Origin of the sequence: Kocuria coralli (genome assembly GCF_008831305.1) — a bacterium.
GTDB classification, from domain to species: domain Bacteria; phylum Actinomycetota; class Actinomycetes; order Actinomycetales; family Micrococcaceae; genus Kocuria; species Kocuria coralli.
Genome location: NZ_ML708613.1, coordinates 172,684 through 221,022, shown reverse-complemented (window position 1 = coordinate 221,022; position 48,339 = coordinate 172,684). Strand labels below are relative to the sequence as shown.

Genomic DNA, 48,339 nt, shown 5'->3' with positions numbered 1-48,339 from the left:
ATCAGGGATGAGACCTGCCGGTTCCCCGGTTGCCGCCGCCAGGCCACCGGCTGCGATGTGGACCACACGATTCCTTGGGCCACCGGCGGCACCACCGCGATCACGAATCTGGCGCATTTATGCCGGCGTCACCACCGGATCAAACACGAAACCCCCACCCTAGGGGCCTGGCAGGGCAGACACATCAACCCCAACACCGGGGGACCTTTCACCGCCAGCGTCGAGAACACCACCGGCGTCGGGAGCAGCACCGGTATCGGCGCTGGGGCCAGCACCGACAACGACATCGGGACCGGCAGTGAACAAGCCCCTGCCGGGGTGCTGGAATGGACCTCCCCCACCGGGACTGTGCGCCGCACTGTGCCCGGGACCGCCACCCCGATCACCACCACATGGCTCACCGGCCAGCCGGCCGGTCAGGAAACCACTAACTCGGGAACCACGGAACCGGCGGATCATCCACAAGGCCCGACCCCTACAGCCGACCAGGCAACGGATCTTTCCGCCGACGACCCACCACCCTTCTAAGCACCTTCGTCTTGATATAGGCGTATACAGGCGCCAAGAAGTGCTTTGCAGGAACTCCCTTCTGGAAGACCTCGCTGCCATGACCACCCGTGATCTCAACAAGTGATCGCGGCCAGCGGTATCTCTGACGCCACCCCGGAATCCATGGCATCGTGTGAACACTGTGACAGCACAAACGCACCGAAAAGGCATCTAGAGGACTGCGGAGCACCCATGAAGATCTCGATCGCTCAGTTGAACACCACACCGGATGTCGACCAGAACCTGGAGCGGATCGTGAACGCCATCGGCCGGGCCTCCTCCGAGGGTGCCGACCTGGTCGTCTTTCCGGAAGCCGCGGCGTGTTCCTTCGACGGCCGGTTCGCGGCTTTCGCCCGTGAGCGCTCGGAGGGCTTTCACGATGCCGTACAGGTCGCCGCCAACGACCATCAGGTCGCGGTGATCCTGGGATCGTTCACCCCTAACGAGGATGATGACCGCACCTCCAACACCCTCGTCGTCTTCCGCCCCGGCCAGGAGCCGGTCACCTACGACAAGATCCACCTGTTCGATGCCTTCGGCTTCAAGGAATCCAAGGGAATCGCCCCAGGCCACAGGCCTGTGGCGCTCGATATCACCGGCACCAGGGTCGGCCTGGCCATCTGCTACGACCTCCGTTTCCCCGAGCTCTTCACACGTCTGGCGAGAGAGGGAGCGGAGGTCATCGTCGTCGTCGCCTCGTGGGGCGATGGGCCTGGCAAGGCACGTCAGTGGGATCTGCTGACCCGCGCGCGGGCACTGGATTCGACCTCCTACGTGGTCGCCTGCGGGCAGGCCGTCCGTGATCTCGAACATGAGGGCGAAGCGACCAAGGCCCCTCTGGGCGTGGGGCACAGTGGCGTGGTGGCGCCCGACGGCGACGACGTCATGCGGCTGGACGGGGCGGAAGCCCAGCAGACCGTTGAACTGGACCTCGCCCGGGTGACCGAGATGCGCGAATCCGTTCCGGTGCTGCTGAACAACAAGCTCTGACGGATTGGCCCGCCCCGGCATCCAGTCCACCCGGCCTCATGAACCCGCTGCCGGAGCGGCCACGAACCGACCTCAGCCGTGCCAGCGGTCGAGGGCCCGGCTCAGCCGCTGCAAGCCTTCGCTGATGACCTCCGGAGGATTGGTCACGTAGGACAGTCGCATGGTGGACCGGTCCGGATCGTGTGCGTAGAAGGACTCGCCCGGAACGAACGCCACCCCCTCCTGCACCGCGATCGGCAATAGGGCTGTGGTGTCGATGCCATTGCCCAGGGCGGCCCACAGGAACATGCCGCCGTCCGGAGAGGTCACCGTGGCGCCTTCGGGCAGGATCTCCAGCAGCTCGCGCCGCATGCCGTCGCGCCGTTGCTTGTAGACCTCCACGACGGTGCGGATATGGGCATCGACGTCGTAGGCCTCCAGGTAGCGGGCGACGGCGAGCTGATCGACCACCGACGAATGCAGCCCCACCGCCTCCTTGGCGATGGACAGCGTGTTCATGATCGGCCCCTCGCCGCGGATCCATCCCACGCGGATGCCGGGAGCCATGATCTTGGAGATCGAGTTGAGCAGAAGGCTCTGATGCGCCAGCCCCGGCAGCGCGGAGATCTGTGGGATGAACTCCCCCGCGAACCGCAGCTCGCCGTAGGGATCGTCCTCGACCAGGATGGTGCCGGTCCGACGCAGGACCTCCGCGATCTCCTCGCGACGCGACAGTGGCATGCACACGCCCGACGGGTTCTGGAACGTGGGGATCAGGTATACGAACTTCGGGTTGTGCTCCCGGATGAGGTCTTCGAGAGCGTCGGGACGGGCGCCGTCGTCGTCGGAGGGAATGCCCACCATCCGCGCACCCGACGAGGCGAAGGCCTGCACCGCGGCCAGGTAGGTGGGCCGCTCGACCAGCACGACGTCGCCCGGGTTGAGCATCGCGTTGCCCACCAGGTAGATCGCTTCCTGGGACCCCGTGGTGACCTGGATCTGATCGGGGGTCGTGGGAATCGAGCGCGATATCCGCCGCGCCGCCTGCTCGCGCAGCTCCGGTTCTCCGGGGGTAGACGAATACTGCAGAGCCTTGCCGGGGCGGTTCGCGAACACCCAGTCGAAGCACGCGCGGATGTCCTCCGCCGCGAAGAACTCGGCCGCCGGGGCCCCACCCGCGAAGGAGATCACGTTCCCCTGCGAGAGCACGTCCAGCAGGTCCCGGACCGCAGTGGAGGTGACCCCGGCGTACCGCTGGGCGATGGGGAACTGAGGGGGCATGGACACGTCAGACATGTCTTCGATCATCGCACTTTCTGGCCGTGGTGAAAGACCTCCTGCACGGTCAGTGCGGCATCGAGCACCACCAGGTCGGCTCGGGCGCTGCGCACGATCCGCCCGATGTCCGTACGCCCTAGAAGATCCGCCGGTGCCTGGGAGGCCGCGCGCACGGCCGCTTCCAAGGGCAGCCCGATCCGTTCGACGGCGAACCGCACCGCCTTGTCCAGCGTCAGCGTGGACCCGGCGATGGCCTCCGTCCCCCGGATCCGCGCCACTCCGTCCACCACGTCCACGTCCAGCGGCCCCAGTCGGTAGGAGCCGTCCGGGCGCCCCGCCGCAGCCATGGCATCGGTGATCAGGACGAAGCGGTCCCGCCCGGCGTCCATGGCCATGCGCAGCACGGAGGGGTGGACGTGGACGCCGTCGGCGATGAGTTCGATCATCACGCCGGGGTCGGTCAAGAGACGGGGTATCGGGCCGGGCTCACGGTGGTGCAGCGGCGGCATCGCGTTGAACAGATGCGTTCCGACTTGAGCACCTGCACGAATGGCCGAGCGAACCTGGTCGTCCGTGGCATCGGTGTGCCCGACCGCCGCCACCACGCCGCGAGCGCGCAGCCCCCGAATGGCTTCCAGGGCACCCTCCCGTTCAGGGGCCAGGGTGACCATGCGGATGTATCCGCCCCCCGCGTCGATCAGCCGGTCCACGTCCTCCGGGACCGGATCGATCAAGAGGTCCGGGTCGTGAGCACCGCACCGGCGCTCGGACAGCCAGGGCCCTTCCAGATGGATCCCGGCGATCTCGTCCGCCTCGGCCAGGCCCACCAGCGCCAGGACCTGCTGCTCCAGGACCTCGATGCGGTCGGTGACCAGCGAGGCGATCATCGTCGTCGTCCCGTGCGCCCGGTGCGCGGCCAGGACGGCCCGGGCGGGGCCGGCGCCCTCCGTGAAGGCAGCCCCGCCCCCGCCGTGGACGTGCACGTCCACGAATCCAGGAGCCAGCACCGCGTCCCCCAGCTCCCGGGCGCCGGGCGGCGCCTCACCGGTTCCGTGATCGACGACGAAACCGTCGCGGGACCTCACCCACCCGGGCCGCGCGGGCCCGACGGGGAAGACGACCCTGTCGGCGTGCAGGATCAGATCGGCACCCGGACCCTCACCGGCCGGTCCAGCACCTCGTGCCGTCACAGGCCCTGCCATTTCGGTTTGGACTCCCATGCCTGGCGGGCGTAGGAGGCCAGCTGCAGGCGCGAGGCGGCCGACTCGTCCAGAAGCACCGTGACGTGAGGATGGAACTGCAGCGCCGTGGCCGGCCACATGGCCGAGACCGGGCCCTCCACCATGTGATGGACGGCCTCCGCCTTCGGCTGCCCGAAGGCCAGCAGCACCAGGTGATCGGCCTCCATGAGGGTTCCCACGCCCTGGGTCAGGCAGTGCTTGGGAACCGCCTCGATATCGCCGCCGAAGAACCGGGCGTTGTCCTGGCGCGTCTGCCGGGTCAGTGTCTTGAGCCTGGTCCGCGATGCCAGCGACGACCCCGGTTCGTTGAAGGCGATATGACCGTCCGTCCCGATACCGAGGATCTGCAGGTCCACACCGCCCGCCGCGTGGATCTGACGTTCGTAGTCGGCGCAGGCCTCCACCAGGTCCCTGGCCGTGCCCTCGGGGCCGGAGACATTGGCCGGGTCGATGTCCGTGGGTTCCACGAACTCCCGGTCGATCACCACCCGGTAGCGCTGGGGGTGCTCCTCCGAGAGCCCGACGTACTCGTCGAGCATGAAGGCCTTGGCATGCCTGAGACTCAGCTCGCCGGCCTCGACCCGGCGGGCGAGCTCCTTGTAGACGGCTCCCGGGCTGGAGCCGGTGGCCACCCCCAGCACCGGGTCCGTCTTCCGCTTCAGGAGCGCGGCGACGGTATCCGCCACCAGCTTGCCCGCCTGCTCCTGCGACTGGACGATCACGATCTCCATGGTTCAGCCCTGCCCTTTCGCCTCGGTTCCCGCGCCATCTCCTCCGGCCTCCCCGGCGGCGGTGCCCCGGGTCCGCTTCAGCTTGGCATCTTCCTTCTGCAGTTCGGGGTCCGTGGCCATCGAGGTCTCGTCCGCGTCCTCCCGGCCGGGGGTACGAAGGTTCCAGAGACGGATCACGAACCGGAACACCACGTAGTAGATCACCGCATAGGCCAGGCCGATCGGAATGAGCAGCCAGGCCCGTTGCCCGATGCCGAAGTTCAGCAGATAGTCGATGGCACCGGCCGAGAAGCCGAAGCCCATGTGGATGTCCAGGGCGTTGGTCAAGGCCAGCGACGTGCCCGTGAGCACCGCGTGCACCAGGTACAGCGGCCAGGCGACGAACATGAACGCGAATTCGAGCGGTTCGGTGATACCGGTGACGAAGGAGGTCAGGCCCACCGAGAACATCACGCCGCCCACGGCCTTGCGGTTCTCCGGCCTGGCCTCGTGCGTGATCGCCAGGGCGGCGGCGGGAAGGGCGAACATCATGATCGGGAAGAAGCCCGTCGTGAAGATCCCCGCGGAGGGGTCCCCCGCCAGGAAGCGGAAGATATCGCCGTGCGCACCCTCGAAGTCGCCCAGCTGGAACCAGGGGAAGAAGTTCCACAGGTGGTGCAGGCCCAGGGGGATCAGGAGGCGGTTGACCACGCCGAAGATCCCGCCGCCCAGGACGGCGTTGTCGGCCACCGTCTCGCCGGCCCAGGTCAGCGCGTTGGCGAACAGCGGGTACGGGAACGCCATGACCACGCCGAGCACCACGGCCACGCCCGCGACCATCATGGGAACCAGCCGCCGGCCTCCGAAGAAGCCCAGCCAGTCGGGCAGTTTGGTCCGGTGGAAACGCTCCCAGAGCTTGGCGGTGATCAGGCCGATGAAGATGCCCGCCAGGACGCCGTAGTTGATCACCGGCGGCTCGCCGTCGGGGCTCTCGGGAAGGACCACGGGCGCCATGGCGTCGAACACGGCCAGCAGGACCAGGTAGCCGACCACCGCGGCCAGGGCCGTGGACCCGTCGCCCTTCTTGGCGAAGCCGAACGCGATACCCACCGCGAAGAGCAGGCCCAGGTTGTCGAAGAGCGCGCTGCCGGAGGCCCCGATCACCGCCGCGACCGTGTGCAGGCCGTCGAACCGGCCGAGCATGTCGTCCTGGCCGAGGCGCATGAGGATCGCCGCCGCCGGCAGGCTCGCGATCGGCAGCATGATGCTGCGGCCGAATCTCTGCAGTTGCTGCAACGCCTTGGACGGCTGTTTGCCCTCCGCCTTGTCGGCCGCGCCCGCCCCTCCGGCGCCGGCAAGAATTCCTCCAGGCATGGACCTGTCCTTCCGATATCCCGTACTGTGCTCTCAACTGGTTATGACCAGTGTTGCCGGTCACTCTGACTGACAACGTGAGAAACTGTCAACACCCTGGGAAACAACTCAGGAAACCCTTGCAGGAGGAGCCATGTCCAAGCCCGAAGAGATTCTGTCTGCCCTCGGCGGTGCCGAGAACATCGAGGAGATCGAAGGCTGCATCACACGCCTGCGGACCGAGGTGGTCGACGGTTCCCTGGTCGACCAGGCGGCTCTCAAGGCACTCGGCGCCCACGGGGTGGTGGTCGCCGGCACCGTCGTGCAGGTGGTCGTGGGACCCGAAGCCGAGATGATCGCCGAAGACATCCAGGATCTCCTGTGACCGTTCAGGTGCTCGCCCCCTTCGGCGGACGGGCCGTGGGCCTGGGCGAGGTCCCGGATCCGGTCTTCGCCCAGGGGATGGTCGGCCCCGGGGTGGCGGTGATCCCCGACGACGACGCGACGCGGCTGTCCGTCGTCGCCCCCGTGACCGGCACGATCATGAAGGCGCTGCCGCACGCGGTGGCGATCGTGACCCCCGGCGGTCAGGGCGTGCTGGTGCACGTCGGCCTGGACACGGTGGAACTCAAGGGCGACGGCTTCGAGATGCTGGTCGAGACCAAGCAGGCGGTCACCGCGGGTCAGGAGATGCTGACGGTCGACGCCGCCGCCGTCAGGGCGAAGGGCTACGACCTGTGCAGCCCCGTGGTGGTCATGGACGCCGCGGCGGACGCGGTGGTCAACGCCGCTTCCGGGCCCGTCGCGGCCGGCCAGAACCTGTTCGAGATCACCGGGTGACGACGACGACCAAGCACGTCCAGCTGCGCGACGCCCTGGCCGAGATGATCCGTGCCGAGCTCTCCGTGGGCGACCGGCTGCCCGGTGAACGGAAACTCGTGGAGCAGTTCGGCGTCTCGCGGATCACCGTCCGGCATGCGATCTCCCAGCTCGTCAACGACGGGCTGCTGACCCGTGAGCACGGCCGCGGGACGTTCGTCGCCCACGGAATGGCACGGTCACGGCTGCACCTGGCCTCGTTCCACGAGGACATGCGGGCCGCCGGGCTGAAGCCTTCGACCAGGGTCGACCTGGTGGCGGAGGAGGAGGCACCCGCTGAGGCCGCGGCTCATCTCGGGACGGAGCACGCCCTGCGCGTGCGCCGGCTCCGGCTGGGTGACGGCATCCCGGTCAGCGTGGACGACTGCTGGCTGGTCCCCGGGCTGCTGCCCTCCGAAGCGGACTGGGAGTCCTCCCTCTACGGGATGCTGGCCCAGGCGGGAGCGGGCATCACCCGGGCGGAGCAGACCGTGCAGGCCCAGGCCGCTGGCGCCCGGGATGCCGCGCTGCTGGGCATCCAGCCCGGCACTCCGGTGCTGGCCTTCCACCGCCGCTCGTTCAGCCTTGCCGCCGACGGCGAGCGCCCGGTCGAGTACTCGGTCTCCGTGTACCGGGCCGACCGCTATCAAATCCATATGGAGGTCCTGGCCTGACGGAGGTCCCTGCCTGACAGAGGCCCCGGACCGCCCCGACCGCCCCGGAAAGGAGCACCCCTCATGCCCGAACCGCGCCATCAGGAGCGCTTGCACAGCAACGTGACCGACACGGCCCTGATCTTCGAGGGCGGCGGCATGCGCGGCAGCTACACGGCGGGCGCGGTGACCACCCTGCTCGGCGCCGGCATCCACATCGACTGGGTGGGCGGCATCTCCGCCGGGGCGACCCACACGGCCAACTACCTGACCCGTGACGCCGCCCGCGCCCGCAGGACCTTCGTGGAGTTCTCCCGGGACCCGCAGTTCGGCAATCTGCGCACCTTCGCTCGCGGGCAGGGACTCTTCAACGCCGAGTACATCTACGAGCACGCGAGCCTGCCCGATGCCTCCCTCCCCTTCGACTACGGGACGTTCCAGGCCAACCCGGCCCGGTACCGGATCGGTGCCTTCAACGCCTCGACCGGTGAGCAGGTCTATTTCTCCCGCGCCGACCTGCACTCCCAGGCGGATCTCATGACGCAGGTCCGGGCGTCGTCGTCGATGCCCGTGCTCATGCCACCTGTGCACTACCGCGGCTCGGTGTGGGTGGACGGCGCCCTGGGCCCCACCGGGGGCATCGCGATCGACGCCGCCCGGGCCGACGGCTACGAGAAGTTCCTGGTGATCCTGACCCGAGAGCGGGACTACATCAAGCAGGGCGAACGGTTCGCCGCGATCTACCGCCGGCGCTTCCGCGACCACCCCGCGGTGGTCGAAGCCCTCGACGCGCGTCCCGCCAACTACAACCGGACCCGCGAGGAGCTCTACGACCTGCAGGAGTCGGGACAGGCCATGATCTTCACCCCGGACCGGATGCCGGTGTCCAACGGAGAACGGCGCCTGCCCCGCCTCCAAGCGGCGTACGCCGCCGGATACCTCCAGGCCCAGCGCGAACTGCCGCGGTGGAAGGAATTCCTGGGAATCTGACCGCGAGGGAACGCAGATCACTTAACCCGAGCGATTTCACCCGAAGCGATCTTCTCCCGGTACTGCGTGACCTCTTTCTTGATCACACGCGCCAGCATGTACAAACCGATGAGGTTCGGAATGGACATCAAGAAAATCGCGGCATCGGAGAAGCCGAGCACTGAGTCCATCGCGGTGACTGATCCAATGACGGTGAAAATGCAGAAAATAACTTTGTAGATATTCTCCGCCATTCGGCTGTCGCCGAACAGGTATCCGGTGGCTTTCATCCCATAATAGCTCCAGGAGAGCATCGTAGAGATCGCGAACAACACCACTGCCAGCGCCAGAACCGTCGGAAACCACGGGATAACCGATGCGAACGCCGCCGAGGTCAGCTGCACACCGTCTCCACTCGCCGCCAGCGGATCATCCCAGACGCCGGTGATCACAATGGTCAGGGCCGTCATGGTGCAGATCAAGATGGTATCGATGAACGGCTCGAGAAGTGCGACGTGGCCTTCGGTCGCAGGCTGGTCGGTCTTCACCGCCGAATGAGCGATAGAGGCGGATCCGACACCGGCCTCATTGGAGAACGCTGCACGCTGAAAGCCGACGATCAGCACCCCTATAAATCCACCCGCAATTCCCTCGGGATTGAACGCTCCAACGATGATCTCCACGAATGCGGCGGGAACCGCGGAGACATTAAAGATGAGCACGACGAGGCATGCCGTGACATAGACAGCCGCCATGAACGGCACGACCTTCTCCGTCACTTTAGCGATGCTTTTAATCCCACCGATGATGACGGCACCCACCATCAGCGCGAAGAGAATTCCGATGATCAAAGCGGGTGTTCCACGGTCCTCGGGCGCAACGTCGAAGACATTGAGGATCTGAGAGGCAGCCTGGTTCGACTGAAACATGTTCCCGCCACCCAACGAGCCCAGGATGCAGAAAAATGCGAAAAGCGCTGCCAGGACTTTACCTATCCCCGGTTTACCCAGTTTGGCGATCCCGTCTCGCAAGTAGTACATCGGCCCACCGGAAACGCTGCCATCGGACCGCTCATGGCGGTATTTCACTCCGAGGGTGCACTCGGCAAGCTTGGCGCTCATGCCGAAGAAACCCGCAAGGATCATCCAGAATGTGGCACCCGGCCCTCCCAGGGAGATCGCCACGGCCACTCCGGCGATATTGCCCAGACCTACGGTGCCCGAGACCGCCGTTGCAAGTGCTTGGAAGTGAGACACCTCTCCAGCGTCCTCCGGCTTGGAGTAGCGGCCTCGCACCAGATCGATAGCATGCTTGAACCCTCGGATGTTGAGGAACTTCAAGTAGAATGTGAAGAATATTGCTGCTATCACGAGCCATACAACGATAAGCGGTATCGCGACGTCTCCGATAGTCACCGAATAGAAGACCGTATCGGTGATGGAATTGAGTACTACATCGATCAGCGGTTCTTGCTCGTTTTCCATATCAGGGCACCACCGTTACGGGAACTGACGCCATATACGTCAAGTGAGAGGGGAGACTGCCGAAGATCGCCCGGCGTATCCGGCTGTCACCGGTGCGCCCCACGACGATCTCCTGCACGGAATAGCTATCTGCCAGCGCGATCATCAGATCGACGGGATCACCGTGGCGCACCTCGGCTTTGTGGATGGTCGCCCCGAGCTCTTCCGCATACTCAACCATGGGTTTCACGATCTGCTCGGTTGCCGCATCGATCTCTGTTTGCTTCGCTGCGGATCGACGAGCGGCCTCATCTTGGGTGGTGAACGAATATGGAGACCAGGGGATCACATGGACCAGAAATACCTGGCCCTCCTCCTGCTTTGCTCGCGAACATGCGAAACGGACCGCTCTCGAACTCGCTTCACTTCGGTCGACGCCCACCAAGATTAGCTCCATGGTTTCTCCAATTTTTTCGACCCTTGCGGACCCGTGCTCAATACGAGGATGACACTAACTGGGCACCAAGGGTATTGGGCGACAGCTGTTAAAAACAATGCCGTGGTTCAGAAATAACCAAGAAGAAACGTCTCGGAAACAGGCGCGCTGGACCGCTTGGTAGCAAGATTCCTATTCATTGAGAGCGCGGATGGATTGGTCCATACCGGCTGACCTGCCCCTAAGATCTATCCTATGAGCACGAGCTTCGACGACGTCGCCGGTATCGCCAACCCCACCCGCCAGGCTTTCCGCGAGGCCGGGTACGGCAGCCTGGAAGATCTGCACGACGTGTCCTACGCCGAGCTGCTGGCCCTGCACGGAGTCGGCCGGCAAGGCCTCGACCGGATCCAGGCGGCACTTGCGAGACAGGGGCTCTCGCTGCGCGACGCCCCCGCAGCGGCGGATCGTTCCGCGGTCGTGACGGAGGGCCACACGGGCGTTCGCGCCGAGGACATCAAGACCCACGAGACCGCCGTCGAACCCGTCTCCTTCGTCGATTCGCTGCCCTGGCCGCGGCGTGTGGCGCAGGGCCACCAGCTCCTGGAGCTGTTCGGGGAGGTCACGGGCGAGGACCCCGTCATGTGGGGCCCGTCGATGATCGGCTACGGCCAGGTCCACTACCGCTACGCGACGGGACGGGAAGGCGACACCTTCCGCATGGGGTTCAGCCCCCGCAAGGCTTCCATCAGCCTGTACGGCGTGCAGAACCACCCGCGGTCCGAGGAGCTCCTGGCTGCCCTGGGAAAGCACCGGACGGGCGCCAGCTGCGTCTACGTCAATCAACTCGAGGACATCGACGTCGAGGTCCTCCGCGTCCTGCTGGCCCATGCCTGGGAGTCGGACCTCCAAGCCTGCTGACCTGTCGGCACGGTCGGCAGGTCAGCAGGCCGTGAGACCTTAGGCGGGATGGACGCGCAGCCAGGCCACCGAGTGCGGCGGCAGGTCGACGCCCCGCGTGAGATCGAGGGCATGGTCGCCCAGCAGGGAGATCGCCCCGGGTTCGAACCCGGACAGCGTGAGCGCCTCCACCCGATGCTCGACGTCATCCACGTTGGCCAGGCACAGCACGACGCTCGGGCGTCCCTGGGGGTCCACACCGGGACGCTGATACGCGACGATGTGCTCGTTGCCGGGATCGAAACCGATCAACTGGGCGCCCTCGAACTCAGGGGTCTCCCGGCGCACCCGGAGCATGTGCTGCAGTCCCTCGAAGATCTGCCCGGCCACGGTCGAGGTGTCGTGCCGCTGCTCATACGCCTCACGGGGGAACGGCGGGCGGTGCGCCCACCGGGAATCATTGCCGTTGGCGGGGTCCAGATGCCACTGGGGATCGTTGAGCTGTGCGAGCTCGTCCCCCAGGTACAGCAACGGCAGCCCGCCGGTGGACATGGCGATCGCATGGGCCAGCAGGACGCGGCCGACGCCGCTCTCAGGGTCGCCGGTGGTGGTCCCGGCCAGGGAGGCGGTGGTCCCGCACACCCGCGCATCACCCGTCTTGGGGTTGTACTGGAACGCCACCCCGTCGGCGAAGGAGCCCGGGAAGCGCCCCGTATAGAAATCGTTGAGGAAACGCCGGTGCTGATGACCGTCGATGCCGCGACGGGCGGCGTCCTCGTCGGAGAAGGTCCAGCCGATGTCGTCGTGGCTGCGGACATAGTTCACCCAGGCGGTTCCGGCCGGCAGGGAGTGCCGCTCGGTGAGCGCGTCATTGAGCAGCACGCTCTTGCGCGTGGCCAGGGCCTCCCAGGTCAGCGCCATCTGCAGCGGGTTATAGGAGATCTGGCACTCGTCGGGATGGATGTACTCGATCACCTCGTCCGGATGCACGATCGCCTCCGACTTGAAGACCGTGGCCGGCGCGGCGATCCGGCACACCCGGTTGAGCACCTGCACGATCCAGTGCGCCTGCGGCAACGACTCGCACGGCGTGCCCAGCTCCTTCCAGAGGAACGCGACCGCATCGAAGCGCAGGACCTCGACACCCTGGTTGGCCAGGAACAGCATCTCGCCGGCCATCGCCGCCAGGACCTCCGGATTGGTCCAGTTCAGGTCCCACTGGAAGTCGTGGAACGTGGTCCACACCCACCGGGGGTCACCCGAAGCCACGGGGGTGAAGGAGCCGGGATGGTCGTCCGGGAAGATCTCCCGGGTCGATCGCTCGAAGGCGTCCGGCATCTGCCGGTCCGGGTAGATCCAGTAGTAGTCCCCGTAGGCGGGGTCGCCGTCGCGAGCGGCCTGCGCCCAGGCGTGATCGCTGGCGGTGTGATTGAGCACGAAGTCCACCACCGTGCTGATGCCGTGCTGCCTGAGCTCCCGGGACACGTCGGCCAGCTGCTCCATGGTCCCCAGCCTGGGATCCAGGCGGCGGTAGGAGGAGACCGCATAGCCGCCGTCGTTGTTGCCTTCGGGCACGGCGAAGGCCGGCATGAGATGCAGGTAGGTCAGCCCCAGCTCCTGGAGGTAGGGGATGCGTTCCCGCACGCCTTCGAGGTCGCCGGCCCACCGGTCGATGTAGCAGACGCCCCCCAGCTGCTCCCGGCCCGCGAACCAGTCCGGTTCCGAGCTGCGGGTCTCGTCCAGGGCTCTCAGGTCCTCCGGCCGGCCACCCCAGTAGCGCGCGAGCTGGGTTCCGAAGGCGATGGCCACGCCGGTCATGCGCACGTCGGAGCCGTAGATGCGGCGCATGAGGTCGATCATCGCCGGGAAGTGGAGGTCGAAACGCCGCAGGAAGCCCACGGCATCGGCTTCGGTGACCGCTCCGTCCTCGGTCATCCCCTCCAGCTCCGCCACGGCACCGGCCCTGGCCGCATGTACCAGCTCGGCGGTGGTCCGGAGATCCGCCGATGGCTCGGTGTCGAGGTCGCGGGCAGGCAGGCTTCCGGAAGGACGTGGGCGCATGCAGCTATACTCGCCCATCCCGGCCCACAGGACAAAAGACCACAAGACAAACGACCACGATCTTCCGGAACTACCATGGGGTGACAGAGGCCATGGCAATGAAGCCGCGGCCCGGAGGAGGTTGTTGTGTCCCCGCTACGTCATCGAGTGGCCGCCCGTCCCGCGTCACGTACCGCAGACCCTCTCCTGGAGGATCTGCGGTCCTGGCCCGGCACCGTGGTGGACTCGCAGCTGGAGCGTCTGGCCGCTGCCCATGACGCGTCGCACTACCTGCTGACCCCCAGGGCTCTGGTCCGCCCCGCCTCCGCGGCCCAGGTGGGCTCCCTGCTCAAGGTCCTGAACCGCCACGGCGCTGCCCTCACCTTGCGGTCGGGCGGGACCTCGCTGTCCGGGCAGGCGGTCACCGACCAGGTCCTGGTGGATGTCCGGCGGCATTTCCGGGGGCTGGAGATCCTCGACGACGGCGCACGGGTCCGCGTCAATCCAGGCGCCACGGTCCGCCAGGTCAACGCGGCCCTGGCGCCTTACGGCCGCAAGCTGGGACCCGATCCGGCCTCGGAGTCCGCATGCACCCTGGGCGGGGTGATCTCCAACAACTCCTCGGGCATGCACTGCGGCACGGAGTTCAACACCTATCGAACGCTCGAGTCCATGGTCCTGGTGACCCCCGCCGGAACCGTCATCGACACCTCCGAGCCGGATGCCGACGGTCTGCTGCGCGAGGCCGAGCCGGAACTGCACGAGGGCCTGATCCGGTTGCGCCGCCGCATCACCGAGGACCCCGGTTCCATGGCCACCATCGATCGTCTTTTCGCGATGAAGAACACCATGGGTTACGGCTTGAACGCCTTCGTGGACGAGCAGGTGCCCGTCCGGATCCTGGAGCGGCTGATGATCGGCTCCGAGGGAACCCTGGGGTTCGTGGCCCAGGCCACGTTCCGCACGGTCGAGGTCTATCCCAGGGTGGCGACCGGCCTCCTGGTCTTCCCCGACCTGGCCTCCGCCACCGGCTCGGTCCCGGCGCTGGTGTCCGCCGACTCGGCGACGGTCGAGCTCATGGACGCCACGTCGCTGCGGGTCGCCCAGGCCTCCGGCCAGGCCCCGCCCCAGATCATGGACGTATCGGTCCAGGATCACGCGGCTCTCCTGGTCGAGTACCAGGGCCACGACGACGACGAACTGCGTGACCGCACGGCCGCCGCCGAGTCGGCCTTCCGCGAGCTGCCGCTGACGATGCCGCCCGAGCTGACCCAGACCCCAGCCGAGCGCGCCGCCCTGTGGTCGGTCCGGAAGGGCCTCTACGCGGCGGTGGCCGGGAACCGGCCCTCCGGGACCAACGCGCTCCTCGAGGACGTCGTGGTGCCCGTCTCCGTCCTGGGCAGCACCTGCGAGAGCCTCACGGAGATGTTCACCGCCCATGACTACCGCCAGTCGGTGATCTTCGGTCACGCCAAGGACGGCAATGTGCACTTCCTGCTCAACGAGGACTTCGCCGACGAAACATGCCTCCAGCGTTATGAACGATTCACCGAGGAGATGGTGGATCTCGTCCTGGCCAACGGCGGCTCGCTCAAGGCGGAGCACGGCACCGGGCGCATCATGGCCCCGTACGTCCGGCGGCAGTACGGCGACGAGCTCTACGAGGTCATGGTCGAGCTCAAGCGCCTGGTGGACCCGCGCGGCTCCTTCAACCCCGGGGTGATCATCAACGACGACCCCCGCTGCTATGTACGGGACCTGAAGGTCGCGCCCCCGGTCGAGGCCGAGGTGGACCGCTGCGTCGAATGCGGATACTGCGAACCCGTGTGCCCCTCCAAGGACCTGACCCTCACCCCCAGGCAGCGGATCGTGGGACGACGGGAGATCGAGGCGGCCAGGGCGCGCGGCGACCACGACACCGCCGAGGCTCTGCTGGCCGAGTACAGCTACCAGGGCGAGCAGACATGCGCCGCGGACGGCATGTGCTCCACCGCATGCCCCGTGTTCATCGACACGGGCGACCTGATCCGGCGCCTGAGGTCCGAGCACCGCAACCCCGTCGAGGACAAGGCCTGGGACGTGGCCGCCCGGCACTGGTCGACGACCGTGCGCGGCGCCTCGGGCGCCCTGAGCATCGCCGGGACCCTGCCGCCCTCCCTGCCCAGGACCGCGACCGGACTGGGGCGCGCCCTCCTGGGGAAGGACAAGGTCCCCGAGTACGTCGACGGCCTGCCCGGCGGCGGCCGCACCCGCCCGGCGCCGCGGACGGCCTCGGATCCGGCCGCAGTGTTCTTCCCGGCCTGCGTGTCCGTGATGTTCGGCGACGACGGACAGGGACCGTCGTCGTCGGAGTCCTTCCTGGCCCTGTGCGAACGGGCCGGGGTCGAGGTGACCGTTCCCGAGGGGATCGCCTCCACATGCTGCGGGACCCCGTGGAAGTCCAAGGGCCTCCTGGCGGGGCAGACCCGCATGACGGAGCGCACCCTGCCCATGCTGTGGCGGGCCACGGAGGAAGGACGGCTCCCGGTGGTGTGCGACGCCTCCTCGTGCACGGAGGGCCTGGAGGTCATGAAGGCCTCGGCCGCGGCGGATCCCGTCTACGCCCGGCTGGAGTTCGTGGACGCCGTCGCGTTCACGGCCGCCCGGCTCCTGCCGGAGCTCACGGTCAACCGCACCACGGGGTCGATGGTGCTGCACCCGACCTGCTCCTCGACCCAGCTGGGCCTCAACGACGCGCTGGAACGCATCGCCGGGGCGATCTCCGATGAGGTGAGCACTCCCCTGAACTGGGGCTGCTGCGCCTACGCCGGGGACCGGGGCATGCTGCACCCGGAGCTGACGGAGTCCGCGACCGCGCGGGAGGCCGCGGAGGTCCGGGGCGGGGAGTTCGACTCCTACGCCTCGCTCAACCGCACGTGCGAACTCGGCATGACCCAGGCCACGGGGCAGCCCTACCGCCATATCCTCCAGCACCTGGAGGCAGCCACGCGCTGAATGGTCGATCCGCTCGGCTGTTCCGGTCGAGTGGTCGATCTGTTCGGCTATCAGGCGTGACAGGCGAGCAGATCGACCACTCGACGACGGCGGTCAAGACTCAGCGCACGCTCAGTGCACCTCGCGGTGGGCCGAACTCCCTTGGGCCCGCTTGGGCACGAAGAACGAGGCCACGATGGCCGCCACGGAGATCGACGCCCCCACGATGAAGGCCGTGTGGATGCCCTGGGACTGGGCCGAGACGGCATCCGCGCCGCCCTGCGCCGCGGCGGCCGCTCCGACCGACATGAGCGTGATGAACAAGGCCGAGCCGGCGGCCCCGGCCACCTGCTGCAGCGTGTTGAGCAGGGCGCTGCCGTGGGAGTACAGCGGCTGGGGGAGGCTGCCGAGCGCAGAGGTCATCAGCGGGGTGATCAGCATGGCCAGGCCGCAGCTCATCACGATGTGCGCGATCACGATGACCCACAACGGAGTGCCCTGGTTGACGGTGGAGAAGGTCCACATCGCGGCGCTGAGCACGATCGTGCCGGGGACGACCAGGACCTTGGCGCCGTGCTTGTCGTAGAAGCGGCCGACGAACGGGGACAGCAGGCCCATGATCAGGCCGCCCGGCAGCATGCTCAGGCCCGTGGTGAGCGTGGAGTGCCCCAGAACGGTCTGCATGTAGATCGGCAGCAGGATCACGACGCCGAACAGGGTGCCCATGGACAGGATCATCAGGCCCAGCGAGATGCTGAAGGTCGGTCGCGCGAACGGGCGCAGATTCAGCAGTGCGCGGTCCTCGCGCTGCAGCCGCAGCTGCCGCCAGACGAAGATCGCCAGGGAGACCACGCCGATCACGAGCGCGGGGATCGGCGGGATGCCGCCCTCGGCCCCTTCCCCGCTGTGGCTGCCGAATCCGCTCAGGCCCATCACCAGGCCGCCGAAGCCCAGCACGGAGAGGACGACGGAGAGGAGGTCCAGCTTGACCTTGCGCGGGTGGCCCATCGAGGGCATCAGCACGGAGCCGAGCACGAGGGCCAGCACGGCGATGGGCAGCATGATCAGGAACAGCCAGCGCCAGGACAGCGCACCCAGGATGACGCCCGAGATGGTGGGGCCGATGGCCGGAGCCACGGAGATCACCACGGAGATCAGGCCCATCACGGACCCGCGGCGCTCGTTGGGCACCACCGTGAGGACGGTGGTCATCAGCAACGGCAGCAGCAGCGCGGTGCCGGAGGCCTGCACCACGCGCCCGATCATCAGGATCGGGAAGTTCGGGGCCGCGGCGGCCAGGGCGGTGCCGGCCGTGAACAGGGTCAGCGCGGTCAGGAAGACCACGCGGTGCGGAAGCCGTTCGAGCAGGAACCCCGTCGCGGGAATCACCACGGCCATGGTGAGCATGAAGCCCGCCGTGAGCCACTGCGCGGTGGTGGCCTGGATCTGCAGGTCCTCCATCAGGTCGGGCAGGGCCACCGACAGGACCGTCTCGTTGAGGATCACGACGAAGGCCGAGACGATCAGCACTCCCAGCAGGGTGCGCACGCGCTGCGGCGGCAGTTCCTCGTCCACTCCGCGGCCGGCCTCGCTCGCGGAGTCGCCGCTCGAAGGACGAGGCACTTGGGGCAGGGAACCGGTTTGGGTCACGGACATGGTGCTCCTCGGGCAAGCGCAGCGGGCTCCACGGGCGGTCCGCCCGGAGCGAGAGAGGGTCCGGGGCCACGGCGGACATCGTCGTCGGCGGGAGGAAACTCAATCCGGATCCCCGCGGTCGTCGCAACGGTCACCAGCCCCGAACTATGCAGGCTACAACTTAGTTGAAACGTCCCGTAAGGGCTTGTGATGTACTCAACAGTCACTGGCCGCAGCGCCTCCGCGGGAGGATACGGAGATGCCGAGAGCCCCGTCCGATGAAGGGCGGGGCTCTCGTACGGTCGGGCGCGCGAACTCAGGAGGCCGGCCGGGCGCCCTGTGCTCGCACGACATCCGTCATGCGGTAACCGCTGCGGCAGCCGCCTTCTCGGTGGTGGCGTCGGCGTCCGCCAGTTCACCACCGCTGTTCTCGAGGTGGGCGCGGACGAACCACTGGAACAGCTCGAGTTCCTTGACCTGGCCGATGAGCATGTCCTCGGTGATCGGGTCAATCTCCCCGGCGGTCTTCAGCGCCTTGCGGTGATCCTCGAGCAGGCCCGTGTAGACCATGTCCAGGGCGGCCAGGTGCTCGTAGACCCCCGCGCGACCGATCGAGTAGTCGTTCCACGAGCGGTCGGCGACGATGCCCCCGGAGAGCCCGTTGGGCGAGTAGCCGAGGGTGGCGATGCGCTCGGCGACCTCGTCCACGAACCCGCGGACCACGTCGACCTGAGGATCGATCATCTCGTGGACGCTGATGAAGTTGCGGCCGACGACGTTCCAGTGCACGTGCTTGAGCACCAGCTGGAGGTCGTTGAGCGCATGGAGCCGGTCTTGGAGGACGGAGGCCAGGGTCTGCCCCTGCTCGTCACTCAGGCCGGGAACGGTGTAGTGGGCGACATCCGGAAAATTCTTGGCCATGGAGGGCTCCTTCCGATCTGCGGTATCAGCACCGGTCAGGACGGGCATCCTCTTGCGTAAACCCGCCCACCGTATGCGTGCTGACTGTTTTACGTACTGCCATCATGCGCGGGCCCGCCCACCCTGTCCACAGTGTTCGCTGACAGGGTGGGCGAGTGTTTCAGCGCGTTGCGGTGCCGTTGCGCCCGGGCCTCCCGAGGGCCTCGGCGATCTCGCCGTCGACCGTCTCGCGCGCCTCCCGCACGGACTTCTCGTCGGGGGACTCGACCACCGGCCGGTGGGCCTGCAGCGAGTCGCCCTCCACGTCCACGTTGGGCAGGATCCGGTCCAGCCATCGGGGGATCCACCAGGCCTTCTCGCCCAACAGGGTCATGACGGCCGGGATGATCGTCATGCGCACCACGAAGGCGTCGAGCAGGACGCCGATCGCCAGGCCGAAGCCCATGGGCCGGATCATGGTCAGGTGGGAGAAGATGAAGCCCGCGAACACGGAGGCCATGATGATCGCCGCCGCGGTGACCACGGCACGGCCCCCGACCAGCCCCCGGATCACCGCAGCTCGCGCCGGATGCCCGTGGACGTAGGCCTCGCGCATACCCGTGACCAGGAACAGCTGGTAGTCCATGGCCAGGCCGAAGAGGATGCCCACCATCAGCGTGGGAAGGAAGCTCAGGACCGGCCCGGGATCGGTGACCCCGAAGAATCCGCCCAGCCAGCCCCATTGGTACACGGCCACGATCGCGCCCATGGCCGCCATGAGCGAGAGCAGGAAGCCCAGCGAGGCGACCACCGGCACCACGAGGGAGCGGAAGACCAGCACCAGCAGCACGAGCGAAATGGCGATGACCACCGCCAGGTACAGGGGCAGCGCGTCGGCGAGGACCTGCGAGATGTCGATGTTCGCCGCCGTGGACCCGGCGACGCCCAGGGTGGCGCCGTCGGAGGCCTCCAGGTCCGGGGACAGGGCGCGGATATCGTCGACCAGCACCTCGGTGGCCTCCTCGGCGGGGCCGGACTCCGGGACGACCTGCAGGATCGCCAGGTTGGTGCTCTCGTCCAGCGGCGCGGGGACCACGTTGTTGACGTCGTCGAGAGCGGCGATCTGCTCGCCGGTATTCAGCTGGAGCTCATTCGCCTCCTCCGCGGACGTCCCCTCCGGGTACTCAACGACGACGGTCATGGGGCCGTTGCGCCCCGCGCCGAAGTTCTCGTCCACCAGCTGATAGGCCTCGTACTGGGTCGAGTCCGCCGGCTCCGAGGCTCCGTCCGGCAGGCCCAGGCGCATGGAGGCGAACGGAACGGCCAGGAGGATCAGCACGGCGGCCGCGCCCACCAGCGCCACGAGGGGATGGTGCACGGCCCGGGGCGTACGCACGTGCGCCACCTCTTCGACCACGTGGCCGGCGCGGACCTGCGCCCGCTGCGAGGAGGGCAGCAGGCGCAGACCCAGGAGGGACAGCAGTGCCGGGGTGAGCGTGAGCGTGATCAGCACGGCCACGAAGACGGAGAACGCCGCCACCGCGCCCATCAGGCCCAGGAACGGGATGCCCGTGATCACCAGTGCCACCAGGGCGATGATGACCGTGCATCCGGCGAACAGCACCGCCGAACCCGCAGTGCCCGTCGCCAGGGCGATCGACTCCCGCAGCTCGACGCCTTCGCGCAGCTGCTGCCGGTGCCTGTTGAGCACGAACAGGGAATAGTCGATGCCGACCGCCAGGCCGAGCATCAGGCCCAGGACGGGTGTCACCGAGGCCATCTGCACCGCACCGGAGAGCGACAGGGACGCCGTGGCGGCGATGGCCACTCCGATCAGCGCCGTGAGAACGGGCAGCGCCGCCCCGATCAGGGTGCGCAGCATGATGAACAGCACGATCGCCGCGACGATCAGCCCGACCACCTCGGCAGCGCCGAAGATCGAGAGGTTCTGCGCCAGCTCGGTCGAGTAGTCCACCTGGACGCCGTCGCCCTGGGCCGCATCGACCGCGGCCATCACGCCGTCCTGGTCCTCGGGGGCGATGTCCGGCTGGGCGGCGTAGAAGTTCACGGTGGCGATCGCGGTGGAGCCCTCCGAGGAGATGAACCCGTAGTCCCCCATCAGCTCCATGGTCCGCTCGCCGAGGGCGAGCTGGGCCTCCTGCTGGTCGACGTACTCAGGGGTGACCTCCGGCGGGACCATGCCCGCGGCGGCCGCCTGCTCGAGCTGTCCCGAGTCCCGCAGCTGGATCAGCTGCTCCAGCTGCCCGGCGCCGTCGGTCATCTGCTCGCGCTGCGAGTCCAACTCGCCCTGGGCGTGGAAGGGGTTGGTCACGGCCGAGACGCCCTCCACCTCGGTGGAGTCGTCGAGCGCCTGGGTGATCCGGTCGATCTGGCCGTCCGTGAACTCGGACCCGTCGTCCGTGCTGAACACGATGGTCCCCACGCCCTGGTTGGCTTCGGGCAACTCGTCCTGGAGCTGATCGGCCAGGCGCTGGGTCTCGGTTCCCGGGATCTCGAACTGGTTGGCCAGTGTCCCGCCGAAGGCGGCGAAGGCTCCAATGGAAAGAGCCAGCACGGCCAGCCAGGCAATGATGACCGCCCAGGCGCGATGGGCGGCACCGCGACCTATGCGGTAGAGGAGTTTTGCCACGTGACTTGACCCTTTCGTGTTGCTGAACGCCGGCAGACGTTCGTTCTGGGAAGTTCCTGCCGGTTCGGGCTTTCAAGGATTCTGGGGGATCGGGCGCTCTCCGGCTACCCGAACGAGGACGAGGGCCGGCCGAAACCGACCTGGACCCCACGCACGGCCTGGCCCAGCAGCTCGTCCCACAGTCCCCTGGTCTGGTCGGTGAGCTCCCCGTGGGTGGTCTCGAACCAGTGCTGGGCGCTGACGCACACGGCGGTGTTCAGGGACTCGCCCATGAGGCGCACGAGGAAGGGATCCGCGCCGTCGACCTTCTCCTGCAGGAGCTCCACGATCTTGCGCGTGACCGCGTTGGTGGCCTGAACCGCCAGCAGCTCGAACTGCTCGTGGGAGTACAGGCCCCCACGGCAGTTCGGGGGATGGAAGGGAACGATGGCCTGGCACACCGTTCCGATGACGTCCATCTGCCGGGCGGCCCGGATGAACCCTTCCAGCGCCTGGGGCAGATCCGTGAAACGCTGCCCGGCGAGGGCCTCTTCGACCACGCCGTAGAGCGATGCCACGCTGTCCACGAAGGCGCCCAGCACGGCGTCCTCCGTCCTGGCGAAATGGTTGAAGACCGTGCGCCGGGAGACCCCCGCCTCCGCGGCGAGGTCCTTGACCGTGAACCCCTCCAGGCCGCGCTCACGCGCCAATTGCGCGGCGGCCTGCACGATGGCGCGGCGATTGCGCCATTTCAGGGCTTCGCGCTTGTCAGTCGGCGGGGTCAGCGGAGTCAGTGGCCCCAGGGACGCCGCCGCGCCCGGTGGTGTCATCGTGCTCAGCTTCATGAGGAAAACGTAGCCAGGTAATTGCACGAAGTGCAACTTCTTGCGGAGCAATGTCGGCCCGGTCCGGCATCGCCGTGAGACCGACGGCACGTCCGGTTCCTGAGCCGGGGCGCGCGGTGTTAGTTTCCCTGCCATGACACCCCCTTCCACCGGATCGTCCTATGTCGTGTCCGGCGCCTCCCAGGACGCCCCGACCGTGACCAAGCACGCAGGGGTGAACCTCGGCACCTCGATGAAGGCCAGGCACCTGGTCATGATGAGCCTGGGCTCGGCGATCGGGGCGGGCCTGTTCGTCGGCTCGGGGGCGGGTATCGCCGCAGCGGGGCCCGCCGTGCTCGTCTCCTACGTCATCGCGGGCCTGGTGGTCATCCTGGTCATGCGGTCGCTGGGTGAGATGGTCGCCCACCACCCCGCCTCCGGGGCGTTCTCCGTCTATGCCGAGCGGGCGCTGGGGCCGGCGGCCGGTTTCATGGTGGGGTGGCTGTGGTGGATCCAGCTGTGCCTGGTGATCGCGGCGGAGGCCACCGCCTCCGCGCAGCTGCTGGTGGAGCTGTGGCCCGCCCTGCCGCAGTGGTTCCTGGCCCTGGTCTTCATGGTGGTCTTCACCGCCATCAACCTGATGGGCGTGGGCAAGTTCGGCGAGTTCGAGTTCTGGTTCTCCATGCTCAAGGTGGGGGCGGTGGTGGCCTTCCTCATCATCGGGGTCGTGTTCCTCCTGGGCGGCACGCCCGCCGACCCGCCGGGGCTGGCCAACCTGACGGAGCACGGCGGTTTCATGCCCATGGGGATCGCCGGCATCGCGGCGGGACTGCTCGTCGTCGCCTTCGCGTTCGGCGGCATCGAGATCGTGGCGGTCGCCGCTGCGGAGACGGCCGACCCCGCCCGCAACGTCTCCCGCGTCATCCGCACCATCGTGTGGCGCATCCTGCTGTTCTACATGGGCTCGGTCGCCCTGATGGTGATCGCCCTCCCCTGGGATTCGGAGTCCCTGGGCACCTCTCCGTTCGTGGCGGTCCTGGACCGGGCGGGGCTGCCGGGGCTGGGCGCGATCCTGGGCCTCATCATCGTGATCGCGCTGCTGTCGTCGCTCAACGCCAACCTGTACGGGGCCTCCCGGATGGTCTTCTCGCTCTCCTCCCGGGGCCTGGCCCCCAGGGCGCTGACGAAGGTCAACGCCCGCCAGGTCCCCGTGGCCGCGGTGCTGACCTCCACCGCCTTCGGGTTCGTGGCCGTCCTGCTGAACTACCTGTGGGCGGAGGCCATCCTGGGGATCCTGCTCAACATCGTGGGCTCCACCCTGATCGTGACCTGGCTGGCCACCCTGATCTCCCATCTGATCCTGCGGCGCCGGGCGGAGCGCAACGGCGAGCATCTGCCGATGCGCGGGTGGGGCTTCCCCTTCACCAACTGGTTCGCGCTGCTCGTGGTGGCCGTGATCGTCGGCCTGGGGCTGACGGTCCCGGACGTCCGCTTCCAGATCCTCGCCACCGCCCTGCTGGTCGTCGCCCTCCTGATCGTGGGGCATCTGGTGGCCAGACTCGAGCGGCTGCGCGCCGGGGAAACCCGGCAGGCAACGCGCTGACGACTGTGGGCAGGGGAAACCCCCGCCGATAGAGTGGATTCATGCGCACGATCATCTCCCTCATCCTGAACATCATCTGGTTGATCACGGCGGGGTGGGTGCTGTTCCTCGGCTACGCGGTGGCGGGCGTCCTGGCCTGCCTGCTGATCGTCACGATCCCCTTCGGCCTGGCATCCTTCCGCATCGCGGGTTTCGTCCTGTGGCCTTTCGGCCGTGAGGTCGTCGAGACCGGCCGGGCCGGCGGGTTCAGCACCCTGGGCAACGTGGTCTGGTTCGTGATCGCCGGCTGGTGGCTGGCGCTGGGTCACGTGGTGACCGCCGTGGCACAGGCCGTCACGATCATCGGCCTGCCCCTGGCATGGGCCAATATCAAGCTCATTCCCGTCACCTGCTTCCCCTTCGGCAAGCAGGTGGTCTCCTCCTCCGACGCCCGGGCGCAGATGTTCCCCGTCGCCCGCTCCTGACGGATCAGCCGCCGGACCCGCCCGTCTCGGCCGGCCGGCCCGACGCCCGCAGCGACAAGCTCTCTGCGCGGGAGTCCTAACCCGTGGAGCATGCCGCTTCCTATCGTGGAATCACGACATGATCCGGCACCGCCGTCGGATCCTCGGTTCCGGCCGCACCGGCCCCCGCAAGGACGCCAGGGGTGCCGTGACCGGGGCCGTCACGCATTCCCACCCAGGAGGCACAGCATGACCGAGTCATTCATCCCCGTCGGCGCGCTCGGACACGGTTTCGCACCGGAGGCAGAGATCCTGGAGCCGGTCACCGACCTGGCGGGCCGCACCTTCACGACCGACATCGAGGGCCTGGCCTCGCTCGTCATCGGCGACGGCGTCGCCTCCTGGGGCGAGAACCGGGACGTGCCCGTCCGGGTGACCTCGGTCCGGCCCCGGATCTACCTGGTGGACGGCGTCGTGGACGCGGTCTCGACCTCCTTCGTCCTCGACACCGAAGCCGGCCTGATCACGGTCGTCGAGGGTGAGCTGCCGGACGCCGAGACCCGGGCGGAGAGCGCCTACACCCGGGTGCAGCGGGGCGACGAGCCGACCGGAGTCGTCGCACGCTTCACCCACGGGTACCTGGACGGCTCCTCCGCGCCGGTGCACGCCCCGACCACCGAGCTCGTGGGCCTGCGCAACCACTACCGCTACTCCCCCACGGAATCCTACGAGCACGTCTACCTCACCCCGACGCTGTACACGTGGCACTGCATCGAAGGCGTCGAACGCGACCTGGCCGACACCGACGCCTGCCACCACATCGGCATCGACGAGAAGCTGACCCTCTTCGTATGGCGGGAGAAGATCGTGCCGACCCTCGGGCTCATCCTCATCGACCTCGACGCGATGCGCACCGACGGGAAGATCTTCGGCAACGACGGTTTCGACGCCGACTCGCTGGCGAACTTCCCGGTCGGGGCCACCGCGGCGATCCTGAACACCACCACCTACTGAGCCCGCCCACTGAGTCACTTACTGAGTCACTGAACGAACCGGCCACCGGATCGCCCGGGGCGCGGTGAGCACTACGACGTCGAGGAGACAGCAGATGAGCGTACATCTAGTGACGGGCGGCGGGACCGGTATCGGCGCCGCCGTCGCGACCAGGCTCGCGGACGACGGCGCCGAGGTCGTGATCTCGGGCCGTCGTCCCGGGCCGCTCGAGGCGGTGGCGGCCACGCACGAGCGCATCACCGCGATCCCCGCGGACGCGGCGGACGGGGAGGCGATGCGCTCGCTCGTCGAAACCGTCAAGGACCGGTTCGGCAGGCTGGACGGCGTGGTCGCGAACGCCGGTGGGCACGGCTACGACTCGGTCACGAACACCTCCGACGAGGCATGGCGCTCCAGCCTGGAGATCAACCTCACCACGGCGTTCGTCACGGCCCGGGAGTCGCTGCCATTGCTCGAGGCCTCCCGCGGCAGCATCGTCATCGTCTCCTCCCTCGCGGGCATCCGCGCGGCGGCGGAGACGGTGGGCTACACCGTGGGCAAGCACGCCCTGCTCGGCCTGATGCGCTCGATCGCCCGCGACTACGGGGCCCGCGGGGTGCGCGCGAATGCCGTGTGCCCCGGCTGGGTGCGCACGCCCATGGCGGACGAGGAGATGGGCGTGCTCGTCGAGAGCGGCGGCGCGGCCGACGTCGAGGGGGCCTACGCCGCCGTCACCAAGGACGTCCCGCTGCGGCGGGCGGCAATACCCGCCGAGATCGCCGGGGTCATCGCGTTCCTGCTCGGCCCGGACGCGAGCTACGTCCATGCGTCCACGATGGTCGTCGACGGCGGTGCGCACGTGGTGGACGTCCCCACCCTGGCGTTCGGCTGATCCGCGCGAGAGGGCCGGGACCTCAGGCCGCCGTGGGCCCGGTCTTCTCCGGGGCGGGCTCGATGAGCCGCCCGGAGGAGAGCACCCACGCGCACCCGAGGGATGCGATCAGGCAGACGACGGCGAACCAGATCATCGACGAGTAGCCGCCGCTGGTCTGGACGAGCCAGCCGGAGATGATCGGGCCGATGGCGAACCCTCCCCCGATCATGAGGTTGGTGGTGTTCATCGTCTGCGCACCGCCCCCGAGCGCCGAGACCCCGGAGAGCAGGTAGGGCAGCACGAACGTCCAGGCGAACTTGAACAGGACCGCGGCGATCACGAACACCACGAGCGCACCGGAGCCGAGCAGCAGCAGGACGGAAACGGCCATCCCGGCCAGTCCCAGGATCAGATACAGGCCGCGGCGGGGACTCTCGCCCATGACGGTGGCGACCAGGGCGGAGACGATGCCGGCCGCCGTCGCGATCGCCAGGACGGTCGCGACCGGTCCTTCCTCGGCTCCGGATCCGATGGCGATCTGACCCATGAACGACCAGATGCCGCTGAGCGCCACGTAGAACAGCAGGATCGCGGCCAGGCCGGCGAAGAACCGCGTCCGCTTGGCCGGATCCAGCCGGGTATGACCGCCGGCCGTCGGCACGCTCAGGGAGATGCCCCTCAGGGCGGGCACGAACGCCAGGCACACCGCCGTCAGCCCCGCGAGGGTCCAGTAGATGGCGGAGACATCCGCACCGGCGTAGATCAGCGGAAACAGCGCGAGGATCGCAGCGCCCATGACCAGCTGCGCCACGACGAAGATCCCGAAGGCCCGGCCCGGATTGCGGGTCCGAGGGCCCAGGGCGAGCAGCACGACCGTGATCGAGCCGGCGGCCAGGGACGTGACGACGCGGGTCACCAGCAGGAGGCCGAAGTCCGTGACGAAGCCGGAGACCACGTGGCCGATCGCGATGATGATCGTGCAGACCGTGACCGACACGGTCAGCGGCACCCGGGTGAGCCACAGGTAGGCGGGTACGGTCGCCAGGCTGAAGGCGCCGAGTTCGAGCGAGAACAGCAGCCCCACCTGGGCGGGGCTGAGGCCGAACTTGACGATGAGCGGGCCGGCGATGACCGGAGCCACCAGGAGCACTGTGTAGAGCACCGCCGCGTAGACGCCCGTGAACAGGTAGATGCGGCTGCTGTGGTCAGGAGGCGCGGCTTTCAGCTGGTTCATGATCTCTCCTCGAAGACCTGAGCGCCCGCGAACCAGGTGCCCTTGGCATGGATGCTGGGAACGTCCTCGATATCGACGTTCCAAGGGTCGGCACTGAGGGAGACGATGTCCGCCGACTTGCCGAGCGCGAGGCTCCCCCCGACGTCGTCGATCCCCAGGGCCCTGGCACTCTCCGACGTATAGGCGCGCACCGCCTCGTCGAGCGTGATCCCCTGCTCGGGCCAGAGCGCGCCGGGGTAGGAGCGGGAAGGGTCCTGTCGGGTCACGAGCCCGTAAACCGCTCTCCACACGTCGGGGGTCACGCTCACGGGCCAGTCGGAGCCGCCGACCACCCGGGCCCCGGAGTCGATCAGGGAGCGATTCGGCTGCATCCTGCCCGCCCGGTCGGCCGGCAGGACGGCGGCGATCGCCTGCGGGATAACGCCCGGGTAGTAGATCTGGGGCGAGACCTCCGCCGTCACGCCGAGGCGGCCGAACCGCGGGATGTCGTCCGGGGCCACGAACTGACCGTGGGCGACGTGCCAGCGGGTGTCCGCGAAGCCTTCGCCCCGGAGCTGCTCGGCTGCATCGAGCAGCATGTGCACGGAGGCGTCGCCCGTGCAGTGCACCTTGGCGCCGATGCCGCGTTCGGCCGCCGAGCGCAGCCAGCCGGTCAGCTCGGACTGGGACATGGTGGGCTCACCGTTCGTCAGGTGGCCGCATTCGTCGGGCAGATAGGACTCGAGAAAGGCTCCGGTGCGAGAGGGCGGCACGCCGTCGAGGAAGATCTTGATGAAGTCCGGCCGGTGATGGGGCGATGCCGTGGACCCGCGTTCGGCGATGATCGGCTCACCGAGCGGATCCGTTCCGAAGATGAAGTCGTTGACGAGCATGCTCGTCACCACCCAGGCGTGCAGCCGGCCTTCCGTGTCGAGGTCGTGCAGTGCGTGCAGCAGCTGCGCGGAGGCGGCAGCATCCTGAAAGGCCGTGACACCGTAACTGTGCAGCATCCCGATGGCGCGTTCGCTCGAGGCCGCGAGCCGTTCCGCCGTCATGGGCTCCTCGCGCCCCAGGACGTGCTCGACCAGGACGCCGCCCGCTTCGAGCAGCACCCCGTTGGGCAGTCCGTCGGTGCGCAGGATCTGGCCTCCGGGCGGATCCTGGGTGTCCTGATCGATCCCCGCCCGGCGCAGCGCCTCCGAGTTCGCCCACCGGTTGTGCTTGCTGTCATCGCGGAGCATCACCGGGTGGCCCCCGGATGCCGCATCGAGGCGGGCGAGAGCACCGGGTGCCTGCAGGGCGTCGTGCAGGACCGACCCCCAGCTGCCTCCGACCACCCAGGCCCCTTCCGGCAGGGAAGCCGCGCGGGCGGCCACGGCCTCCAGGATCTGATCGAGGGGGGCCATCGGGGAGACCTGGAGCTCGTACAGGTCGATCTGCCCGGCCAGGGCGTGGTGGTTGTGGGAGTCGATGAGCCCGGGCATCGCGAAATCCCCGACGTCGACGGTCACGGCGCTGCCGGAACCTGCCAGGGATTCCGCTTCCTCGCCGTGGGCGACCACGACACCGTCGCGCACGGCGAGCGCTCGCACCCGGCCGATGCCCGGCTCCAATGTCTCGATGGCACCGCCCCTGAAAACGGTTGTCTGCTGACTCATGGACATCCCCTCCAGCATCGGGGTCAGTGGTTCGGGTATCGATCAGTCTGAGCTTCGGCGGCGGTGTGACTTGTGTCGCAGCGCGCGATGGTTGTCCGGTAGCGCGCCGGATCCGCTGGCACCCGCGACGGCCTCGGAGCCGGGGCGGGGCTGACATGAGCCCCCGGAACTGGTTATGCTCCCTCCCATGAAGTTGTGAACGTGCACCGTCCCGCGTCTGCGGCGCCCCGTGCGGAGAAGCTCAGCCAGCCCGGCTCATGATCGCCAGGGCCGGCGAGCCCACGGGGATCACGCCCGGCGGGAGCATCCCACGTTCCCAGGAGAGCCATGCCCCAGGCACCCGCTTCATCACGCTCGCAGCTGTCCCCCATCCAGGTCAGCGGCATCTCGTTCCACTACGACAGCCACCCGGAGACCGCCATTCTGAGCGACGTCTCGCTGATCGCCCCGCCCGGCCGGGTCACCGGCCTCATCGGTGAGAACGGCAGCGGCAAGTCGACGCTGCTGCGTATCGTCGCCGGAGTTCTGCAGCCCACCGCGGGCACCGTCCTGGCGCCGTCGTCGCTGGGCTATCTGAGTCAGGAGACTGCCCCGGACCTGCGGGGCCGGGCGACGACCGTCGGCGACGCGATCGCCGTGGCCACGGCGGAGCTGCGCGCGCTGGACCGCAGGATCCAGGAGGTCGGGGTGCAGATGGCGGAGCATCCGGATGACCCGCACTGGGCCGAGGAGTACGACGCCGCCCTGACCCAGGCCGAACGGCTCGGGCTGTGGACCCTGGATGCCCGCATCGCCGCCACGTTGAATGGGCTGGGCTTGGGTGCCGTGGACCGGCAACGGCGGCTGGACCAGATCTCCGGTGGACAGCAGCGACGCCTGGATCTGGCTCTGCTGCTGCTCAGCTCGCCCGAGGCCCTGCTGCTGGACGAGCCGACCAACCATCTCGACGACGACGCCGTGGAGTTCCTCATGGGACAGCTCCGGGCCTGGCGCGGGCCGGTCCTGGTGGCCAGCCACGATCGCTGGTTCCTGGACCAGGCGGCGGGGGCATTGATCGACCTGGATCCGGGCCTGGACCCCTACGGCCGCGGCGGTGACATCCAGGGGACGGCGTTCACCGGCGGATATACGAGCTACCTCCAGCAGCGCCGCGAAGGGCACGTCACCTGGGCGCAGCGCTATGCGGACCAGGAGGAGCAGCGCCGGCGCTGGCTGGCCGAGACCCAGCTCGAGGCCAGTGACCTCTTCCACCGCACGACGGCGAAGTCCGAAGCCCGGATCGCCCAGAAGTTCTACGCCGACCGGGCGGCCTCCACCTTGACCCGGAGGGCCCGCAACGCCCAGCGACGACTGGAGGAGATCGACCGTCAGGCGATCCTGCCTCCGCCCGTCCCCTTGCGCCTGCAGGCCCTGCCCGATCAGGGCCCCGCCGCGGCGAAGAGCGACCCGGTCATCGAGGTCCGTGATCTGGTGGTGACGGGGCGCCTGGGACCCATTGACCTCACCGTGGATCGTGGCGAGCATCTCCTGGTCACCGGGCCGAACGGCAGCGGCAAGTCCACGTTGCTGGCGGTGCTGGCTGGCCACCTCGGTGCCCAGCGGGGTGAGACGTGGATCGATCCAGGAGTGCGCGTCGGATTCCTGCGGCAGGACGACAGCGGAAGCAGTTCGGGCAGTATCTGGACGGGCCGGGAGGAGTCCGACGCGGCTTCCCTAGAAACCTTCTCCCCGGAGGCCTTTTCCCCGAAGGCCTTCGAGCAAGCCATGGACACGGCGGTGGACCTGGGCTTGCTGCGGCCCTCGGACTGCGGGCGCCTTCCGGAGGAGCTGTCGCCGGGTCAGCGCCGGCGGGTTGCCCTGGCGAGTCTGCTGGCCGACCCGCCGGACGTGCTGTTGCTCGACGAGCCCACCAACCACCTCGCCTTGGCACTGGCGGAGGACCTCGAGGCGGCCCTCGAGGGCTGGGACGGCACGGTCGTCATGAGCACTCACGACCGGTGGATCCGCCATCGATGGCACGGCACTCGCCTGGATCTCGGGGAGACAAGAGTCGGAAGGAGTGCCGGCACCGTAAAATAGAGTTCCGACGAGGAAGGGATTGCGATGGAGCCGAACCCGCTAGTCCCCACTGCCTACGAGATGATCTGGACACTGATCGCCGCGGCCGCCCTGGTACTGCTGTTCTTCGGTCTGCGAGCCTGGTTCCGGACCGCGTTCTCCTCACGAACGACGGCGCTACTAATGTTCCTCGCCGTGTGGTTCCTGCCAGTCGTTGGCCCACTGGTCATGGTGATGGAACATCGGCGACTCAAGTCTCAGACGTCGACGCGGTAACCCAAGGCAAGATCCTCGGCGTTCATCCCGCGAATGCCCCAGTTCACCTTCGGGGTCTCCGTGATCGTGATCTCGACGCTGTGCGGCTTGAGACCCGCCTCTGCCTCGAGCCGGGTGAACAGCTCCCGAATCAGGGCGCGCTTGGCCCCCTCGCTGCGGCCTTCGAACATCGACACCTCGATGATGGTGTAGTCGGGTCCGCGGTCTGCGGGATAGATGAAGTCCTCCGGCTCCAGCCCGATGAACCGGTGAAAGCGCTTCTCAGCGGGGTAGGCGAGTGCCGCCATGACAGCACCGTGCACCGCATCCGAGATGGCGGTACGCCGGGTACGAAGGAGCTCCCGCTGACCGTAAACAACTACCTGAGCCATCCGGCCATGCTACGCGTGACTTGCGCACTATCATCCGTGAAGGACTTCGTCGCGCTTCCACCGGCAAACGCACCACACCGCGTAGTGATTTCCAATGTAGCGCTTGCCCTACAATTTATCGGAAATAGTCTCATCGAATATTCCAATCTTAACAATGACACCCCTGGGATCATCTGCGCTGGCGATCAATACATGATTCTTTGCGCGTATTTCTACAGTTCTTCCACCGACCAGGAACCCCCTTCCACCCTTCCCCATAATCCTATATCCATAGCCTTCGGCATGGCCGGTACAGGGGCCTACATCCAGTGAAAGAACTTCAGATTTATGGATTGATTTTCTGAATACCGAATTAAGACGAACTTCAATCTTGTCAGAATAGTTAAAGATGCGAACCTTGAGCGCAGTCAGAGTCCCAGTGACCGCGAACACCAGTAGTGATATGGAAACCGCTAGAATAAAGTCCATGCCGCTGAGTGACGTGATGGCCATGATGGCGACGAAAACTGCCGCCCCTCCGCCAACGGAAACCAGTAGTAGTTTCGCCTTCTGATCGAGCTTGGCGACCGATATTTGCAAATCAAGCGCTCCTACTTTTAGTGCGGTTCTGCCGTAGTAGAAAACTATCATTCGCGCTCGATGAGCGACAAACTCAGCTAAGGCCCTCCTTTACGGAGGAGAATGCACTTCAAGCAGTTGGCCTGAGAATAACTCCATGCTTTAGTTCACACCCTCATTTTGCGAACTGCATCAAGCCCCTCCCCCGCTCATCCGAATCGGAAATTGCAGTTGCCGCCTGAAACCGGCTCTTCGTCTTTAAGGGTGGGGTGAGAGCGGCGCGCCGACGGGCTGGGCGCGGCCCGTCAGCTCGGGGTGCGGTGGCACACCGTGGGCGTCCGCGGTCGGCGTCAGTGCATCGTCATCCCGCCGGTGACGTTGATGCCCTGACCAGTCATGTATGAGGCGAGCCCGCTCGCGAGGAAGAGGGCGACTCCGGCGACGTCCTGCGGGGTTCCTGTTCTGCCCAACGGCACCTGCGAACAGTCCTCGGCCTCAATGTCCGCGGCGGTCACGCCGCGCAGTACCGCCCCCTCGCGTCGTTCGCGGTGCTTCATCCCCGTCTCGATGATCCCCGGGCAGATCGCGTTGACGGTGATCCCCTGCGGCGCGAGCTCAACGGCCAGGGTCTTCGTCAACCCCATCACGGCGTGCTTCGAGGCGACGTAGCCGCTCATACCCCGGTAGCCGTTCTTGCCCGCCTGGGAGGAGATGAGGATGATCCTGCCCGCGCAACCTGCGGCGATCTGCTCACGGGCGACGGCGCGGGAGATGAGGAACGAACCAGTCGCGTTGACGTCGATGTTGCGTTGCCAGGCGGAGAGCTCCGCGTCGACGGCGAAAGCCATCGTGGAGATGCCCGCGGCGTTGACGAGCACCTCCGGCACTCCGGCGACCCCACGCACCGCTCCGACGACCTCCTCGACAGAGCGTTCATCGGACACGTCGAGGTGGACGCGTCGCACGTCGCCGTCGCTCAGGTCAGAGTCCGGCTGCTCTGCCGGATGGACGAGATCGGCGCTGAAGACACGCGCCCCTTCACCCGCGAAGGCGGAGACGATCGCCTCCCCGATTCCCTGCGCGCCGCCGGTCACGAGCACGGTCCTCCCACGCAGCTCCGTGAACATCCTCAGACGCCCACACGCTCGAAGGCGTCGAGGCTGATCCCCGCCTCGAGGATCCGCGCCGACCATTCCTTCGCGCCGTGCAGGCTGTGGTCGCGGTAGTTGCCGCACTCGACGGCGCTCAGACCCGGCACATCGTCGAAGGCGGTGTCCTCGATGATCACCCGCAGGCTCGCGCGTACCGCCGTCACGATGTCGGTCACGGTCGGCTCGCCCCACACGATGAGGTGGAAACCGGTGCGGCAGCCGAACGGCGAGCAATCTATGACGCCGTCGATGCGGTCCCGCAGCAGACTCGCGAGAAGGTGCTCGATCGTATGCAGCGCCGCCGTGGGGATCTCACCCTCGTTGGGCTGGACGAAGCGCAGGTCGAAGTTCGAGATCACGTCGCCGCCAGGGCCGTGCTCGCTGGCGATGAGCCTCACATACGGCGCCGTCACGGTGGTGTGATCGAGGGTGAAGCTCTCGACGTCTGCCATGGGTTCTCCTCTGCTGGATGCGAACGGGGTGGGCGGAAGGCTATCCGGTAGGCCGTGCGCCGTCGAAGACGGGCCGGTCTGGAGGCGCTCATCTCTGCTGACGATGATCCTCGCGGAGAAGGCGATTATCAATGTTGGTCGATCGACTCCGGCCCGATCCCACGGGACCATTCCTCGACGAACCCGGCTGTCCAGGGATCATCAGCAACACGGGATGGCCGCTACAAACCGGCGCCCGTTGGGGCGCGCGCACATACGCCCCCAGGCATACGCCCATGGTCATATGCACTCGCCGGAAATAGGCCGCCAGATGGAGGAGATCGCGCCGGGGTTCTATGAGACTGGACCGGAACAGTCCATGACCCCGAAGCATGACCCCGAAGGCAGCCCTGAGTGAGATGACAGAGTCACCAGCCATCCAGCGGAGCACCTCAGGTCCGAGTGCCGGGGAGGGTGGTTCCCCGCCGCCGGGCTCATGGCTGCGGGAGCGCATCTGGCTGGTCGACCTGCTGGTCGCACTGGGGGTGTTCCTCTACAACCTGCCGACCATGCCGACCGCCGCGCTGCACCTGATCGACGACCCGGGCAGCTACATAGCACTCGCGGTGCTCTCGCTCGTCATATGCGCGGTCTACCTCTGGCGCCGCCGCTACCCGCTGGCCGTCCTCATCACGATGCTGGCGGTGGCGTGCGCGCAGTTCTTCTTCGGTGCTCCGGTCATCATGGCCGACCTCATGCTGCTGTTCGCCCTCTACAACGTCGCCACGCGGTTCGCCTGGCGGGTCTCCCTCCCGGCGGCAGCTGCCGTAGTCTGCTGGCTCCTGATCGCCGTCGTACCGAATCTCAGCGCCTACTATCTCGACCTCGGCCAGCTCGGGGCCCTGGTGGTCATCACGATCTGGGTGTGGACGTGGGGCACGCTGGTGCGCATCCGCCGCGACCACGTCGCCGGGCTGCGGGAGCGGGCGGAGCAGCTGGAGCGCGAACGCGAGGCGCAGACGCGGATCGCCGTCGCGGAGGAACGGGCACGGATCGCCGGGGAGATCCACGACATCGTCTCCCACAGCCTGAGCGTCGTGGTGGTGATGTCCGAGGGCGCGGCCGCGAAGACCGGATCCGAGCCGGAGCGTGCGAAAGAGGCCATGCTGACCGTCCGGGACACGGGGCGCACGGCCCTGGCGGAGATGCGGCGCATGCTGGGCGTGCTGCGCGATGACGAGCCCGGTTCGCAGGCCCCTCAACCGGGGATCGGCGACCTGGAGCGACTGGTCGAGGAATCGTCCGCCGCCGGCGTGCCGACCGTCCTCTTCGTCGAGGGCACTCCCGCCGACGTCCCGGAGAGCGTCGGCCTGGCCGTCTACCGGGTGGTGCAGGAGGCGCTGACGAACACACGTCGGCATGCCGGTCCGGGCAGCCGCGCGGATGTACGGCTGCGCTACGACGACGAGGGGGTCCAGGTGCGGGTCACCGACGACGGCACCGCCCCGGTCGCCGCCCCTGCGACTGGGGGTCACGGCCTGGTCGGGATGCGCGAGCGGGTCACCGCGCACGGCGGCGCCTTCCGAGCTGGACCCCGTGCGGAAGGAGACGGATTCGAGGTCACGGCGGTGTTCCCGGCGGAAGGAGAATCATGACGATACGGGTGGTGCTGGTCGACGACCAGGAGATGATCCGGGTGGGGTTCAGGATGGTGCTCGAATCCTTGCCCGGTCTCGCCGTCGTAGGGGAAGCCGACGACGGCGATACGGCGCTCGAGCTGCTGGGCCGGACCGATGCCGACGTTGTGCTCATGGACGTCCGGATGCCCCGCATGGGCGGCGTCGAGGCCACACGCCGCATCCGGGCGGAGGAGAACGCACCGAGAGTGCTGATCCTGACGACGTTCGACCTCGACGAATACGCCTACGACGCCCTGCAGGCCGGTGCCTCTGGATTCCTGCTCAAGGACACCCCGCTCGAGGAGATCGCAGCGGCGATCGAGCACGTCCACCGCGGCGACGCCGTCGTGGCCCCGAGTACCACGAAACGACTGCTCGGCCACTTCACCCGTTCGCGCCCGTCACCGGGTCGGGAGGTGGCGGACCACCGGCTCAACAGGCTCACGCCGCGCGAGCGCGAGGTGCTGACGCTGATCGCCCGCGGCCTGTCCAATGCGGAGATCGCCGCGGAGCTCGTGCTGAGCGAGGGCACGGTGAAGGTCCATGTGGGCCGGATCCTGGCCAAACTGGAACTGCGTGATCGGGTACAGGCCGTGGTCCTCGCCTACGAGACCGGCCTGGTCGAGATCAGGCGCCGCTGAGAAAACCGGCTCCGAATATCACCCAGGGTCTACAGCGCCAGGGCTCTATGCCCATGGAGGTAGGCGAAAGATATGGCCGGGGCGGGACGATACCGAACGGCGTCTTCGGGATCGTTGAGGCATGTCTTCACCCCCTGTCACCCCGCCCGTTGTCACCCCGCCGGTTGTCGCCACGGAGAACCTGACCAAGACCTATGGCGGACGATCCGTCGTCGATGATCTGAACCTGTCCATCCCCGCAGGCTGCGTCTACGGATTCCTGGGCCCCAACGGCTCCGGCAAATCCACCACGATGAAAATGCTGCTCTCGCTGATCCAGCCCACCGGTGGCCGAGTGCAGATCATGGGACGGCCGATGACCCGCGGCACCCGGCGCGAGCTGCTCGGCAGTATCGGCTCTCTCATCGAGGCGCCTCCCGGCTACGCGCACCTGACCGGGGCCGAGAACATGCGCCTGGTACAGCGGCTGCTCGGCCTGAATCGCGAGCAGATCGACGACGCCGTACGCACGGTGCGGCTCCAGGACCAGATGGACAAGAAGGTCCGCAACTACTCGCTGGGCATGAAGCAGCGCCTCGGGATCGCCATGGCGCTGGCCAGGCGGCCACGGCTCTTGATTCTCGACGAGCCGACGAACGGTCTCGATCCCGCCGGGATCGAGGAGATCCGGGGTCTCCTGCGCCGCCTCGCGGACGACGGGGTCACCGTCATGGTCTCCTCCCATCTCCTGGGCGAGATCGACAAGACGGCGAACGTCCTCGGGATCCTCAGCCAGGGCCGGATGATCTTCCAGGGCACTCGGTCCGAGCTGATGACCGCTTCGGCCCCCGACGTGATCATCAGCTGCTCCGACCCGCAGGCCGCGGTCGCAACGCTGCGCCCGTTCGACGCACGGCACGCCGGGCGGAGCGACGTCGCGATCCCCGCCCTGGATGACCAGCAGACGGCCGGGGCCGTCGCCGCCCTGGTCGGGCAGCGGATCGGGGTCTACGGGGTCCGCCGTGACGAGCAGACCCTCGAGGACGTCTTCATGTCGCTCACCGCAGGGGGTGGGCTGTGAACGCACCGGCTGTGATCAACGAGTTCGCCAAGATGCGCCACCTGAAGGTCGGCGTGTTCGGCCTGGCCATGGTCGTCGCCGTGGTGGCGCTGGCGTTGTTCGCTCTGGTGAGCAACCCCGACGTCGATCTGGGCGACTCATCGGCCTGGAACGCCCTGCTGGCGGGAATGTCCCTGGGCATACCGCTGGTCTCGCCGCTCCTCCTGGCGGTCCTCGCGAGCCGACAAACCGACATGGAGCATCAGGGCAACGGCTGGCTGCTCCAGGCAACCTCCGGGCTCACTCCCGGCGGGCTCTGCAGGGCCAAGTTCATGGCGCTGGGTCTCGTCGTCGCGGTGCTCACGGTGGTCCAGAGCCTGCTCGTGCTCCTGGCTGGCAAGGTGCTGGCGGGTATCCTCCCGCCGGCCCCGCTCGGGCACTGGGCCGGCTTCACGCTCTGCATGCTCGCGGTGAACCTGGTGGTCCTGGCCATGCACATCCTGATCTCCGCGAAGGTCGAGAACCAGCTCGTGGCCCTCGGCATCGGCGTCCTCGGCACCTTGCTGGCCGTCTTCTCCCAGGGCCTTCCCCCGGTCGCCGCCCATCTCACGCCGTGGGGCTACTACTCGCTGGCCCTCGCTGCCGACTACGACGTCAGCGAATACGTCACCCTGCCGCTCGCGTATCCGAGCATCGCCGCACTGACCCTCGTCGCGGCGCTGCTCTTCACCGTTTTCACCAGCCGTTTCGATCGACAGGAGGCCTGACGTGGGCGCCTTCAACGCCGAGCTCCTCAAACTCAAGCGCTCCCTGAGCTGGCCCGTAGTGGTGCTCCTTCCCGTCTCCCTGGTTCTGATGGGCGCCGCCACGCAACTAGCGCAGGGCGGGCAGCCCGACGACGGATGGCACACCGTGTGGGTGCAATCGGTCGGGTTCTACGGCCTGTTCCCCCTGGCCACCGGGATCGCGATCATCGGGTCCCTCGTCTGGCGGTGCGAGCACCGCGGCAGCAACTGGAACGCCCTGATGAGCGGCCCCACCCCGACCCTGCACATCGTCGTGGCCAAAGGCCTCGTGATCGCGGGGCTGACCGCGATCATGCAGGTCGTCCTTCTCATCTCGGTCATCCTGATGGGCAAGCTCGGTTTCGGCCTGCCCGGGATGCTGCCAGGCCAGTACGTCGGGATCACGGTGCTGCTGGCGCTGATGGCCCTCCCGATCGCCTTCCTGCAGTCGGCCCTGTCGATGCTCATACGCTCGTTCGCCGCGCCCATCGCGGTGGCGCTCGTGGCATCCGGGATCTCGGTCGTGGCCCTCAACGTCGTCGGCGATGCCGCCCTGGCCTCCCCCTACGCGCTGGTGACCCGCACCGCGCTCCTGGGCACGGGAACATTCTCCGACCCCGGCTCGGTAACAGCCGGGGATCTCATTCCGATCCTCGCCGCCGCTGTGTTCCTGGTCCTCGCCCTGGTCGTCGCCAGCACAGTGATCCTCGAACGCCGCGACACCCGCGTCTGAGCACACGATCCGCTAAAGCCTGCCCTCCAGTGACTCCCGAAAGGAAAAGCATCATGACCAGCCCGTACTCGTCTCACGGTTCAACCGTTCAGAGTCACGGCCTCGCGGTGACCGGCTTGATCCTCTCGGTCGTCCTGTTCGCGAGCCTGGCCGGGTTAGCCACCTTCTGGCAGTTCGGCGTCGTCGGCCCCGCTGTCACAGATCAATGGTTCCTCGACGGGCTCCGAGAGATCTGGGACCGGCTGTCCGGGTCCTGAACAACATGGGCATTTCCACCACGGTCCGCAAGCCCAAAGCGCGACGGATTCACTCCAGCGTGAGGTCCGCCAGGTCCTCGAGCGAGACTGGCGTGGCCAGTGATCGTTTGCTCATCCGGGCAAGGTCGTCCGGGGAGAGATCTCGATCCTCATTGGCGGCCGCGATCTTGGCGCACGCGAAACCGCACACTCGACCCTGGCACCAGCCCATACCCGGCCTGGCCAGGATCTTGACGCTGCGTGCCTCATCGGCGCTGAGATCGTCTCGGGCGTGGCAGACCTGTGCATAGGTGACCTCCTCGCACCGGCACACGAGGGTGTCCTCGGTGAGCCAGTCCGTCCAGCGGGCGGGCACAGGGTGGGCGTGGTGCATGGCCTGGGCGAAGGCCGCCGAACGACGGATAATCCCTCTGAGCTTGCGCACCCTGGCTCCGTCGATGGACGAACCGTTGTCGCCGGCCGCGCCCAGCCCGGCGAGCTCGCCCTCGGCAACGGCCATCATCGCCCCGCCCACGCCGGTTGCCTCACCCGCGATGTAGACCCGGCTCGCGGTGCTGCGCTGCATATCGTCCACCACGGCGATCAGGGACTCGTCACTGCCGATTCGGGTCTCGGCACCGACCGCCTGGACGAGCTCCATCGACGGGGTGAATCCCCAGCCGAAGGCCACCAGATCCACCTCGACCGCCCGCTCGGAGCCGGAACGGGGCCGGCCCCGCCGATCGAGTGCGGTCAGCACGGCCGACTGGACCTGCCCATCGCCGTCGATACGGGTGACCGCGGTCGAGGTTTTGTAAGGGATACGGTGCTTGACCAGGGCTTTCGCGTACTCCGCACCTTCAACCCCCTTGGAAGGCACCTGTACGGCACCGGTCACGTTCTTAGCCCAGCCCGTGAGGTTGCCCGCCTCGCAGATCGCCACCACTTCCGCACCGGCCTCCGCCAGCCCGACGGCGACGGGCAGCAGGAAGGGCCCCGTGCCCGCCACGACCGCCCTCCGGCCGGCCAGCGTCCGGCTGCCCTTGAGCAGGGCCTGCACTCCGCCCGCGGCCATGACCCCCGGCAGATCCCAGCCGGGGACGGGCAGCTGCCGGTCGTATCCACCCGGGCAGAGCACGATCCGCATGGCCCTGACGCTTCCGGTCGGAACATGGTCCGGTTGAGCCTCGACCGAGGCGGTCGTGTAGACGTACCACGGCGAAGACTCCGTCTTAGGGGCTTCGATGAACCACACCTGGGTGCCGGGACGGTAGTCGATGTGACCGGCTCCCCGGTGCACTCGGAGCCGGTCACGCAGCTTGGTCAGCACCTTCCAGCCATGGTGGCCGGCCGACTCATCCGCGACCGGATAGCGCTCGTCGGGGTGTCTCCAGTACTGCCCGCCGGGCTGTGGGCCGGCGTCGACCAGCATCACCCGCAGACCGTGGTCGGCGGCGGTGACCGCGGCGGCGAGGCCCGCCGGGCCGGCCCCGACCACCAGGAGATCCGTGGTCTCACTCATCGGTCCCACCATCGCGAAGCCCTTCCTCGCCGCTGCCGCTCTCGCATGACGTCCCGTCCTCGGCCGGAGCCAGGCACGCCCGCTGGTTGCTCTGCCCGTTGATCGTCAGCAGGCAGTCGTAACAGACGCCGATGCCGCAGAACAGCCCCCGTGGTCTCCCGTTCTTCCGGGTTTCCCGCCAGGATCTGATACCCGCCTCCGTGAGGGCCGCCCCCACGGTCTGGCCGGGCCGGGCGGGAATGGGCTCGCCGTCGAAGGTGATCGTGTTCGGGGCGGGTTCGGGCTCAGCGGTCGGCATAGCTGTTCTCCGCGAAACGATCGGGGGTGAACGGGGTGATGTCCAGATCGGGCCGTTCACCGACCATCGACTGGATCAGGAGCTTCGCGCTTCCCGCCGAGAGGCCGATGCCCGCGCCCTCGTGGCCACCCGCGTGCCATAGACCGGGGGCGCGGCTGTCGTGGCCGAGTACCGGGAGGTGATCGGGGCAGTACGGCCTGAACCCCGCGTAGAACCGCATGATCTTCTTCTTCCGCAGGACCGGGAAGAGGTCGGCTGCCTCCCGCGCCATCTGCCGGAGCACCGGCAGCGACGAGGTGCGATCGAATCCCACCCGCTCCCGGGAGGAGCCGATGAGCACGGTCCCCGCCGGAGTGCCCTCGATGACGGGCGAGGTCTGCAGGCCGCCGTCCGAGCTGAGGGTCGCGGCCACGTATTCCCCGGCGTAGACCTTGTGGAAAACCGTCTTCGGCAGGGGCTCGGTGACCAGCACGAACCCGCGGCGGGGTAGTACCGGAACCGACACATCGGCCATCTGCGCGATCGTCGACGCCCAGGGCCCTGCTGCGTTGATCACCGCGCCGCCGCTGTAGTCGCCCCGGCTGGTCCGCACCCCGGTCACCCGGTCGCCCTCGCGGATCAGCCCCGTGACCTCGGTGTTGGTCAGCAACGACGTCGGGCTGAGCGTCCGGGCGAGCCGGATCAGGTGGGCCGCCATCAGGATCGGCTGCAACTGCGCGTCCTGGGGATAGAAGGCAGCCCCGCGCAGCTCGGGGTTGATGTTCGGCTCGAAGCCGCTGATCTCCTCCGCGGCCACGTCGGTGACCTGGATCCCCGCATCGCGCTGCCGGACGGCGAGGTCCCTGAGGTTCGCAGCACTCGTCTCGGTGCGCGCGACGACCAGGCCCCCCTTGGACTCGAACTCCCACAACCGCTGGAACTCGGCCAGATCCTCCCGCCAGACGCGCTGGGAGTACAGCGACAGATCGAGCTCGTGCCCGGCTTCCTTGTCCGAGACCAGGAGATTGCCCTCGCAGGCGCTCGTGGTCCCGCTGGCGATCTGCCCGCGTTCCACGATCAGCACGCTCAGCCCGGCCCGCGCCGCGAAATAGGCGCAGGCGGCCCCGAGCGCGCCGGCCCCGATGACGATGACGTCCGCCCGCTGCGCCGTCGTCGGACCCGCCGGGACCCTCGGGGTCGTCGGGGGCAGAGGGAGCGCTGAGGTCATAGGAGGAACCCCGTGGGGAACGGATCGGTGGGGTCGAGCATGTACTGCGCCGTCCCCGTGACCCACGCGCGCCCGGTCACCACGGGAATGACGGCATCGAATTCACCCACTTCCTCGGTGCCGATCAGCCGTCCGGTGAACTGGGAGCCGATGAGGGACTCGTTGACGAAGTCGGTGTCCAGGGGCAGCTCGCCGCGTGCGTAGAGCTGCGCCATCCGGGCGCTGGTCCCGGTGCCGCACGGAGAGCGGTCGAACCACCCCGGGTGGATCGCCATGGCGTGGCGTGAATACCTCGCCGTGGAATCGGGAGCTTTCAGGTACACGTGGTGGCACCCCAGGATGTCCGGGCGCAGCGGATGCAGGGGCGGATTCTGGGTGTTGATCGCCTCCATGATCGCCAGGCCCGCGCCGAGGAGCTCGATCTTCCTGGACCGGTCGAACGGAAGGCCCAGGTCCGCGAGATCGACGACGGCGTAGAAGTTCCCGCCGAACGCGATGTCGTAGGGGACCTCCCCGAAGCCGTCGACGTCGACCGTCTGGTCCAGCGCGTAGGAGAAGGAGGGCACGTTCTGGATGGTGACCGATTCGGCGTGCCCGTCGCGGACCCGGACCTCCGCGATCACCAGACCCGCCGGGGTGTCCAGGCGGATGGTGGTGACGGGTTCCTGGACCGGCACCATCCCGGTCTCCACCAGGACCGTCGCCGTGCCGATGGTCCCGTGGCCGCACATCGGCAGCAGTCCGGAGACCTCGATGAACAGCACGCCGTAGTCGGCATCCGGCCGGGTCGGGGGCTGGAGGATGGAACCGCTCATCGACGCGTGCCCGCGGGGCTCGGTCATCAGGAAGGTGCGCAGATCATCCATGTGGTCCATGAAGTACCGGCGCCGGGCGGCCATAGTGTCGCCGGGGATGACCCCCACGCCGCCGACGACCACGCGAGTGGGCATGCCCTCCGTGTGGGAGTCGACGGCATGGATGATGCGGCTGGATCTCATCGGGATTGTCCGGCCGGATCAGTCGAGCGGGGCCAGGGTGCCGTCGACGCGACGGATCAGCGTCTCCGCGGGTTGCTCGGTCAGCTCGTCGGGCAGCAGCCCGAGGGGGAAGCCCTGGAACGCGACCGGCCGCAGGAACCTGCTGATCGCGGCCGTGCCGACCGAGGTGGTCGACGGTGCCGTCGTGGCGGGGTACGGCCCTCCATGCTGCTGCGCGTAGGTGACGCTGACCCCGGTGGGCCACTGGTTCCAGAGCACCCGCCCGGCCTTCTCCCGCAGCTCGTCCAGCAGGGGGGTCACGACGGCGTCGTCGTCCTCGCCGACGATGGTGGCCGTGAGCTGGCCGTCGATGGCCTGGGCTACACGCACCATCTCCTGCTCGTCACGGTAGGTCACCAGCAGCCCGGTCGGCCCGAAGCACTCCCGGAAGAGCGTCTCCTGGTCGGCGAGCAGCTGGTCCGTGGTGGTCAGCAGCAACGTCGGCGAGGGCGCCGCGCCGTGCGGGTCGGAGCCCTGGGCGAGGACCTCCACGGCAGGGTGCCCGGAGAGCTCGTCGAGGACCTCGGAGTGCCCCGATCGGATCCGGTCGTTGAGCATCGGCTGGCCGTCAGGCAGATCCTGGGTGCGCAGCTGCTCGAGGATCTCGGAGCCCTCGGGGAGCATGAGCACGCCCGGCTTGGTGCAGAACTGCCCCGAGCCCATGGTGAAGGACCCCCGGAAACCGTCCGCGATCTCCCCGGGACGCTCCTGGGAGGCCTTCACGGTGACGAAGGTGGGGTTCACGCTGCCGAGCTCCCCGAAGAAGGGGATCGGCTCGGGGCGGGAGACGGCGACGTCGAACAGCGCACGTCCGCCGGGAATGGACCCGGTGAACGACCCGGCCTTCACGCGCGGATCGCGCAGCACCTGGAGCCCGACCTCCCTGGTCTCGATGAGGGCGAACAACCCGTCGGGCGCCCCCGCCTCATGCAGCGCCTGCCGTACGAGCTCGGCCGTCTTCCGGGAGAGCTCGGGGTGGCCCGCATGGGCCTTGACGATCACGGAGGCGCCGGCGGCGAGCGCCGATGCGGTGTCGCCGCCTGCCACGCTGAAGGCGAAGGGGAAGTTGCTCGCGGCGTAGACGATGACCGGTCCCACCGCCTGGCTGGTGCGGCGCAGGTCCGGGCGGGCACCCATGGGCCAGTCCGCGTCAGCGTGGTCGACCCGGACATCCAGGTAGCTGCCCTCGGTCAGGACCTCGGCGAAGAGCCGCAGCTGGAAGGTGGTCCGCTTCACCTCACCCGTCAGACGGGCATCGGCCAGGTGCGTCTCGGCTTTGGCGATCTCGATGAGCAACTCGGCGTTCGCGTCGAGGGCGTCCGCGACCGCGTGCAGCGCCCGGGCGCGTTCGGCACGGGCGGTCCGTGACCAGACGCGGTAGGCGTCGTGGGCCTGGGCGACCAGCGCGTCGGCGGAAGCGGGCTGAGTCGTGGCGTTCATGGCAACTCCTTCTGAGGTCTATGGCGTCTTTGCCGCAGTCGGGGACGGGTCCCTTCACCACTGTGTCAGGTGCGACCCTGTCACTTGTATCCCTTGGCGATCGCGTTCTCGGTGGCCGCGGTGACCAGGGTCGTGATCTCGGGGGACAGCGGCGATCGGGGCGGACGGCACACTCCGCCCTTGCGCCCGGCGATATCCATCGAGAGCTTGATGGCCTGCACGAACTCGGTCTTCGAGTCCCACCGCAGCAGCGGGTGCAGGTCACGGTACAGCGGCAGCGCGGCCGCCCACTGCTCCGGGTCGCCCGAGGTCGAGAGGTTGTACAGCTCCATGCTGGCCTGCGGGAGGGCATTCGGGTAGCCGGCGATCCAGCCGACGGCCCCGGCGATGCCGAGTTCGAGCAGGACGTCGTCGCTGCCCACCAGGATGTCGAGCTCCGGGGCCGCCTCCTGGATCTCGTAGGCGCGGCGGACGTCGCCGGTGAACTCCTTGATCGCGACGATCAGGCCCTCGTCGGTCAGCTCCCTGACGATGTCGACGGTCAGATCGACCTTGGTGTCGAAGGGGTTGTTGTAGGCGACGATCGGCAGTCCGCCCTTGGCCGCCTCGCGGTAGTGCTCGATGATCGCGGGACGGTCCGCGCGGTAGATGTTGGGGGGCAGCAGGAGGACCGACTGGGCTCCCGCCTCGGCGGCCTGCTCCACCCAGTGACGCGCCTGGTGGGCGCCGTACGAGCCGGCGCCGGCCATGATGCCGAAGCCCTCGGGGGCGGCCTCCACCGCGGTGGTCACGACCCGGGCGCGCTCCTCGTCGGTGAGGGTCTGGTACTCGCCGAGCGAGCCGTTGGGGGCGACGCCGGTGACGCCGTTCTCGGCGAGCCAGGCGACGTGCTCCGCGAAGCCGTCGAAGTCGACGGAGAGGTCGTCATTGAAGGGCAGTGCGGTCGCGACGTGGACCCCGCGCCACGGCTTGTTCGGGTCGATCATGTGATGCCTCCCTGGAGATGAGCTTCGGCAGGACCAGGCCGGTCCATTACTGCAATATACCATGTGCAATTGCACTTGGAAGGGGCAGGGCACCCTGTTCCTTTGAAGGTGTTGTCACTGCCCGGAGGGGTTCCCCGCCCAGGTGCTCCGGGTCTGGCTGATGTGGTCGACCATGAGCCGGTAGACCAGATCGGAGTCCCTGGCTTCGATGGCGTCCACGATCGCAATATGCTGGGCCGCCGATCCGGCCAGCTCTCCGCGCTCGGCCAGGCTGGCCAGGCCCACGAGCCTGGTCTGGGCGCGGAGCTCCTCGATCAGCTTGACGATCCTCCCGTTGCCCGCATATCGCAGCAGCGCGAGGTGGAAGTCCTTGTCCGTCTCCGTGTAGCCGTAGAGATCGTGCTCGACCGCGCGCTGCACGATCTTCTCGGCCGCAGCGCGCAATCCGGGGATGTCCTCGGCGGGAATGAGCTGGACGACATCGCGCACCACGGGCGGTTCGATCAACTGCCGCAGCTCGGTGATCTCATCCAGATAGTGATCGTCGACCTCGGTGACGCGGAAACCCCGGTTGAGCAGCCTTTCGACCAGCCCCTCTTTGGCGAGGTCGAGCATGGCCTCACGCACCGGCGTCGGGGACACACCCAGACGGGCACCGAGCGATGGCGCCGAGTAGATCTCCCCCGGCGCCATCTCCCCCGAGATGATGGCGGCTCGAAGGGCCCGCGTCACTCGGTCGCGGACCCCCTGAGGCTTCTCGATCGGCTGCAGATTGATATCGGACATGGTCAGCTATCTGTCCCTGGGGACGTGGGGGTGAAAGACAGCCCTATGCTACTGCAATTTCACCTGCCCACCAGGGCTCCTCAGGGGCGGGCGGCCCGGTCCGCGTCCTCGCGCTTGCGGTTGTTGGCCACGGCGGCCAGCACGGCGGTCATCGGGGTCTCGGCCGTCCAGGCGTCGGCGCCCTTGATACCGAGCTTCTCCGGCTCGAAGACCGGGTCGAGGCCCGCCTTCATCTGCCGCGAGTAGTCCTTGAGCACCTTCCCGACCGTCGGGGCCATGAAGAGCAGGCAGACCATGTTGATCCAGCCGAGGGTGCCGTAGCCGATGTCGCCGATGCCCCAGATGAGATCGGCCGAGGCGACCGACCCGAAGTACACCATGGCGATCATCGCCACCTGCAGCACCCGGACGGCGACCGGCAGCCCGCGGCCGTGGAACAGGTAGGCAGCGGCCGTGGTGGAGATGTAGTTGAACGCGATCAGCGTGGTGAAGGCGAACAGGAAGAGGGCGATGGCCACGAAGATCGGACCGAATCCCGGGAAGATGGATTCGAGGGCCACCTGGGTGTAGGCGGTGCCCGCCTCGATCCCGGGCACGTTGTCGGCCAGGGTCTCGCCGGCCTCCGTGACGACGTTGTAGCTGCCGGTCATCAGGATCATGGTTCCGGTAGCGGTGCAGACCAGGACGGTGTCGATGTAGATGGAGAAAGCCTGGACGATGCCCTGCTTGGCCGGATGGGACACGGAAGCGGCGGCCGAGGCATAGGTGCCCTCGCCCACGCCGGCGACGTTGGAGAAGACCGCGCGGCGCACGCCCCAGGCGATCGCCGCGCCCACGATGCCGCCGAAGATCTCATGGGTGCCGAACGCACTGCTCACCACCAGGGCGATGACCCCGGGCACCTCGCTGACGTTCAGGACGATCACGATGAGCGCCAGGAGGATGTAGCCGAGTGCCATGAAGGGGACGATCTTGTCCGCCACGGCGACGATTCGTTTGGTGCCGCCCAGGACGATGACGGCGAAGAGGCCGGTGACCACCAGCCCGGTGATCCAGGTCGGGGCGTTGAAGGCGACATTGGCACTGTTGGCGATGTTGAAGCTCTGCACCCCGGGAGCCAGGGCGCCGTAGAGCACCATCGTCGCGGCCGCGGCGATGACGGCCAGCCACTTCTGCCCCAGGCCGCGCTCGATGTAGTACGGGATGCCGCCGCGGTACTCATCGCCCACCTTGCGCTTGTAGACCTGGGCCAAGGTCGATTCGGCGAAGGCCGTGGCACCCCCGAACAGAGCCATGACGACCATCCAGAACAGCGCCCCCGGACCGCCGACGGCGATCGCCGTGGCGACGCCGGCGATATTGCCCACGCCGACCCGGCTGGAGAGGGTCAGGGCCAGCGCCTGGAAGCTCGAGATCTCCCCCCGCGTTGTTCTTCTCCCCCTCACGGAGGATCTTGACCACGTCGGGCAGGCGGCGGACCTGAACCGCCCCCGTCCAGATGGTGTAGAAGAGCCCGAGTCCGAGAGCCAGGTAGGCCATCGGGTTCCAGATATTGGTGTTGATCCTGCCGATGACTTCAAGTAGCGCATCCATGCTGCGGCTCCTGCCGTACTCCGTTACCGAGTTGTAATGTGCTATTACACGGTGAAATTGTACTCAACGTCAAGGGTTCAGGCGGACTTTCTGAAGCCAGGCTCCGCCTCCGCGTCTCCCGAATGCGAGGAGACCGATGCCCTGCTCAGCACATGGGTCTGCGGGGCACCTCGGTCCATCACCGAGGTGCCCCGCAGCTGGATGCCGGCTCGAACCGGCTCCCGAGCCCTAGCGGTCAGTCACGGATCGGACCGGCGGGACTCGGGGACTTCGTGGTCATGCGCGCTCGTCGCCCCGGCCCCCTTGGTCATCGCGGACCACCTCGACCTCTTCGCGGCCGACCTCGGC

45 protein-coding genes (1 of these 45 only partly in view) are annotated in these 48,339 nt (G+C 67.8%); 19 read left to right on the top strand and 26 right to left on the bottom strand.

The genetic code is table 11. The features are described from left to right. Positions 1-528, top strand: a 528-nt coding sequence (locus FCK90_RS05280) for an HNH endonuclease signature motif containing protein (protein ID WP_158033248.1), incomplete at its 5' end; no start/stop codon positions are given. Positions 529-741: 213 nt separating this feature from the next. Continuing rightward, positions 742-1,539, top strand: coding sequence for a nitrilase-related carbon-nitrogen hydrolase (locus tag FCK90_RS05275; RefSeq protein ID WP_158033247.1), 798 nt, complete (start codon positions 742-744; stop codon positions 1,537-1,539). 72 nt (positions 1,540-1,611) lie between these two features. On the opposite strand, the gene FCK90_RS05270 is transcribed toward FCK90_RS05275, so the two are convergent. From FCK90_RS05270 to FCK90_RS05255, 4 genes are read right to left on the bottom strand one after another with little or no spacing between them, the layout of a single operon-like run. Then, positions 1,612-2,814: an aminotransferase-like domain-containing protein gene (locus FCK90_RS05270; RefSeq protein WP_158033246.1), complete on the bottom strand. Its 1,203-nt coding sequence runs from the start codon at positions 2,812-2,814 to the stop codon at positions 1,612-1,614. An 8-nt stretch (positions 2,815-2,822) separates the two neighbouring features. Next, positions 2,823-3,986, bottom strand: a complete 1,164-nt coding sequence (gene nagA / locus FCK90_RS05265; protein ID WP_246180005.1) for an N-acetylglucosamine-6-phosphate deacetylase — start codon at positions 3,984-3,986, stop codon at positions 2,823-2,825. Then, positions 3,983-4,768: a glucosamine-6-phosphate deaminase gene (nagB, locus tag FCK90_RS05260; protein WP_158033244.1), complete on the bottom strand. Its 786-nt coding sequence runs from the start codon at positions 4,766-4,768 to the stop codon at positions 3,983-3,985. The genes nagA and nagB overlap by 4 nt, the downstream gene beginning before the upstream one ends. A gap of 3 nt (positions 4,769-4,771) precedes the next feature. Further along, entirely contained in the window at positions 4,772-6,121 is a 1,350-nt protein-coding gene (locus FCK90_RS05255) for a PTS transporter subunit EIIC (protein ID WP_220433278.1), read from the bottom strand. Between the two features lie 85 nt (positions 6,122-6,206). On the opposite strand from FCK90_RS05255, the gene FCK90_RS05250 reads away from it, so the two are divergent. The 4 genes from FCK90_RS05250 (at position 6,207) to FCK90_RS05235 (ending at position 8,601) form a co-directional block, all read left to right on the top strand. Then, the gene (locus FCK90_RS05250) at positions 6,207-6,485 is read left to right on the top strand and encodes a PTS sugar transporter subunit IIB (RefSeq protein WP_281347441.1); all 279 of its coding nucleotides are present in this window, start codon (positions 6,207-6,209) and stop codon (positions 6,483-6,485) included. Continuing rightward, positions 6,482-6,940, top strand: a complete 459-nt coding sequence (locus FCK90_RS05245) for a PTS sugar transporter subunit IIA (RefSeq protein ID WP_158033242.1) — start codon at positions 6,482-6,484, stop codon at positions 6,938-6,940. Before FCK90_RS05250 ends, FCK90_RS05245 begins: the two co-directional genes overlap by 4 nt. Beyond that, positions 6,937-7,632 (top strand): GntR family transcriptional regulator, encoded by a 696-nt coding sequence (locus tag FCK90_RS05240; RefSeq protein ID WP_246180004.1) that lies wholly within the window; start codon positions 6,937-6,939, stop codon positions 7,630-7,632. Before FCK90_RS05245 ends, FCK90_RS05240 begins: the two co-directional genes overlap by 4 nt. 63 nt (positions 7,633-7,695) lie before the next feature. After that, the gene (locus FCK90_RS05235) at positions 7,696-8,601 is read left to right on the top strand and encodes a patatin-like phospholipase family protein (RefSeq protein WP_158033241.1); all 906 of its coding nucleotides are present in this window, start codon (positions 7,696-7,698) and stop codon (positions 8,599-8,601) included. Positions 8,602-8,618: 17 nt separating this feature from the next. Here FCK90_RS05235 and FCK90_RS05230 read toward each other — a convergent pair whose 3' ends face one another. Both FCK90_RS05230 and FCK90_RS05225 read right to left on the bottom strand, forming a co-directional pair. Further along, entirely contained in the window at positions 8,619-10,064 is a 1,446-nt protein-coding gene (locus FCK90_RS05230; RefSeq protein ID WP_158033240.1) for an alanine/glycine:cation symporter family protein, read from the bottom strand. 1 nt (position 10,065) lies between these two features. After that, positions 10,066-10,500, bottom strand: coding sequence for a universal stress protein (locus FCK90_RS05225; RefSeq protein WP_158033239.1), 435 nt, complete (start codon positions 10,498-10,500; stop codon positions 10,066-10,068). 234 nt (positions 10,501-10,734) lie between these two features. On the opposite strand from FCK90_RS05225, the gene FCK90_RS05220 reads away from it, so the two are divergent. Then, a complete protein-coding gene (locus tag FCK90_RS05220; RefSeq protein WP_158033238.1) occupies positions 10,735-11,400 on the top strand; it encodes a DUF1801 domain-containing protein in 666 nt (221 codons plus the stop codon). Positions 11,401-11,439: 39 nt separating this feature from the next. On the opposite strand, the gene FCK90_RS05215 is transcribed toward FCK90_RS05220, so the two are convergent. Continuing rightward, positions 11,440-13,314, bottom strand: a complete 1,875-nt coding sequence (locus tag FCK90_RS05215) for an alpha-amylase family protein (protein WP_158033263.1) — start codon at positions 13,312-13,314, stop codon at positions 11,440-11,442. Between the two features lie 252 nt (positions 13,315-13,566). On the opposite strand from FCK90_RS05215, the gene FCK90_RS05210 reads away from it, so the two are divergent. Then, positions 13,567-16,413, top strand: coding sequence for an FAD-binding and (Fe-S)-binding domain-containing protein (locus FCK90_RS05210; RefSeq protein WP_158033237.1), 2,847 nt, complete (start codon positions 13,567-13,569; stop codon positions 16,411-16,413). A 111-nt stretch (positions 16,414-16,524) separates the two neighbouring features. Here the strand turns inward: FCK90_RS05210 and FCK90_RS05205 are convergent, their stop codons facing one another. From FCK90_RS05205 to FCK90_RS05190, 4 genes are all read right to left on the bottom strand, one after another. Continuing rightward, complete coding sequence (locus tag FCK90_RS05205; protein WP_158033236.1) at positions 16,525-18,048, bottom strand: MDR family MFS transporter; 1,524 nt, start codon at positions 18,046-18,048, stop codon at positions 16,525-16,527. Positions 18,049-18,384: 336 nt separating this feature from the next. Further along, positions 18,385-18,948 (bottom strand): Dps family protein, encoded by a 564-nt coding sequence (locus FCK90_RS05200; RefSeq protein ID WP_158033235.1) that lies wholly within the window; start codon positions 18,946-18,948, stop codon positions 18,385-18,387. Positions 18,949-19,108: 160 nt separating this feature from the next. Continuing rightward, positions 19,109-21,577, bottom strand: coding sequence for an MMPL family transporter (locus tag FCK90_RS05195; RefSeq protein ID WP_158033234.1), 2,469 nt, complete (start codon positions 21,575-21,577; stop codon positions 19,109-19,111). Positions 21,578-21,681: 104 nt separating this feature from the next. After that, positions 21,682-22,401 carry a TetR/AcrR family transcriptional regulator gene (locus FCK90_RS05190; protein ID WP_181954201.1) on the bottom strand — a complete coding sequence of 240 codons (720 nt, stop codon included), beginning with the start codon at positions 22,399-22,401 and terminating at the stop codon, positions 21,682-21,684. A gap of 133 nt (positions 22,402-22,534) precedes the next feature. On the opposite strand from FCK90_RS05190, the gene FCK90_RS05185 reads away from it, so the two are divergent. From FCK90_RS05185 to FCK90_RS05170, 4 genes are all read left to right on the top strand, one after another. After that, entirely contained in the window at positions 22,535-23,983 is a 1,449-nt protein-coding gene (locus FCK90_RS05185; RefSeq protein ID WP_246180002.1) for an amino acid permease, read from the top strand. A 41-nt stretch (positions 23,984-24,024) separates the two neighbouring features. Then, a complete protein-coding gene (locus tag FCK90_RS05180; RefSeq protein WP_158033232.1) occupies positions 24,025-24,447 on the top strand; it encodes a YccF domain-containing protein in 423 nt (140 codons plus the stop codon). 228 nt (positions 24,448-24,675) lie between these two features. After that, positions 24,676-25,440 (top strand): MoaF C-terminal domain-containing protein, encoded by a 765-nt coding sequence (locus FCK90_RS05175; protein ID WP_158033231.1) that lies wholly within the window; start codon positions 24,676-24,678, stop codon positions 25,438-25,440. A 94-nt stretch (positions 25,441-25,534) separates the two neighbouring features. Next, entirely contained in the window at positions 25,535-26,311 is a 777-nt protein-coding gene (locus tag FCK90_RS05170) for an SDR family NAD(P)-dependent oxidoreductase (RefSeq protein WP_158033230.1), read from the top strand. Positions 26,312-26,333: 22 nt separating this feature from the next. On the opposite strand, the gene FCK90_RS05165 is transcribed toward FCK90_RS05170, so the two are convergent. Then, positions 26,334-27,527, bottom strand: coding sequence for an MFS transporter (locus FCK90_RS05165; protein ID WP_158033229.1), 1,194 nt, complete (start codon positions 27,525-27,527; stop codon positions 26,334-26,336). Beyond that, complete coding sequence (locus FCK90_RS05160; RefSeq protein ID WP_158033228.1) at positions 27,524-29,164, bottom strand: amidohydrolase; 1,641 nt, start codon at positions 29,162-29,164, stop codon at positions 27,524-27,526. Before FCK90_RS05160 ends, FCK90_RS05165 begins: the two co-directional genes overlap by 4 nt. A 327-nt stretch (positions 29,165-29,491) precedes the next feature. On the opposite strand from FCK90_RS05160, the gene FCK90_RS05155 reads away from it, so the two are divergent. After that, the gene (locus FCK90_RS05155; RefSeq protein ID WP_158033227.1) at positions 29,492-31,243 is read left to right on the top strand and encodes an ABC-F family ATP-binding cassette domain-containing protein; all 1,752 of its coding nucleotides are present in this window, start codon (positions 29,492-29,494) and stop codon (positions 31,241-31,243) included. A gap of 236 nt (positions 31,244-31,479) precedes the next feature. Here FCK90_RS05155 and FCK90_RS05150 read toward each other — a convergent pair whose 3' ends face one another. The 4 genes from FCK90_RS05150 to FCK90_RS05135 form a co-directional block, all read right to left on the bottom strand. Continuing rightward, positions 31,480-31,869, bottom strand: coding sequence for a tautomerase family protein (locus FCK90_RS05150; protein WP_158033226.1), 390 nt, complete (start codon positions 31,867-31,869; stop codon positions 31,480-31,482). Positions 31,870-31,977: 108 nt separating this feature from the next. Continuing rightward, a complete protein-coding gene (locus tag FCK90_RS05145) occupies positions 31,978-32,499 on the bottom strand; it encodes a hypothetical protein (protein ID WP_158033225.1) in 522 nt (173 codons plus the stop codon). Positions 32,500-32,777: 278 nt separating this feature from the next. Further along, the gene (locus FCK90_RS05140; protein WP_158033224.1) at positions 32,778-33,554 is read right to left on the bottom strand and encodes an SDR family NAD(P)-dependent oxidoreductase; all 777 of its coding nucleotides are present in this window, start codon (positions 33,552-33,554) and stop codon (positions 32,778-32,780) included. A 2-nt stretch (positions 33,555-33,556) separates the two neighbouring features. Beyond that, positions 33,557-34,030, bottom strand: coding sequence for an S-ribosylhomocysteine lyase (locus FCK90_RS05135; protein ID WP_158033223.1), 474 nt, complete (start codon positions 34,028-34,030; stop codon positions 33,557-33,559). Positions 34,031-34,428: 398 nt separating this feature from the next. Here FCK90_RS05135 and FCK90_RS05130 point away from each other — a divergent pair, with 398 nt between their 5' ends. The 6 genes from FCK90_RS05130 (at position 34,429) to FCK90_RS05105 (ending at position 39,143) form a co-directional block, all read left to right on the top strand. Next, positions 34,429-35,664, top strand: coding sequence for a sensor histidine kinase (locus FCK90_RS05130; protein WP_158033222.1), 1,236 nt, complete (start codon positions 34,429-34,431; stop codon positions 35,662-35,664). After that, complete coding sequence (locus FCK90_RS05125; protein WP_158033221.1) at positions 35,661-36,329, top strand: response regulator; 669 nt, start codon at positions 35,661-35,663, stop codon at positions 36,327-36,329. The genes FCK90_RS05130 and FCK90_RS05125 overlap by 4 nt, the downstream gene beginning before the upstream one ends. A gap of 121 nt (positions 36,330-36,450) precedes the next feature. After that, entirely contained in the window at positions 36,451-37,389 is a 939-nt protein-coding gene (locus FCK90_RS05120; RefSeq protein ID WP_158033220.1) for an ABC transporter ATP-binding protein, read from the top strand. Next, a complete protein-coding gene (locus FCK90_RS05115) occupies positions 37,386-38,135 on the top strand; it encodes an ABC transporter permease (protein WP_158033219.1) in 750 nt (249 codons plus the stop codon). The genes FCK90_RS05120 and FCK90_RS05115 overlap by 4 nt, the downstream gene beginning before the upstream one ends. Before the next feature lies 1 nt (position 38,136). Beyond that, complete coding sequence (locus FCK90_RS05110) at positions 38,137-38,886, top strand: ABC transporter permease (protein WP_158033218.1); 750 nt, start codon at positions 38,137-38,139, stop codon at positions 38,884-38,886. Between the two features lie 53 nt (positions 38,887-38,939). Beyond that, entirely contained in the window at positions 38,940-39,143 is a 204-nt protein-coding gene (locus FCK90_RS05105) for a hypothetical protein (protein WP_158033217.1), read from the top strand. 49 nt (positions 39,144-39,192) lie between these two features. Here the strand turns inward: FCK90_RS05105 and FCK90_RS05100 are convergent, their stop codons facing one another. The 9 genes from FCK90_RS05100 to FCK90_RS05060 form a co-directional block, all read right to left on the bottom strand. Beyond that, positions 39,193-40,644 (bottom strand): FAD/NAD(P)-dependent oxidoreductase, encoded by a 1,452-nt coding sequence (locus tag FCK90_RS05100; protein ID WP_158033216.1) that lies wholly within the window; start codon positions 40,642-40,644, stop codon positions 39,193-39,195. Then, positions 40,637-40,942 (bottom strand): (2Fe-2S)-binding protein, encoded by a 306-nt coding sequence (locus FCK90_RS05095; RefSeq protein WP_158033215.1) that lies wholly within the window; start codon positions 40,940-40,942, stop codon positions 40,637-40,639. Before FCK90_RS05095 ends, FCK90_RS05100 begins: the two co-directional genes overlap by 8 nt. Then, complete coding sequence (locus tag FCK90_RS05090; protein ID WP_158033214.1) at positions 40,929-42,149, bottom strand: NAD(P)/FAD-dependent oxidoreductase; 1,221 nt, start codon at positions 42,147-42,149, stop codon at positions 40,929-40,931. Before FCK90_RS05090 ends, FCK90_RS05095 begins: the two co-directional genes overlap by 14 nt. Beyond that, positions 42,146-43,147 (bottom strand): proline racemase family protein, encoded by a 1,002-nt coding sequence (locus FCK90_RS05085; protein WP_158033213.1) that lies wholly within the window; start codon positions 43,145-43,147, stop codon positions 42,146-42,148. Before FCK90_RS05085 ends, FCK90_RS05090 begins: the two co-directional genes overlap by 4 nt. A gap of 18 nt (positions 43,148-43,165) precedes the next feature. After that, positions 43,166-44,626: an aldehyde dehydrogenase (NADP(+)) gene (locus FCK90_RS05080; protein ID WP_158033212.1), complete on the bottom strand. Its 1,461-nt coding sequence runs from the start codon at positions 44,624-44,626 to the stop codon at positions 43,166-43,168. 80 nt (positions 44,627-44,706) lie between these two features. Further along, positions 44,707-45,612 (bottom strand): dihydrodipicolinate synthase family protein, encoded by a 906-nt coding sequence (locus FCK90_RS05075; protein WP_158033211.1) that lies wholly within the window; start codon positions 45,610-45,612, stop codon positions 44,707-44,709. 114 nt (positions 45,613-45,726) lie between these two features. Then, positions 45,727-46,398: a GntR family transcriptional regulator gene (locus tag FCK90_RS05070; protein ID WP_158033210.1), complete on the bottom strand. Its 672-nt coding sequence runs from the start codon at positions 46,396-46,398 to the stop codon at positions 45,727-45,729. Between the two features lie 80 nt (positions 46,399-46,478). After that, positions 46,479-47,843, bottom strand: coding sequence for an alanine/glycine:cation symporter family protein (locus tag FCK90_RS05065; RefSeq protein ID WP_425481686.1), 1,365 nt, complete (start codon positions 47,841-47,843; stop codon positions 46,479-46,481). Positions 47,844-48,267: 424 nt separating this feature from the next. Further along, on the bottom strand, positions 48,268-48,339 hold the 3' end of the coding sequence (locus tag FCK90_RS05060; protein ID WP_246179999.1) for a PRC and DUF2382 domain-containing protein. It continues 822 nt past the right edge of the window; 72 of the gene's 894 nt are visible here — the last part of the coding sequence; its start codon lies beyond the right edge, outside the window; the stop codon is at positions 48,268-48,270.

Coding starts and splice junctions, on each gene's coding strand:
- FCK90_RS05090 (WP_158033214.1), bottom strand. CDS start 42,149: ATGACCTCAGCGCTCCCTCTGCCCCCGACGACCCCGAGGGTCCCGGCG.
- FCK90_RS05190 (WP_181954201.1), bottom strand. CDS start 22,401: ATGAAGCTGAGCACGATGACACCACCGGGCGCGGCGGCGTCCCTGGGG.
- FCK90_RS05105 (WP_158033217.1), top strand. CDS start 38,940: ATGACCAGCCCGTACTCGTCTCACGGTTCAACCGTTCAGAGTCACGGC.
- FCK90_RS05120 (WP_158033220.1), top strand. CDS start 36,451: ATGTCTTCACCCCCTGTCACCCCGCCCGTTGTCACCCCGCCGGTTGTC.
- FCK90_RS05150 (WP_158033226.1), bottom strand. CDS start 31,869: ATGGCTCAGGTAGTTGTTTACGGTCAGCGGGAGCTCCTTCGTACCCGG.
- FCK90_RS05255 (WP_220433278.1), bottom strand. CDS start 6,121: ATGCCTGGAGGAATTCTTGCCGGCGCCGGAGGGGCGGGCGCGGCCGAC.
- FCK90_RS05235 (WP_158033241.1), top strand. CDS start 7,696: ATGCCCGAACCGCGCCATCAGGAGCGCTTGCACAGCAACGTGACCGAC.
- FCK90_RS05225 (WP_158033239.1), bottom strand. CDS start 10,500: ATGGAGCTAATCTTGGTGGGCGTCGACCGAAGTGAAGCGAGTTCGAGA.
- FCK90_RS05085 (WP_158033213.1), bottom strand. CDS start 43,147: ATGAGATCCAGCCGCATCATCCATGCCGTCGACTCCCACACGGAGGGC.
- FCK90_RS05275 (WP_158033247.1), top strand. CDS start 742: ATGAAGATCTCGATCGCTCAGTTGAACACCACACCGGATGTCGACCAG.
- nagB (WP_158033244.1), bottom strand. CDS start 4,768: ATGGAGATCGTGATCGTCCAGTCGCAGGAGCAGGCGGGCAAGCTGGTG.
- FCK90_RS05075 (WP_158033211.1), bottom strand. CDS start 45,612: ATGATCGACCCGAACAAGCCGTGGCGCGGGGTCCACGTCGCGACCGCA.
- FCK90_RS05200 (WP_158033235.1), bottom strand. CDS start 18,948: ATGGCCAAGAATTTTCCGGATGTCGCCCACTACACCGTTCCCGGCCTG.
- FCK90_RS05145 (WP_158033225.1), bottom strand. CDS start 32,499: ATGATAGTTTTCTACTACGGCAGAACCGCACTAAAAGTAGGAGCGCTT.
- FCK90_RS05080 (WP_158033212.1), bottom strand. CDS start 44,626: ATGAACGCCACGACTCAGCCCGCTTCCGCCGACGCGCTGGTCGCCCAG.
- FCK90_RS05170 (WP_158033230.1), top strand. CDS start 25,535: ATGAGCGTACATCTAGTGACGGGCGGCGGGACCGGTATCGGCGCCGCC.
- FCK90_RS05230 (WP_158033240.1), bottom strand. CDS start 10,064: ATGGAAAACGAGCAAGAACCGCTGATCGATGTAGTACTCAATTCCATC.
- FCK90_RS05270 (WP_158033246.1), bottom strand. CDS start 2,814: ATGTCTGACGTGTCCATGCCCCCTCAGTTCCCCATCGCCCAGCGGTAC.
- FCK90_RS05140 (WP_158033224.1), bottom strand. CDS start 33,554: ATGTTCACGGAGCTGCGTGGGAGGACCGTGCTCGTGACCGGCGGCGCG.
- FCK90_RS05165 (WP_158033229.1), bottom strand. CDS start 27,527: ATGAACCAGCTGAAAGCCGCGCCTCCTGACCACAGCAGCCGCATCTAC.
- FCK90_RS05180 (WP_158033232.1), top strand. CDS start 24,025: ATGCGCACGATCATCTCCCTCATCCTGAACATCATCTGGTTGATCACG.
- FCK90_RS05215 (WP_158033263.1), bottom strand. CDS start 13,314: ATGACCGAGGACGGAGCGGTCACCGAAGCCGATGCCGTGGGCTTCCTG.
- FCK90_RS05095 (WP_158033215.1), bottom strand. CDS start 40,942: ATGCCGACCGCTGAGCCCGAACCCGCCCCGAACACGATCACCTTCGAC.
- FCK90_RS05205 (WP_158033236.1), bottom strand. CDS start 18,048: ATGTCCGTGACCCAAACCGGTTCCCTGCCCCAAGTGCCTCGTCCTTCG.
- FCK90_RS05155 (WP_158033227.1), top strand. CDS start 29,492: ATGCCCCAGGCACCCGCTTCATCACGCTCGCAGCTGTCCCCCATCCAG.
- FCK90_RS05135 (WP_158033223.1), bottom strand. CDS start 34,030: ATGGCAGACGTCGAGAGCTTCACCCTCGATCACACCACCGTGACGGCG.
- FCK90_RS05125 (WP_158033221.1), top strand. CDS start 35,661: ATGACGATACGGGTGGTGCTGGTCGACGACCAGGAGATGATCCGGGTG.
- FCK90_RS05185 (WP_246180002.1), top strand. CDS start 22,535: ATGACACCCCCTTCCACCGGATCGTCCTATGTCGTGTCCGGCGCCTCC.
- FCK90_RS05175 (WP_158033231.1), top strand. CDS start 24,676: ATGACCGAGTCATTCATCCCCGTCGGCGCGCTCGGACACGGTTTCGCA.
- FCK90_RS05130 (WP_158033222.1), top strand. CDS start 34,429: ATGACAGAGTCACCAGCCATCCAGCGGAGCACCTCAGGTCCGAGTGCC.
- FCK90_RS05100 (WP_158033216.1), bottom strand. CDS start 40,644: ATGAGTGAGACCACGGATCTCCTGGTGGTCGGGGCCGGCCCGGCGGGC.
- FCK90_RS05070 (WP_158033210.1), bottom strand. CDS start 46,398: ATGTCCGATATCAATCTGCAGCCGATCGAGAAGCCTCAGGGGGTCCGC.
- FCK90_RS05160 (WP_158033228.1), bottom strand. CDS start 29,164: ATGAGTCAGCAGACAACCGTTTTCAGGGGCGGTGCCATCGAGACATTG.
- FCK90_RS05220 (WP_158033238.1), top strand. CDS start 10,735: ATGAGCACGAGCTTCGACGACGTCGCCGGTATCGCCAACCCCACCCGC.